Consider the following 45,778-nt stretch of genomic DNA (forward strand, 5'->3'; position numbering starts at 1 on the left):
GTTGCAAGATCCCGGATTTTTATTTCATCCACCAATGCTCTATATGGGTTATGTCGGTTTTTCGGTTGCGTTTGCTTTTGCGATTGCTGCACTTTGGGTGGGGCGTGTTGAGGCGTCTTGGGCAAAATGGACCAGACCATGGACTTTAGCTGCCTGGTGCTGTCTCACTGCTGGAATCACTCTGGGTAGTTGGTGGGCTTATCGTGAATTAGGTTGGGGCGGTTGGTGGTTTTGGGATCCCGTTGAAAATGCCTCTTTTATGCCTTGGCTCGTTGGTACCGCTTTATTGCATTCACTCGCAGTCAGTGAACAACGACAGCAATTTAAGGCTTGGACTTTATTACTGGCTATTACTGCTTTTTCACTTAGCCTGGTAGGCACTTTTTTAGTTCGCTCAGGCGTATTAACGTCGGTCCATGCGTTTGCTGTTGATCCTCAGAGAGGTCTTTATATTCTATGCTTCTTATTAGTCGTGATTGGTGGCTCGTTAACCTTATTTGCATTGCGGGCACAGACTTTACAGCGCCGTGATAATCCTTCACCGCTTTCGCGTGAGAGTGCATTACTGCTGAATAATGTCTTTCTGGCAGTTATGATGCTGACTGTATTAATGGGGACTGTGTATCCGTTACTCATTGACGGGCTTGGTTTGGGTAAGCTGTCCGTTGGGGCGCCTTATTTTAATTCAGTGTTTGTTCCATTGATGATTCCTTTAGTGATCCTCATGGGAATTGGCGTTCATTTAAACTGGCAGCGAGACAGTTGGCAAAAACTAGGGACTAAATTGCGGCTTGTTTTTTTTGCCAGTCTTCTGTTACCCCTGGGTTTACAGTTTGCTTTAACCGGACGTATTGATGGTTATGCACTCTTGGGGTTAATACTTGCTTTCTGGGTGGTATTGAGCACAGTAAAACTGATTCATATTCGTAGCAAGCAGCGAGGGTTAAGAAATCTGGGTCAGGCTTTTTGGGGAATGGTTCTTGCTCATTGCGGTGTTGCCGCGACAGTAATTGGTATTGCGGTATCGAATTCTTATGGCATTCAAGATGATGTAAAAATGGCGCCCGGTGAGTCTGTATCACTGGCAGGTTATACAATTAAGTTTTTGCGGGAAATTCCTTTAGAAGGTGCAAATTATCACGGCACACAAGCGCACTTTGCGATTAGGCACAAGGATAAAGGCACGGTTATCTATCCTGAAAAACGTATTTACAATGTTGGGCAAATGGCAATGACTGAGGCAGCTATTGACGTGAATCCCTTTCGTGATATTTATGTTGCCTTGGGTGAGCCTCTTGATGATAAAGCCTGGTCGGTACGTTTGTATTACAAGCCTTTTGTGCGCTGGATCTGGGGGGGCGGTTTTATGATTTTGGCAGGGGGATTACTTGCCCTGGCGGATCGTCGTTATTACCAGAAACGCCAGAAGCTCGCTAATCAGATACAAGAGGTTGCGGTATGAAAGCACTGTATTGGCGGTTAATTCCTTTAGCAGTTTTTAGTCTGCTGGTCGTTTTTCTCTGGCGTGGTTTAAGTTTGGAACCACAGACTCTTCCTTCTGTACAGATAGGGAAAATGTTACCTGAATTTCAATTATCAACCTTGGGTAAAGAGCAAGTATTCACCCCACAATCGATGCACGGACGCATAGCTTTATTAAATGTGTGGGCGAGTTGGTGTGCTGCTTGTACGGATGAACAGGTATTTTTGTTACGGCTTGCTCGTGAAGGGGTGCCAATTTATGGCTTGAATTACAAGGATAGCAGCGAAAATGCTAAACGATGGCTTGCAGAATGGGGCAATCCTTATCAGGTGATTGGGGAAGACAAAACAGGGAAAGTAGCTATGGATCTGGGTGTTTATGGGGCTCCTGAGACTTTCCTTATTGATAAGAAGGGTATTATTCGTTACCGCCATGTTGGTATTCTGGACGAAAAAACCTGGCAAGCTGATTTCTTGCCGCTTATGAAAACGTTGCAGGGTGAAGCATGATGAGATTGACAGCTTGTTTAAGCCTGCTCCTGGTTTCCTTGTTTTTCTCTACTGGGTATGCGAATACCCTTTATCCTTTGGAAACACCGAAACAGGAAGCGCAATTTTTACATTTATTAAAAGAGCTGCGTTGTTTGGTTTGTCAAAATCAGGATTTGGCTGACTCCCATGCAAGTCTCGCCAAAGATTTGCGTAGGCAAGTGTATGAGTTGGTTAAAGAGGGAAAAAGTGACAGCGAAATTATTAGTTATTTAACTGCCCGCTATGGTGATTTTATTTTATTTAAACCACCAGTTAAGCTCTTGACGGTATTATTATGGTTTGGTCCTGCATTGTTTCTTTTGCTGGGATTATTAATTTTTTGGCGTACTTGTTTGAAGCGAACGACAAATGAATGAATGGTGGCTTCCGCTGTGTTTTATCACCCTGGTTCTGCTGGCATTGCCAGTGGCCTTATACCCATTGCGTAAAACGAAGTGGTTTGCTGCTGTTTTGGCGCCAATAGTAATTATTGGGGTAGCTGCTGCCTACTGGCGATGGGGTGCGTGGTCTACCTGGCAACATTATAGGCAGGAAACAGAAAGGCAGCGCCGAGTCGAAGCGGTTCTTCAGACTATCAAAAGCCCGACGGAGTTAGTTGATCGATTAAAGGCGCGTTTACAAGCCAATCCTGACAGTGCACGCGGATGGTACTTATTGGGTAGGCTTTATGTCAGCCAAGGACAATGGCAAATAGCGTCTGAAGCATTTGCCAAGGCCCATCAACTCGCTCCCAACGATACAGCTACCACCGTCAATTATGGACAAAGCCTTTGGCAGTTAAATCAACAGCGTTTTGATGAGCCGATTAGAGCTTTATTTACTAATTTGCTGCGGCAAGATCCTGACCAACCCGATGCCTTAGCCATGTTAGCGATGGACTCATTCATGAATCATCATTATCAGCAAGCCATTAACTATTGGCAGCATTTATTGAAATTGGCTCCTGAGCAATCAGAAGAAGCGCAAATGATTCGCAAAGCCATTGCCAAAGCCCAGCAACAGCTTCAAGAATGATTGAAGACTTTTCTTTATAGTCGTTTTTCGTCTACACTCAAATTCAGGTTCAATGTATTGCCAATGATTTCAAGGAGAGAAAATGAACAGTCGAGTTTATCAAATTGTTGAACTGGTAGGCACATCGGAAGAGGGTATTGAAGAAGCAATCAATAATGCTGTGGCTCAAGCAGCAAAAATGCATGGTAAACTGGATTGGTATGAAGTCGTGGAAACACGTGGCTTTATTGAAGGAAGTAAAGCCAAATATTACCAGGTTCATTTGAAAATAGGTTGCCACGCACACTAGGGTTTTTTGTTTCATTGAGGTGATCAAATAGCATTTTATCTCCACCCAATATCAGGATGAAAAGTCTGTTTCATTGTTGGGTCAAAATGACCCAACCTACTTTGCTAAACAAGTGTAGCCTTGATGCAGCGTAGCGAAATCAAGGTTTATTTATCTCAATGTTTGTATCATAAGCGTGGGCATATTCACTGTTTAATTTTGGAGAGTGAATACCTTGATTACGCTACGCTGCATCAAGGCTACTAGACGGTATGACAAAAATATAGCGAAGCGCTCACATGTCACACTAATTCGACATAGTTGCGCAGGGCTTTTAGAAAGTATATGCCATAATGGTTGAGTTTATGTTGGCCTACCCCGGAAATATTCAATAAATCTTCCATCGTTTGCGGTCTCTCACGCACCATTTCATGTAAAGTTGTATCGCTAAAAATCATGAAAGGTGGTTTATTTTCTTCATCGGCTAATTGGCGGCGCAGGGCACGCAATGTTTCAAACAGTGGATGATGCGTGGCAGTGAGAAGATTGCGTGCTTTTGTTTTAGCTGTTTTATTTTTCGCATCAACATTCACGAGAGCAAGAGAAACTTTTTCTTCTCCTTTTAATAGGGCGATAGCCTTTTTAGACAGGCGCAACACATTGAACTGGTTCAGATCCTGATAACAATAATCCCGATGAATCAATTGCCATGCTAATTGTTTCCAGTAAGCAATTGATTTGTCCTTGCCAATGCCATAGGTGCTTAAAAGATGATGTCCTGATTTTTCGATTTTTTCGGAATTCTGACCGCGCAATACTTCAATAGTATGGGTTAAACCATAACTTTGGCGTAATCTGTAAATACAGGAAAGCAATTTTTGCGCATCTTCAGTTGCATCGACAGTTTGGGGCGGATTATCGCAGACATCGCAATTACCGCAGGCTTGATCACTTGTTTCAGCGAAATAACGCAATAAAATTTGCCGACGACAATGAGTTGCTTCGGCAAAGGCCAGCATATGGTTCAATTTAGACGTTTCTACCCGTTGCTGGGCCTCGTTGTTGCCTGTAGCAATCCAGCCCCGTAATCTGGCACTATCTGCAGGATCGTAGAGAAGCAGGGCTTGTGCAGCCAGGCCGTCGCGGCCAGCTCTGCCAGTTTCTTGATAGTAGCTTTCTATATTTTTGGGCAAATCGTAGTGCACGACAAAACGCACATTGGACTTATCAATACCCATACCAAAAGCAAGTGTTGCGACGACAATCTCAACGCGATCGTGGCGAAATAAAGATTGTACTTCTCGGCGCTCACTATGAGACAAACCAGCGTGATAGGCTTTGGCACTGTAACCCGCTTCTTGCAATTTCGCTGTAAGGCGTTCCACCCCGTTGCGAGTACCGCAGTAGATAATGCCTGATTGTTGTTTTTGTGTTTGTAAAAATTGGTTTAACTGTTTTAGGGGATTATTTTTGGCAAGCACAAGATAGTGGATATTAGGGCGATCGAAAGAAGCAATAAATTGTTTCGGATTGTAATTCAGTTTAACAATAATATCCTGCCGTGTTTGTTGATCAGCGGTTGCTGTCAGCGCAATGACAGGCACTTCAGGGAAATGGTGTTTCAATAAACCCAACGCGGCATATTCAGGACGAAAATCGTGCCCCCACTGAGAGATACAATGGGCCTCATCAATAGCAAACAAAGCGATAGGGCAGTCTTGTAACCGTTCAAGAAAAACCTGGCTTAGCAAGCGCTCAGGGGCAATATAGAGTAAATCGAGTTCGTTATTGTGTAATTGCGCCAATACCTGCCTTGCCTCATTGCTGCTCAATGACGAGTTATAATAAGCGGCGCGAATTCCCTGTAATTTTAGGGCTGCAACCTGATCTTCCATGAGCGCAATAAGTGGAGAGACGACAACCCCGACTCCCGCACGTACTAACGCTGGAACCTGGTAGCAGAGCGATTTACCACCACCGGTCGGCATAAGTACAAGTAAATCATTACCCGCAATTAGTTCGTTAATAATTTCTTCTTGAGGATGGCGAAAAGCGTCAAAACCAAAATAATTTTTTAAGACATGAGCAGCCTTTGCCTGTTTAATATCAAAATTTGTGGTGGTCTCCATGTGATTTTTCTTGTTTTTTATTTCACGGACGCCAAAAATTGGCAATAATAACATCTTTATCGAACTGTCATAAGGTTGTTTGGTCTTTGAATTGATTTCACGTTTAACTAAGGATGGGCTATGGATTTTAAATTCAGTGAAGAGCATCTCGCTTTTCGTGATATGGCTGCAGAATTTGCGCGCAATAAATTAGCGCCCAATGCAGCGAATTGGGATGAACATAGTTTTTTCCCGGTTGAAACCTTGCGAGAAGCGGCAGGCCTCGGCATGGCCGGAATTGTCTCTGCTGAAGATATTGGGGGCTCTAATCTCAAACGGCTTGATGCGGCTCTTATTTTTGAACAATTAGCGACTGGTTGTATCACGACCAGTGCGTATCTTTCTATCCACAATATGGTGACCTCTTTGGTTGATCGTTATGCCGATGAAGCTTTACGCAGGACCTGGGGGCCACGTCTGACTGCCATGACCGCTTTAGCTAGCTATTGTTTGACTGAACCTGAGTCTGGTTCTGACGCAGCTTCATTAAAGAGCCGTGCAGTTTTAGAAGGTGATCATTATGTTTTAAATGGTGCTAAAGCGTTTATTTCCGGCGGCAGTGTCAGTGATGTCTATTTATGTATGGTAAGAACAGGTGATGAATCCCATCACGGGATCTCCTGTTTATTAATAGAGAAAAATACACCGGGGTTGAGTTTCGGTAAGTTGGAAAGGAAAATGGGATGGTGCAGTCAGCCTACCTGTATGGTGTATTTTGAGGATTGCCGTGTCCCTGTGGCTAATCGGGTCGGTGCTGAGGGGATGGGTTTTAAAATTGCGTTATCAGCATTAAATGGAGGCAGGGTTAATATTGCTTCCTGTTCTTTAGGAGGGGCAATTGCCTGTTTGCGTTTAACTCAAAACTATTTAAATGAGCGTAAGCAATTTGGTAAATCTTTAAACCAGATGCAAGCGTTGCGTTTTTATTTTGCTGATATGTTGACGGATTTTGAGGCTGCCCGTTTAATGGTGTACCGCGCTGCTGATGCTCTGGATAAAGAAGATCCCCATGCGCCCATGTATTGTGCAATGGCTAAGCGTCTAGCGACTGATATTGCTTTTCGTATTAGTGACAAAGCAATGCAGCTGCATGGAGGTTATGGTTACTTACACGATTATCAGATTGAGCGCATTTTCCGTGACCTCAGGGTGCATCAGATCCTCGAGGGTACGAATGAAATCATGCGCGAAATTATTGCTAAAGCAAGTTTGGATGAAGAGTATTTTATTGATTAACAGGAGTTTCTAAATGAATTTAATTGCCCAAGAATTGGATAGCAACGGTATCTTGACCCTTACTTTAAATCGTCCGGAAAAATTGAATGCTCTAAGCAGTGATGTCTTGCATGCTTTGGCTGAAATTTTTGCCTCGGCAAAAGAAAACAAAAAAGTCAAAGCATTGCTTTTAACCGGAACAGGGAAAGCCTTTTGTGCGGGTGCGGATATCTCCCGCCTGGCAGAGTGTAATGCACAAAGTGGCTATCAATTTGCCTGTGAGGGGCAACATGTCTTTAGACAATTGGAAACCTTGGGCAAACCTTCCCTGGCCGCAATCAACGGTTTTGCATTTGGTGGTGGTTGTGAATTGGCAATCGCAGCAACGATGCGGGTTGCAGCGACTACAGCACAGTTCGGTCAGCCGGAAGTAAAACTGGGAGTTATCCCGGGTTATGGCGGGACACAGCGTTTGGCAAGGCTGATAGGTAAAGGACGTGCGATAGATCTGTGTTTAACGGGCCGTTTTATCAATGCAGAAACAGCGCTCAATTGGGGACTGGTCAGTGAAGTCTTTGCACCCGACGTATTGATAGAGGAAAGCAAACGAATTCTAACGGGCATTCTAGCAATGGCTCCTTTAGCTATTGCCAGTGTCATGGAAGTGATTGATCATGGCTATGACTTGTCTTTGACTGATGCACTGCATTTAGAAGCAGTTCATTTTGCCAAGGTTTGCGCCAGTGAAGACAAACAAGAGGGTGTAGCTGCTTTTTTGGCAAAACGACAGGCAAAATTCAAAGGAGCGTAGTATGACAGCGGATATTGCTTTTGCTCGTGAGCGGCATATTGGTCTAGTGACCTTAAATCGCCCCAACGCGTTAAATGCGTTAACTCTGGAGATGATCAAAGCCTTACAGCAGCAGCTGGAACTGTGGCAGAGCGACGATGATATTCATGCGGTGATTGTTCAGGCTGAAGGCGAAAAAGCATTTTGTGCTGGAGGTGATGTACGCTGGCTTTATGACGCAGGTCTTAACAAAGATCCTGGGCAAATGCAGTTTTTTTGGCATGAATATCGGTTAAATCACTATATTCACGGCTATAGCAAGCCCTATATTTCCTTGATGAATGGGATCACCATGGGAGGGGGGGTTGGCATTTCTTTGCACGGTTCCTACCCGATTGCCAGTGAACGGTTTGTTTTTGCCATGCCTGAAACGGGGATAGGTTTTTTCCCCGATATCGCTGCCAGTTATTTACTGGCTCGTTGTCCAGGAAATTTCGGGGTTTATCTGGGTTTAACAGGGGAGCGTTTAAATGCGCAGGAGGCACTTGCGTTGGGTTTGGTGAAGCAAGTGATTCGTTCAGATAAATTGCAAGATGTTCTAATGAGTCTTATTGCTGCTGATTTATCACACAATGCTTCTCAAGCGGTTGCTAATTGCCTGCAGCAATTTGCTATGCCTGCTGAGCCAGCTGTGTTTGAGAAGAAGCAAGCCATTATTGATCAATGTTTCGCGCAGGACAGTGTAGAAAAAATCTTTGCTTCATTGCAGCAAAGTGGTGATGACTGGGCTCTTCAGACTTTAGATCATTTACAGCAAAAAGCCCCTTTAAGTCTTAAGGTGACTCTGGCACAAATTCACAAAGCAAAGAACCTGTCGATGGCCGAATGCATTAAGATGGATTATTGCCTGGTTGGTCAATTTATGCGTGATCCGGATTTTTACGAAGGGGTAAGAGCTTTATTGGTCGATAAAGATAAAGCACCACGCTGGCAACCCGAAACGCTGGCTCTGGTTAGTGCCACCAAAGTTAATGATTACTTTGTCTGTAAAGGGGAAGTGCTTTCATTAATCAATGAATAACGAGTCAGGATAAGTTCTGATTGCTCGCGGAACGTAGGGAAGGACTACTTGCGGTGTTCTGTGCACCGCATCCAAAACACCCTTTGTTTTAATTCCTCTCTTTCTTGTGCTGACAAGAGAGGATTATGTCTTTCTATAATAAACAACTTTATTTCTGCCTTGTTTTTTTGCCTGGTAGAGTGCGCGATCTGCGATTTCAATCAATGCGCTTTGAGTGTCGGCATGTTCGGGCATCATAGCAATGCCAAAAGAAGCCGTGATTCTTTCGAGTAATTTCCCCTGAAAGGAAATTTCTAATTTACCAATCTCTTGGCGCAGTTGATCGATTCGCCCAAAAACCTCTTCGGCGCTATTAACTTCAACTAACAAGAGCAGGATTTCTTCGCCACCATAGCGGCAAACAATATCGGTTTCTCTAATATTGCGTGCTAATAAATTAGCGACCTCAATTAAGACGATATCGCCTGCTTCATGCCCATAACTGTCATTGATTTTTTTAAAGTGATCAAGATCCATCATGACTATTGCCAAGTTGTTATTTTGCCGTTTTGCACGTTGTAATTCTCTGGCAAAAAATTCTTCCAGGTAGGAGCGATTGTATAAATTGGTGAGTGGATCTCTAATGGCGCGCATTTTTATACTCACATGCAATTTAATATTTGAGAGGGATAGTGCTATCGATTCGGCAATGCTAATAATTAATTGTTCATGGTTCTCCACGAGTTGCCGAAACTCTTTTTCATTAAGGTGTTGGCTATTTAGAAATTCAAGGTACAGCAGACCTATGTTTTCATTTTGTGCTTGCAGCGGTATACAGACATAACAGGGTATGGGTTTAACTGCTTTCACATGCTGGCATGGAATACTTTGCCCAGAGTTATAATAATGATAAATTTGCCCACGTCTGATAGCCCAGCATTGTTCGGTACCGATTATTTTTTCTTCTATGATAGGCTTGCCCCAACCTGCCACACAGTCCATATAATTTTTAGAAGGATGGGCTAAATATAAACTACCTGCAGTGGCGGGTAAGATCTTTTGCCCATAAATTGCAATAGGTTCTAAAGTTTCCTCAACATTTAAACACATTTGCAACGTACTGCTTAATTGATTGAGCAGATACACAGCATGATTCCTTTGCCTGGTTTCTTCTATGTTTTTTGTTAGTTGTGTGTTGGTTCTTTCCATCTCTTTTTCTATTTTTAAACGTTCCGTCACATTTCTTGCAATTTGTGAGGCGCCAATGAGTACATTGTCTGCATTATGAATGGGGCTATAAGTAATTTCATAACTGTTACGTGTCAGTTTTGAATCACCCAACTCTTCAATAATGGAAAATTTTTTATTGCTGAGTGCTTTTTTCCATAGAGTAATCTGGTTGGTTTGTTCAGCAGGAAGATGTTGTAAAAGATCGTTTAAATTGTCACCCAGGGAAATGGATTTACCAAAAAGTTGCAGAAAATCCTGGGCGTAGGAAGGATTAAAGGCGATCAAATTATAATTGTTGTCAATTGCAGCAATAGAATCATTTGTTCCGCTAATGATGCCTTTGAGTTGATCTTCTGCCTGTTTTCTTCTCTGAATAAGTTTAACGGTGCGCGAAAATTGTATATTAAATATTCCAAGGAACAAAAAAAACAGAACAAAGGTCAGGGTATTGGTCATTTTGATATAGCTAAGCGCTGCATCGCTGGTTTTTTGCAGCTCATCATCTCTTGCGTTTAGCAGGGATTTTTCTGTATTAATCATAGTAAAGATGACTGTTTGAAGCTCGTGCAGTAAAGTACCTCTATGGTTGCTTAATAGGTCTTCAGCCGCTTCTTCCCCTTTTTTCTGATAAATCGCAATAACGGAATTACTGAAATGAATGCGCTCTTTTAATAGAGTGCTTAAATGGTTCAAGCGTTCAAGTTGTTTCGGATTATCTTTAACGAGTCGTTTAAGATTTTGTACTTTTGTTGAAGCGGCAGCGCTGGCATTATTCAATGCTTGCACAGAGTTGGCATCACCAGTAATGACATAGCCTCTCGTATACACGCTAATTTCTAGAATATTACCCCATAAGTCATTAATCGCGCTAATTAGCTCTTGTGTATGTAATACCCATTGTTTGGTATTAAGCAGGTGCTGGATCTGTACATAAGACGAAACATTAACGCCTATTTGTAAGAAGAATAGAATTAATAAAAAAAGATTTAATAAAACCCTTTGATTAAAATTTTTCATGGCATTTAGTTTCAGGCTCTTACTACAGTTTAGTCTTATTAGAAATAAACCATCAAGAGAAATTAAAAAAACGATGTATGCAACGGAGCATGTTTTCTATTGGTAATAACTAAAAAGCCATAAAGATTAAAAGGTCAGTTGGCGAGGATTGCAGTTTAAATTTTTTTAATCAGGTAGCAGCCTATGCAATTATTGGCATGCCCTAGACGTTCGTATTCAACTGCAAAACCCAGTGTCTGATACCAGGCATAAGCTGGCCATTCCTTGAGGGTAAAAACAGTGACGGCTTTGCATCCTTTGTTTGTAGCCCATTCTTCTGCTTTGGTAACCAGGGCTTTCCCATAACCCTGATTGCGGAACCGCTCATCAACCCACAGCCCCCCAATTTCTGCCGGACCAAAATTGTCGAAGCCGGAAATAGCAGCGATAATTTTGTTGTCGTTATCGTAGGCTGCAAAAAAATACCCACCTGTACCGGCCATACCTTGTTGGGCCGCGTAGTGGTTGATCCCATGATAAATGGTGCCATGATCTTCTTCGCTGGGATTCTCAATAAATACGATCGATTCAATAGCCATTTTATGCTCTTAAAATTCCAAGGCTATCTTCATTTCGCTTTTAGCTTCTTGAAAAAGCCGGGATAAACTAAACTAAGATAATATCTTTATAGCGAATAAAAGCGAATGTAGATGATGCCTCAGGAACCGATCAAACACAAAATTGTTATTGTAGGTGGTGGTGCAGGAGGACTGGAGTTAGCAACTCGGCTTGGTAAAAAACTGGGTAAAAAGCATAAAGCGGATATTACGCTTGTTGATGAAACATCCACTCACGTATGGAAACCTTTATTACACGAAGTGGCTGCAGGTTCTCTCGATTCTAATATTGATCAAATTAATTACTATGCCCATGCCTCTAACCATTATTATCATTTCCAGCCAGGAAAAATGATAGATTTGGATCGAGAAAGTAAAGTGATCATGATCGCCCCCTTACTCGATGAGCAGGGTAAAGCGATTATTCCATCAAGGACACTGCATTATGATTCGCTGATTTTTGCTGTAGGCAGCCGCTCTAATAGTTTTGGTGTACCTGGAGTGGGTGAGTTTTGCTTAACGATCGATGATCTCGAGCAGGCAAATGTGTTTCAAAAAAAATATCTCAATAAAATTTTATCGATTAATTATTTTCCCAACTCCCCACCAAAACCCCTTAATATTGTCATTGTAGGAGCGGGTGCTACAGGGGTGGAGCTTGCAGCAGAATTACATCACTCACTCACACAAGTTCAAGCGTATGAACTCGATAACTCAGCAATAAAATTAGCTCAAATTACACTGATTGAATCCTCCAGTCGTATCCTGTCAGGACTGCCAGAAGGAGTCACCGACTCGGTCTGTAAGAAGATGGAGTCACTCGGGATGAAGGTTTACACCAACACGAAAGTGATTCAAGTGCAGGCAAATGGACTTCACACCGAAAAAGGCGAATTTATCCCGGCTGATCTCTGTGTCTGGGCAGCTGGTATAAAAGCCCCCGATTTTTTAAATAAAATAGCAGGTCTGGAAACGGATCCTATTAATCGCCTCATGATTAAACCAACTCTGCAAACGACGCGGGATGACCGTATTTTTGCTATCGGTGATTGTGCGCATTTAATGGATCCCAATACTGGTTTTCCGATGCCTGCGAGAGCGCAAACAGCGCATCAGCAAGCCAGTTTTTTAGCCGATAGATTCAACGCTGAATTTTCCGGCCATAAACCAAAGAGCGTATTTCAATATCGCGATCGAGGTTCTATCGTTGCCCTGGCCTGTTATGGCGCTTATGGCCATTTGACCAGTTTTTCCAAATTCCAGCATTTTATCAGTGGTAAGGTTGCGCTTTATACTTATCGGAGTTTATATTTTTATCATTTAGCAACTTTATATGGTTTTTGGCCTGCCTTATGGTTGAAACGTGCCCGTAAGCAATTATTAAAGATAAGGCCTCGGTTAAAATTGCACTTTAGTAAATATTAATTCGCGAATAAATAGAAACCAATATTCTGTAATTGAGTTTGGTAAAATTGTCTGTTTTTGTTATTTCACTTAGAATGCGCATATCGAATGCGTAGCAGGTTTTCTTTATGTCTGATTTTTACCAGGATTTTACTAAAAGGCGAACTTTCGCCATTATTTCTCACCCGGATGCCGGTAAAACAACCGTGACGGAAAAATTGTTGTTATTCGGAGGTGCAATTCAGCTGGCCGGAACCGTAAAAGGGCGCAAAGCAGATAGGCATGCGACTTCTGATTGGATGGAGATGGAAAAAGAAAGGGGTATTTCCATTACCACGTCAGTGATGCAATTTGTCCATAACCACCATGTGATGAATTTGCTGGATACACCAGGCCACGAAGATTTTTCCGAAGATACCTACCGTACACTGACTGCCGTTGATTCCGCACTAATGGTTATCGATGTGGCAAAAGGGGTAGAAGACAGAACCGTTAAATTAATGGAAGTTTGTCGTTTGCGTGATACCCCTATTATGACCTTTATTAATAAATTGGACCGTGAAGGGCGAGAGCCGATCAGTTTGCTTGATGAAGTAGAAACTGTTTTGGGCATTCAATGCGCTCCAGTAACCTGGCCGGTGGGAATGGGTAAACGCTTTAAAGGGATCTACCATCTTTATCAGGATACGGTTTATCTCTATGAGCCCGGTAAAAATACACAAAAGCAAGAGGCGATGCAGATTAAAGGGTTAGATAACCCGCAGCTGGATCAACTCCTGGGTCAAACGGCACAAGAATTACGTGATGAAATTGAATTGGTCAAAGGGGCTTCTCACGAATTTAATCTGGCTGATTATTTGGCTGGAAAAATGACGCCGGTCTATTTTGGTTCAGCGATTAATAATTTTGGTATTAAAGAATTATTGGATGATTTTGCCAAATATGCCCCAGGCCCTATGCCACGTGAGACTGTTGAGCGGGTGGTAGAGCCGCAAGAAGAGGCTTTCACAGGCTTTGTATTTAAAATTCAGGCCAATATGGATCCTAAACACCGTGACCGCATTGCCTTCTTACGTATTTGCTCTGGAACCTTTAAAAAGGGAATGAAGTTAAGCCATTTACGCCTGGGCAAAGAAGTGCAAATTGCCAATGCGTTGACCTTTATGGCTGGTGACCGCAGCCATGCGGAATTGGCGATGGCAGGTGATATTATCGGTTTGCATAACCATGGCACAATTCGTATTGGCGACACGTTTAGTCAAGGCGAACTGTTGAAATTTACAGGTATCCCTAATTTTGCCCCTGAACTGTTTCGCTTGGTACGTCTGAAAGATCCTTTAAAAAGTAAAGCGTTGCTCAAGGGGTTGATTGAATTGTCTGAAGAGGGGGCGACCCAGATATTTCGACCACTCAACTCTAACCAATTAATTCTCGGTGCTGTTGGGGTTCTTCAATTTGATGTGGTCGCGCATCGTTTGAAGCACGAATACAAAGTAGATTGCGTCTATGAGGCAGTGAATGTCAGTTGTGCTCGTTGGGTTTATAGCGAGGATGACAAGGCAATGACTGAATTTCGTACTAAGGCTCACGACTACCTGGCGCTGGATGGCAGTGATTCTCTCATGTATCTGGCTCCTACCAAAGTGAATCTGACCATGGCACAGGAGCGTTATCCGAAAATTCATTTTTCGGCAACGCGTGAACATTAATTGATCATGTGGTAATCTAGCGCGGCTAATTTGGACTTTTATTAACGGAATATGAATTTTACGGGCTTGCCTTAATAATCCCTTAAGGTTTCCTAACTAGTATTAACAGCATTGCTTTAGACGTTTTCAGGTGTAAAACATGGCCAAGATTAAATTTAGAGAAACTCCCTTTATCAGAAACATTTTAGGTATTTATGATCATGAGCGTGCTATGGCTAGCATGAGCTCAAGCATTGTCATCAATGATGCTCCCCAAGGATGGCTTTACACCTTTGGAATAACGAATAAAGAGTGTTTTATTGATGGCCTGGAGCAGCCTAAAGCCGGTGGCCTTTCTGATGTTTATCGACGTATTTCAGAGAGTAATCCTGAAAAGGGAGTAAAAAGAAACTGCGAATTTTTTAATTTTGTTTACAATACTTGCTACCAATACATCACGGATAACCAAACACGTTATTTTGGCCGTGCTGATTTGACCGATATTTCCCATGGCAAAGTGTTTGCCATGATCTTGATTGCCCATCTTTGTCAAAAAGCAATGAACCTTCCTGAGGAAGAACAGGATAAATACCGTTTAAGAATTTATAAGTTCACCGTTGAGCTAATGAAAAATGAGGATATCCGCAGATCCTCCAGTGTAGATGGTGAGATGCTTAGTTGTATGACTGCGCTTGATAACATTTGTATTGCTCACCAGAAACAGCCGGCACAAGAAGAAGATGCCATTGAAAAGCTGTTTTTAGAGGTTGGAAAGACGATTGGCACCATGGAGGAGATACTTCTTCGGGTTGATCAATATACCTTGCCTTTAATTACTGGCCAGGAAGGAATCAGTGGGGATCAACTACGCAGTTATTATACCAGAGCAGAAGATATTACCCTTACTCTTAAGCAACAAGGGGTTTTAAATAATCCTTTGGTTGTTGAGTTGTACCGTAAGCCCCATGACAAATATACGGAAGAAGGCGGTTATAAAGACCTCTATGCTGGATTGGCTTATGATTTAAGTGCAGCGGAGGATAATTCCTTTTTGTTAAAGCACTTTGATCAAGGTCAGAAGGAAAATTTTATTCGCCTGTTGCAACTACGTGATAGATTGCAGGTTTTAAAGTCCGAGCTCGACAGGCTTTACAAATTTACGAAGACCAATCAAATCACTTATTTAAATGATTTTCTTTACCTTGTTGATCCTTATCTGAAAGAAATGCACCGCGTTAGAGGGGAGTTGCAAGCTTGTGCAGAACGTTTTGATGCCGATTGCAGCAGGGTTTATCGTGCTCGCCAGGAAGACAAAAGTTGGTTTCAAGAGGCTAGAAGACAATGGGAAAAAATCTATTATAACAAAGATTTTCTTGATGGCTTAAGAAGTGGTATTGTCGCATTAGCGCATAATATTGCCTCTACCTTCGCAAGGATTCCTTTCGATCGTTTTAATGCTTTGGAGGCACGAAGTGTTGAAGCGGGAGAAGTTGTTGAGCGTGGTGAAGTTCTATTTGGTGCTGATTTTAGTAAGGCAAAAAGTAACTTTCAGAAAGCAATAGCGACTGCACAACAATCTGAATTGAATAGACAGGCTGAGTTAATTTTAATTAAGCAGCAGGATATTTCTGAAGAATATGACCATCTGATAAAAAAGGCTGAAGCGTCTTCTGATCCGCATAGAGAGCGATTAATCGAATTACTGAAACACCGTAAAAAAATCATCGACGACATGATCAAGGCAATGATGCAACAGGCCCGCGATGTCGAAGAAAGCGGAATTGTTGACGAAGATGATTTTGTGGTCATTGAGCACAGTGGCGTTACGCTCGGTATGATGGAAATCGAGCATCAGTCAGGGAGTTTTTTCCAACTCATTCGTAACTATTTAGCCTCTCCCTCTACCGCTGCTTTTGAAAAATTAAAACTGGAGCTTGAGGAAAGCAAAGCCCGACTGGCAGAAGTAGAAGAAACCGTTAAGGCAAAAGACGAGCTTATTAGTGCCAAAGATAGAGAAATTGTAGTCTTGAGAAGTGATGTAGAAGAGCGTGATAGAAAAGTTTCTGCGTTTCAAGAGCGTTTTCAAGTTGTGAACGGAGTTACGGCTACCTTGTTGGGTTTAAAAAGCCCCGAGTTAGTAGAGAAATTATTAACCGATGATGTAATAAACGTAGATGGCCTTGCTCTTCCTGAGGCTAAAAAACTGCACAACGTATTGGTTAATTATTCGAACATTATTAAGCAAGGATTCAATTATGAAAAAGCCTATGCTGATAATGCGAGTCGATACGAAATTACCCGGTTTTTCTCTCACAATGAGAACGGTAAAAAACATGCGAAGCTGGTCATGGCCGATTGGCAGGCTCATTTAATAGCTCTTTTAAAGCACCACGTAGAGCAGGCTCTCATAAAAAATGACAATAAAGTGGATGAAGCGTTTATTACAGAGTTATCTGCCAGGCTTTCGGAAGTCATCGGAGCCTCAATTGATCACTTGGTGATTGACGAGAAGTACAGCAGTTATAAACAACACTCTTACCGTAATTATTTATATCATTTCCATCAGCAAATAGTTGACTCACACCATACAAAGATCGACCTGGCTCAGGAGCCTGCAGCGATTTTAAGTGCGGATGAGGTGGAAGAAGTTGTTGATGCAGCTTTTGATGAAAAAACTTTGCGTGACTTTAGTAAGAGTCTTTATCCTCAGCAAAAAGTCGAAGACCAGCAACCAACAAGCTCCTGGCTTCCCAGGATATTCTAAAGTATCGTAAATAAATAAAAGGGGAGTTTGATACTCCCCTTTTTTTATGTTTACTTAGTTTGACCGCATCTCCCACAAAATATCGTATTGTTGTGGAATAACACACATTCTTTTAAGTAGAGCAATGGGCTTTGACCAGATACGAACCCTGGTTAATTAGTTTTACTTTCGCGCCAGAGTCGGCACTAATCGTTATTTTTTCCCCATGATGAATAACCATGGACTCCCTGGCTCCTTTTTCAAAAAGTTTGCCATTAATTTTTGCTTTTTTATTAATCATTTCTGCATACAGTTCAGTATGAGAGCCTTCAATGTGGGTCGTGCAAATAGCTGTAATTGTCCAAAACCAAGAGTTTGCGAAGACTACGGGTTCATTGGGAGCTAGTCGATATTCAATACTGACACCTGGTGAAGTAGCATACATATAATTCATTGCTAGGGTTTTTGCGCTAAATAGTGCACCGGCACATAGTAAACTACAACCGATTTTTCGCAGCATAAAAATTGTCTCCTAAATGACACACAAAAATACCATAACGTGATTTTCCCAACATGGCAATTTAAGCCATGCCCCTATAAAGGCTTATATCAAGAGTCGCAGAGGTATACAACTATTGAAATAAGTGATCGAATAAAAGTTTTACAGGATTGATAATTGGCAGTCTGTTTAATGCTTAAGACTGCCTTTCCGGTTAAATTTCAGCCAAGGCTTTGGCAATTGACTCCGTCATGGTCTTTGCATCTCCAAAGAGCATGTAGGTGTTGTCGCGGAAAAATAGATCATTTTCCACACCGGCGTAGCCGGGTGAAAGACTGCGTTTTACAAATAAAACAGTTTTAGCCTTTTCAACTTCCAAAACAGGCATGCCATAAATAGGTGAGTTGGGATCGGTTTTGGCAGCAGGGTTGGTGATGTCATTAGCACCGATAACAAAGGCAACATCACAGGTAGCGAAGTCACGATTAATCTCACTTTGCTCAAAGACTCTATCGTAAGGGATATTGGCTTCTGCCAGGAGCACATTCATATGGCCAGGCATACGACCAGCGACTGGATGAATGGCAAAGCGAACTCGAATTGAATGTGCCTCAAGTGCGCTGACCAGCTCTTTTACGGCATGCTGAGCATGGGCAACCGCCATACCATAGCCGGGAACAATAATGACATCTCTAGCATTGCTTAACAAGAACGCTGCATCTTCGCCGTTGGCTTGTCTAACTTGCTGTGATTCATGGTGGGCTGAGCCACTGCTGACGGTGCCTGCATTTTTTAAACCACCAAAAATGACGTTAATAATTGAGCGATTCATACCGACACACATGATATAACTCAAAATGGCCCCGCTCGCACCCACTAAAGCACCCGTGATGACCAACAGATGGTTACTCAGCGTAAAACCGATACCGGCTGCTGCCCATCCCGAATAGGAGTTCAGCATGGAAATAACTACCGGCATATCAGCACCACCGATAGGGATGATTAACAAAAAGCCAATCAAGAAAGACAAGAGTGCGAGTAAGCAAAATGTATGGAAGGGTTGTGCGACAATAAAAAAGATAAACAAGCCAAGAATAGCCAAACCAATGAGGATGTTAAGCGCTTTTTGTCCTGGAAAACGAACGGGTTGTCCTGACATCCAGCCTTGTAGTTTCAAAAATGCGATAATCGAACCAGAAAAGGTGATGGCACCGATAATTAAACCCAGGCTCATTTCTACCAGACTTGCTTTTTCAATGTTTCCCGGGGTACCGATATTAAATGAGTGAGGGGATAAAAAGGCACAGAATGCTACAAGGACGGCAGCCAAACCCACTAAGGAGTGAAAACCAGCCACCAATTGGGGGATAGCGGTCATATTGATTTTTAGGGCGATAAAAGTACCGACAACACCGCCAGCCAGGATTAATGCAATAAGCAACCAATGATGATTCATAGAAGGCATCATCAGGGTAGCAATAATGGCGAGAGCCATCCCAAAAATTCCCAGCAGGTTACCTCGCCTTGCAGAAGACGGGCTTGCTAAACCTTTAAGAGCCAAAATAAAGCATACTGCTGCAATCAGATAAAAAAAAGGAAACAATGAAGTCATATTATCATCCTTAATAAGGCATTATTTTTTTGAGCTTTTATACATCAGCAACATGCGTTGAGTAACCACAAAACCACCAAAAATATTAATGGCAGTGATAAAAATCCCAATACCGCCAAGCCAGGTAATCGTACCTGTTAATTGGCTGCCCGCAGCAATCAAGGCGCCAAGAATAATGATACTGGAGATCGCGTTGGTCACAGACATCAACGGTGTATGCAGGGCAGGGGTTACCTTCCAAACCACGTAGTAGCCGACAAAACAGGCCAGGATAAAAATAGTCAGAATAGCGATATAGGGATTACTGAGCGTATTAATACCAGTCATATTAGTTCTCCTTAACCGTTTGGAAGGGGAGGTAGTTACCCTCATGGCAGAGCAGGGCTTGTTTAATAATTTCATCCTCCCCGCTAAAAGTAAGTACAGGTGGTGTAGATGGCAGCAGAAGGCGAATCAAATTAACCAGATTGGTAGCATATAACTCGCTGGCTGTTGCTGGGACAAGACCGGCTACGTTGCTGTAACCGACTAAAGTCACTTCACCATGTTTAATGATTTTGTCACGTTTGCTCAGTTCGCAGTTACCACCGCGAGCGGTTGCCAAATCAACAATAATAGAACCTGGCTTCATCCCTTCTACCGTTTTTTTAGTCAGCAAAACAGGCGCTTTCCGGCCGGGAATTAACGCTGTGGAAACAATGATATCAGACTGCCTGGCGTATTGATCAATCAGTTCGGCCTGCCGGCGTTTGTAGTCTTCACTGGTTTCTCCCGCATAGCCGCCACTGGTCTCGCTGTCTTCTTCACTGACTTCAATAAATTCGGCACCTAAACTTTCTACCTGTTCTTTCGCCGCCCGGCGAACGTCAAAGGCATAAACGACCGCACCCAAACGCTTGGCAGTAGCGATGGCTTGCAAGCCTGCAACGCCTGCACCCAGGATTAGGATCTTGGCTGGATGAATCATTCCAGCAGCAGTCATCATCATGGGGATAGCGCGATTAAAATGGTTGACTCCTTCAAGTACTGCACGATAACCAGCTAAATTGGCCTGGGAAGATAAACTATCCATACTTTGTGCACGACTGATGCGGGGGATGAGATTCATTGAAAAAGCACTCACTTTTTCTTTACAGCACCAAGTCAATAGTTCGCCTTCTTCTTCATTATCAAGAGGGCCAATGACTAAAGAACCAGCAGGTAAGCCTTGCAAATCTTTTGGAGAGGGTTCATTGACCGTGACAAGGATCTTGGTCTTTTTCAGGAGGTCTTTTTTATCGGCGACAATAGTAGCGCCAGCTTCTTCATAGTCAGCATCACTAAAGCCAGATGCTTTGCCAGCACCTGCTTCACAAGTGACCTCAAGACCAAGTTTCAAATAGTGTTTTACTGCATTAGGGGTAATGGCCACCCGGGTATCACTGTTACTTTCGTTTAAAGCCGCGATAATCATCGAAACATCCCTTTACCTTAGATGGGATCTATCCTATTGGAATCTGTTTGATATTGCTAGCATTTCAATAGCTGTTCTTGTGGAATTTGCTCATGGCTGCATTATCTTTTGCTTGCCAGAAAAAATTCTTTGTAACCTAATGCCTCCATCGCCGGTCATTATTGAGAATTAATTTTATTTACTCTAAAGTAAGCACTATTGGAGCAAGCCAATCGATGGAATATGGAAATTCTCGCCTTTTTTGCCGGGATAGCTTTTGCTTATACAAAGTCTATCTATCCCTTGTTATTAATTGTCGCTGCCTTATTTTTAAGAGCGCATTGGTCGCTTATCGTTTGGTTTTTAACGGCTATTCTGTGGGTGCTTTTTCATCAACTCTGGATTGCTGATCGGGGAATGCCTGAGCAGTTGGTTATTGCCAAAGCGGTACTGCAGGGCAGGGTAATCTCTGTTCCTGCCATTAGTCCGGGTAAAGCACAATTTCAATTTGCTGCAACCCGTTTGGATAATAAGCCAGTACAAGTTACTCTGTTGTTATCCTGTTACCAACGCTGCCCCATTTTTAAACTTGGACAGGTTTGGCAATTGCAGGCCAAATTGAGAAAACCAGCCAATTTAGGTAATCCTGGCCACTTTGATTATGTCAGTTCGCTCGATGTACGCCATATCCACTGGACCGGTTATATTAAGCTTAAACCATTGCCACCCAAGCGTCTTGAACAAAGAGCGCACCCAGAGCGTTTACTTAATTTACGTCATCATTTAGCGGACTCAATGGCGCAGTTAATGCCTAAAGGTCATGCCTTGGGTATTTTACAAGCACTAACGTTGGGAATAACGGTTAATGTGGATAAGCAGCAATGGGATTTATTTCGCCGTACCGGAACGACGCATTTAATGGTTATCTCCGGTTCCCACATTGGTTTGGTGGCCGGTTTAACCTATTGGTTGATAAAATGGTTGTGGTCGCGCGCCAGTCGCCTTTGCCTTTATTGGCCGGCGCTTCAGGTTGCTTCTGTGGTTGCTTTTTGTATGGCGCTTGTTTATGCCTTGTTGGCGGGTTTTTCTGCGTCGACACAGCGCGCGCTGGTTGCCTGTTTTTTTCTTTTTTTACGTCATTTCCTAAGCCAGCGTTTTACGGTCTGGCAAGCCTGGCGTTATGCCTTGCTTGCCGTTTTGCTATTTGAACCCCATGCCGTCTTAATGCCTGGATTTTATTTATCATTTATAGCGGTGGCAATCTTGATTCTCGTTACCCAGCGTTTTCCTTTTAAGGGAGTCAAACAAGGCCTGTGTTTGCAATTAGCTTGTCTGCTAGGTTTGATGCCGCTCACTTTGTATTGGTTTTCCTATGGGGCAGTGAATGGATTGGCAGCCAATTTATTAGCGATTCCCTGGATTGAGTTTGTCATTGTGCCCCTTGCTTTAGTGACAATGCTGGTGACGCAATGGCTTGCTTTACCGGTCTTGGTGATGCCTGTTTATTGGGCAACAGAAGGATTGCTTTATTATTTACGATGGATTGATTCCTTTGCCTGGCTCAATCTGGATTTTTCTTTTACGCAACTGCTTTCGCCTTTGGCATTAATGGCAGCAATGGGCCTGTTACTGTTATTACCCATTAGAACCATTCTGCCTGCTGCACTTGTCCTGGGACTTGCGGGGCTTTTTCCTGCTTATCCACGTGTGAAGGAAGGCGATGCATGGATTGATGTTTTAGATGTAGGCCAGGGTTTGGCTGTTGTAGTGAATACGGCCAGGCATACCCTTGTTTATGATACGGGTGTGAAATTTTACAGAGGGGGCGATATGGGAAAACTGGCGATTATTCCCTATCTCAATACCTTGGGAGTCACCAAACTTGATAAAGTCATTATTAGCCACCCTGATTTGGATCATCGCGGTGGCTTGCCCTCTTTGCAGGCAAACTATCCCATCGGAGAACTGGTAGTGGACCGGGTCGCTTTTTATAAACAGGGGACTACTTGCCATCATTATCCAGCCTGGCAATGGGATGGGGTTTTCTTTCGTTTTTTTACAGTTGTGAAGGCTTTTAAAGACAAAAATAATACCTCCTGTGTTCTTCAGATAAGCAATAAGAAGGGAAAAGTTTTATTGACTGGCGATATTGAAAAAGCAGGTGAAGAGGATCTGCGCAGCACTTACGGCAAACAATTGCGCTCGACGGTGTTAGTCGTGCCGCATCATGGCAGTAAAACCTCTTCCTCAGCTGCTTTTATACAACAGGTGTCACCACAATACGCAATCATCTCAGCCGGTTTTGATAATCGCTACCATTTTCCCCATCAACAAACGATTAATACGTTACAGAAAAATAAGGTGAAAATTTATAATACTGCCGATTGTGGTATGGTAACGATCAAGCTACATCAAGATACTAGTGGTATTAAGTTTTCCTGTTACAAGGGATGAGAAGGTCAGTGAATGCCCTGTATTTATCCAATACTCGTTGACAACAAAATATACATACTATAGCATCATCGCAATTAATTTTATTCTTGGATTTTTACTCATGGTGCGCATAGCTATTTTTTTATTGTGTATTTTTTCTACGCTTGTAGTTAATGCGAGTACCACCTGTAAGTTCCATGAATGTGTAGCCGTCGTTGATGCAGGAAGCACCGGTTCCCGGTTACATATTTATACCTATGACGTTGATCAAACAAACTCTCCAATTAATATCAAGGAATTATGGTCAAAAAAAATTAAGCCCGGTATTGCTACCATCGAGGCTAACCAGGCAACCATGGATGCTTATCTCACCACCTTGTTTAGTGGTGCTCCGGAAGAAAATTTAGAGGTTTATTTTTATGCCACGGCGGGTATGCGTCTCCTGCCGCAACCTAAACAACATCAATTGTACGTTTTGTTAAGACAATGGTTTAGTACGCACCATGAATGGCAACTGCGTAATTCCAGAACAATTACTGGCAGTGAAGAGGGGATCTTTGGCTGGTTAGCAGTGAACTACCAGTTGGGAGTGCTTAGCAATGCGGCTAAGGAAAAAGCAGTGGGTGTGATGGATATGGGTGGTGCTTCCGTGCAAATTATTTTCCCGGTGAAAACTGCGGAAGGATTAAGCAAAAAAGATGTGCGTGAATTTAGCCTTTATGGCCGTCATTTGATTTTATTTGTCCACAGCTTTCTCGGTTTGGGCCAAACCGAAGTCGCGCATCAATATCTCGATACGGCCGCTTGTTTTTCTGAGGATTATGAGTTGCCAAAAGGGATGCCTGCCGCTGGTGATGCCTACTCCTGCAAAGAAGCAGTGTCTCCTTTAATAACGGGTGTGCACCATGTTGACAGTATTGTACAGCCCACTATGCAGGCTAATCCAGTAGACCAGTGGTTTGTCCTTGGGGGAACAGCCGAGCTTGCACAAAGTAAGCCCTTTGCTTTTAAAAGGCAGCAATTCACTAACCAATCGTTGCTGAGTCAAGCGGATGCTCAGATTTGTCACCAGCGCTGGGGGAGTTTAAGCAATCAATACCCGGGAAATGATTTTCTCTATGGTTATTGTTTATTCCCTGCTTACTACTATGCGTTGATGGTAGATGGTTATGGGCTCCATCCACAAGAACCAGTCAATTTCCTGTCTGCCAATCAGAGCGGTGACTGGACGTTGGGTGTGGTTTTACACGAGCATAGTGCCTAATCCGTTTCTCCACAGGGTCTGTTGCCATTTCTATTCGTTAGGCCGAAAAGCTAGCGAATGGCAGTAGACCCTTGCCGTATATGGAAGCAGGAGAGACTAAAGACCATCTTGCTTCGCTAACTTCAGCAAGTATATACTTTCGCATGATTGCCGTTGTAGCTCAGTCGGTAGAGCACTTGATTCGTAATCAATAGGTCCGCGGTTCGATTCCGCGCAACGGCATTGAGTTTTTGATGAGTATTGCTCTACGTGGGGCACTGGTGGGGCACTAATAAATAACAAATCACAATAAAGATCATTCTTGCTGATCCTTTAGCATCGCTAAAGCTTTTGTAATTGGAATAAAACCTTGACTGATAGTGGACTTGTCATTTTTTTCTGGTCCTACAATTGCTATACCAATTACCTCATTGTTAGCATTTAGTACTGGACCACCGCTGATACCGTGTGTAATTGGAATATCTACTAACCATACATCAAAACCATGCAGTTTTTTTTTCTGAGTTATTTTTCCATTATCGCAATGACACTCATCACCAAGGTTATAATCTGGAAACCCGAATAGCTTAATCTCTACTCCACGTTTTAATTTTGAATCGTCACCTAATTTAAGTGGTGTTATATCTTGAAAGTTATCATTTAATGTAAATATTGCTATATCGTCTTTTTGTGAAGTTTTAAATAAAGTTGTTTTTCTTTTTTTATCTATTTCGTTGAATCTAAAAAACTCAATTAAACAGCTATTTTCTTCATTAATATCTTCTATAACATGATAAGCGGTAACTAAACCGAGTTGTTCGACTAAAAAGGCGGTTCCTTGAGCAATGCCTATATGATTTTCTAAAATAAAAACACTTTCTGATAGAATATCATCCAAGGATTTTTTTAGATTTTCATCTGGAACGCCAATAAGACAACTATATTTATAACGAATTTTTCTATATATCTCATCATTAATGCCTCGCACCATCCCTATATAATTGATCCTACCGCGTATAACTTGCTTAAAAAAAAGTGATTCATTGTTGTTAATTCTGTTCTTATCGTAATTGTTATAGTCTTTTTCTATGTATTTACTTAGATATTCTTTCGCAGCTTGCTCTAATCCATATTTATCCCAAGCGTAAAGCATCGAGCGAGTTTTAATTATATAACTTCTATGTATATTTAATTTTTGATTAACCGTTATACCTGTGACTTGCTGTCTTTGAGTCTTATTTTGTAGTCGTACCTTGTTCTGATTAATTTCAAAACCATTTTTCTCTATTACTTCCCTTAATTTTATGCCCGGCACTATTTCTTTAGCTTTATTAAAATACAAAATATCTTTTGGAAAATTACGCTTGTTACAAGAAAAAGAAAATGTAACATCATCTGCATATCTTGTTACGGAGCATTTATTTTCAAAAGATAGCTTAAACAAATCATTATCTAGTTTAAAAGAAATGATGTTTGTTAATACAGGCGAGGTAGGCGCACCCTGTGGCAGTCGATTATTATGGCAACATATATGCGCTAAAACAGTAGCTACTTCATATGTAAACGCAAATAAGTCACTCATAAATAAGTTCCTTATTCTTCCAAAGTGTATAGAGTGAAAGAAGTCCTTAAAGTCTATATTAAAAATATATCTTTTATTGATATGCTGAGTAGCATTTGTGACTATACTTTTTCCGCAGATAAATCCATGAGCATTTTTTCTAGGGTTATAGATTTTATTGAATTCTAAAGATAGCTTACGCTGAATTGCTTTCAATATTGGCTTAGGGGCATCAATTGTTCTATCTTCTCCACTTTTTTTTGGGATGATGAATGTTACATAAAGGCGATTTGTGTTTGGATAAATCAAAGAAGAAAGTTTCTTATAGTCCATCCCTAAAAAATGGGATAAATCTTTAACTGTTCGGCAGTCCTTGAAATCAATATTATCCATATAATTTGCCCAGTTATTATGGGTGGTAAAAAATTTTTCTTATATAATTAATGCGAGCCCAGTGTAACTATTAATATCGAGCGCATAATAGATAATAACCATCATAAAAATAGCCATCGCAGATAGACAATGGAAAGTTAATTCATACCACCCATTTAAAATTAAAGTTCAGATTAATGAATAATTCAAATTATTATAATAATAGATCCACAGTTATACCTTATTAATGCAGGAAGTAGATTAATCAAATTCGCACAAGAGTCTTATAGAAGAGTCTCAACCTCTAATTGACAGAAGTAGATTTTTATTTTTGACTCCATAGGTAAAAAGAATCATTTTAATCCGAGATCTTTTTGGTTTATTTTTAATCATAATAAATAAAGAAATTAATGTCTGTGCCCCATTAGTGCCCTATTAGCTAATTTATTAAGTGATATATCATTGAAAATAATAAATATAGTGTTAATTGTTAATGTGATTGGCAATCAAGCGTAGCAAATGTTTTATCAAAGAGCTTGCTTAGCCAAGCATATAACGAAATTCAATTTCAGATTTGTCGCAGGGGTGGGAGGGAATAGCTGGGGTTTTAGGGACTGTAGAGTCATCCGGTAGTGCACAACTCTCTGAGTTTTTCTGCCAGTTGTTTATAGGCAGCTATCCAAGTAATCGCTTTGATGTGATCGCTATCTTTAAAATGTGTTAGAAAAATTAATGACAAGAAACTAACAATTTCGAGATCAATCATATATTTTATCTCCAGTAAGCACATTATTTTAACAATGCCAATCGGTATTTTCCAATCTGGTGAAAACCAAGGGCTTGGTATGCGCATATAGCGGAATTATCATTGGTGAACAAAATGGCTCTTTTGACTTGTCGGTCGGAAGCTTGTTTTAGACAAAGATACACAGCAATTCTGGCAAAACCTTTATTTCTTAATGAAGGCGGGGTATAAACGGGGCCGATCTGTACAATATCAGGTAGATTGGCATTAAATCCACATAGGGAAACAGGCGTGTTATTTACAAATAAAACCCATCGATTTTGGCTAAGCTGCGTATCTTGAATTTCATCAATAATGGATTGTTCAAGTGTGGGATTATCAGCATCATCCCCGAGTGCTTCAATATGATAAGCGATAAGCCATTCTTTGATAATATCCATGTCGCAATCTTGTACTGGTTTGAGTGTGCAGCTATATGAATGAATTGCTTGAGGTATAATCATTTTCCCGAAATTAAGTAAGAACAATTTTTCCTGATAATTAATGGCAAATAGGGACAGGTCTAGGTTTAGCTTATCAATGACAAAACCGGCTTGGGTGTCTTCGCCAAGTATTCCGGCAATTGGTCTTGTTCTTTTAAGCTCAAATTCTTCTACTAACGCTGATAATGCAGAAAAATTTTCTGTTTGCATCATCACATTACCATTCCAATAATGAGCTAGAACACCATTAATTTTATTGTTTTCAAAGGAGCCGTAATATTCTCCGTGAAAGGGTGCATCTTGGTAGGTAATTCCCGAGTGGTATAAGTTGTTCCTAATGAACATAGTCGTTTCTTGGTAATGATTGAGATAGGATGACAATTCATTTCTATGCAATTCGTCCAGCTTTTTTATCACAATCATTTTTTACCTCGATATCAAGAGTGCTTTTAATGCATTTTTAGATATACGTTAAGATAGCAAGCGTAGGTTGGGTCGAGACCCAACATTAGATCTAAATGAATATAAAGATACAGCAAGCGTAGGCCGTTTGTTTGCAAACGGGATTTAACTGACTTTATCCATTTGAAAAAATATAGGATTTTAAAAGTTCGACGAGTCGATATCTATCAACAACCCCTGATGCCGCCTGCTCGATAATATCGGGTAATTCACTATTCTCTTCTAAGGTGTAACCATTCAAGTCAAGAAAATAAGTAGCGCTCAAAAAGGCGGTTCGTTTATTACCATCGGGAAAAGCATGTGCTTTAGCAATGCCAATGATATAGATAGCAGTTAACTCAATAATATCATTGATGTTTTCATAATGATGATACTGTTCAGCACGTTTAAGCGCTGATTCAAGTTTCCCTATATCGGTTGCAGAAGCATTGGATAATATTTCACTTTGAATAAACACCACATCTTCTAAAGTTAAAAATATTAATTCCATTATTTATCTGCTAAAGCTTTAATAGTTGCAGCATGTCGCTCTTTCAGTTTGGCAATCGTTTGAGCGCGTTTTTTATATTTTGCTTCTTCAAGTTGAGCTTCAGTAGGGGTACCGACTTTAGCGATAATAAAAGGTTCTTGTCCTTTGCGAGTAAAACAAATTTGTTCACCATTGGCGATTTTTTCCATGATTTCACATAAATGTTCGCGCATATGAGTATAAGACACTGTTTGCATGGTTTTCTCTATATTTTCTGTACATGTACAGTATAGTTGGTTTGCTTGTTTCAAGTCAAATTGGACAAACGAAGTGCAATTTTGCAATACCCACTCTCAGTTGAGCAGCAGCTTTTGCAGCGATTCGTTGTATTAGTGTCTAAGCAATGATGTTCACTTATGCTGATTTGTTCATAATTATGATGTGTTCATTAAAAATGAACAAGTTTGGTTTAATTTATAAACCTAGATATTAGAGATAAGAATTCCTAGATGTTATGCGTTGAACAGAATGCCTAGGGTCAGATCTTGCTTTTTGCCAACTTCTAGTCAAAAGACAAATGTCAGGTTATTAGCAAGCGTAGGTTGGGTCGAGACCCAACATTAGATCTAAATGAATATAAAGATACAGCAGGCGTAGCCCATATTAGACGAAGTCGTAATACGGAAAAATCATTTTCGTAAAGCTGATACAACCTGATAGATTTGTACATACAACTAAAAATACGTGGAACAAATGGGACACCCTTGTAGTTACTGGGCTGGAGTCGTTCCACTATTTAAAGCAATGGTGGAACGCAGCTAGTCTAGTAACCATGGAGGTGTACCATTTGTACCACATGTTCCACCTGTTTAAACTAACATGTAAAACGAGGGCAACCAACTTAGGTAAATGTAATTTGGGAAATGACTCTCAGGAACAATTGATCCTGGTTATTGAGGGAAATCCAGGATTACGACTTCGCCTAATCCGGGCCAAATGTCTTAATTAAGCAGGTATATCTGAGAGCTTTAATGTCCTTAATGCGCGATTAAAAGTAGGGATACCCTCATCAGATGAGAGATTTGCGTCATCACGTTCTAATTTTTCTCTCGCTTCCCCGTAATCAAGCCATTTCACTGACGCAGTATACGCTTGGGCTTGATCCATTACTTTCACATAAGTTCTGAAACTCTTATCTCTCGATGCCAATCTTAAGCCATTCAGATAATTATCACGATGAACATTAGGTATAATAATTTTGTACTGAGATTGAGATACAAGTTCGGCATTCATCATAATTCTTGATAATCTTCCATTTCCATCATCAAAAGGATGTATTTCACTAATTAAAAATTGCATAAACAGTGCTCGTTCAATACCCGGTTTAAGTAATTTATATCGTTCAAATCCTTCCCATAATGTACCTAGTACATCTACAGGCGATACAAAAGTAGTATTACCAGCTTTATTTTCTTTCGTCTTAAATACCCCGGGATTTTTTTCAGGCCGTTCTTTCATCATAATGGCATGTCTTTTTTGTAATATATCGATTAACTCATCCAAATTTCTGGGGGTAATACTCATTTCAAAATAATCATTTGTAAGGAGAAAGTTAGATAACACATCATGGCTATCCGCATGACGGTTATTTATTTCTATCCCTTTAAATACGATATCCTCAGCTTCATCGATAAGAAACTTTGTTCCCTCAATATAGTTAGAAAAATAGGATTCATAAAAACTCAGGTTTTTAAAAGAGGTTGAATTGTATTTATAGTCTCTTTGTAGAAGAATGCATTTTTTAAGATAGACCACCAACTCATCAAAAAGTTGTATTCTATGCTCATCATAAGGTTTTTTCTGAGCTACTGCTTTTGCATAGTTCGAGGATAAAATATTTTCATTTGCATGAGTCGACAATAAAGCACTAATAATCCGATTCAGTTTTGTGTATTCCTTATGATAACCCAATTTCTCAGCAATTTGTTTTGCTTCATCTCTAATGTGATTAAGATTATCTTCACCGCGAGTACGTAATTCCTTCGCAAGATATTTTTCGACACCTTCTGTTCCAATCGTTTTAACCCCAATATAAGAAGCACCTTTTACAGTAGTCAGGTTCTCCAGAAGAGCACGAGGGATGCTGCTCTTGAATAAATGAGGTAGTATTGGTTCGATAAACTCCCTATTATTACCCTTGTATACTTTAATTGTTAAGCCAGGAAGCTCAATGGTTTTTACATAAGTGCTAATCACAAAGATAATTGCTCCATGTTTATACTGCTGGGGTTTCAATCCCAAAGCTGTGCTGAAAGCAAGTATTCCATCTGATACAATATGAGGAAGTATCTCCATCCAATATTGAATAACTATTTTATTAACCTCAGAGTTTAAGTCATCCGTATAAATGCCATGATATATCCTTCGTAGCCTTCCTTCTTGGTATTCTCTAGATAACTGATTGGCTTCTTGTTTAGTTTTTGCAGTTTTTATCATTATTTTCTCTATAGTATTTCAGATAAAATATGAGAGTTTAGAATAGTATAAATTATTTTTTAGGGAATTTAGAATATTATATACCTATATTTAGGGAATTAAGAATATTATAATCCTATATTTAGGGATTTTAGGGTATTAAAGATGGTTTTTTAGAGATTTGAGAATAATATAATTTCATTATGTTGATGAAATTGTGTTTGATCAGTCAATTAGATTGTGTCAAAAGTACTTTGAGTGTTTCCACCAAAAATTCTTTGATGCATTTTATAGAGATAATTATCTGTCATGCCACTGATATAATCTGCGATAACCCTTTTTGGGTCAGCCTCTTGAGCCTGCCTTTTATATTTTTCAAATACTTCTGTTGGTAACAATGCCTAGCACTAGCAATGCCTAGCACTAGCAATGCCTAGGGTCAGATCTTGCTTTTTGCCAACTTCTAGTCATAAGACAAATGTCAGGTTATTAGCCTTATTTAAAATTAAGCAGTGATTAATAACTCATATTTTATTAATCACTATTATGCTATATTTTGATTAATAAAATATGAGGTTATTAATCATGAAATGGAATTGGCAGCTTGAAAATTGGCCAAAATTTACTTGGGACTCAGATAAATTAGTTATGCTTGAGCAATCTTTTACTGAGAATGCAGGTATTATTATTGGTTCTTCGCAACACATTTCTCAGGAAGGTAAGCAAAATTTATTTATTGATTTAATGTGTACTGATGCTTTAGACAGCTCTGAAATTGAAGGTGAGCATTTAAACAGAGATAGCGTTCAATCCTCCATAAAAAAAGAGTTAGGGGTGTCTACAGAAGCTACTAGAGCTAGCATGGCAGAGCGTGGGATCGCTAAAATGATGGTTAATTTATATCAAACGATTCCTAGTCCGCTAACGCATCAGGTTCTATTTGAATGGCATCAATTTTTAATGGGTAATAGCCATCATTTAGAAAATATTGGTCAATATCGTAAGCATGAAGAAGCAATGCAAATTGTTTCTGGGCCGGATTATGAGCGAAAAATACATTTTGAAGCGCCTCCCTCATCATCTGTTCCGGCCGAAATGGAGCAGTTTATTGATTGGTTTGAACGGAGTTCTCTCACTGGTTCAGCCTCTTTACCCACATTAACCCGAGCAGGAATAGCCCATTTATGGTTTGAGAGTATCCATCCTTTTGAAGATGGAAATGGAAGAATAGGGCGAGCTATAGCAGAAAAAGCCTTATCGCAAGGATTTTCAAAACCAGTAATGACAGTATTGGCAAAAATATTATTAAAAAAGAGAAAGGAATATTATCAGCAATTAGGCTTAGCAAGTAAAACTTTAGACTTAACATCTTGGTTAATATGGTTTGCTAACATCGCCTTAGAAGCGCAACAAAACACTTATTTGTATATTGATTTTATTATTAAGAAATCTGTAATTTTAAGGGAAGTGGAAGGGAAAATTAATCCAAGGCAAGAAAAGGTTTTATTAAGATTATTTCATGCTGGGCCTGATGGATTTGTAGGTGGTTTAAGTGCTAAAAATTATATGAGTATTACTGGTGCGCCAATCGCTACAACAACCAGAGATCTAAATGATTTGGTTAAAAAAGATATTCTCAAACGAACTGGCGAACTTAAAGCGACTCGTTATTTTTTAAATCTCGAGAAGGATTAAATGGAGTTTGTTGAATTGAGTATGCAGTCCAAAATGGAACTTACTGAAGCTTATAATTTGCCAGACATTGTGTAAATTATATTTGTTCTTTAAGTACTCCCATACACTTCAAAACATAATAAGTGACAAGCTGCATTGGTTTTCTTAATCGTTCCACATCAACAATAATGTATCCTGCAGTCACATCATTACTCATCTTATGGCTCATTAAACGCTTTAAAGCATAGGCAGGGATATCCAGGCTTTCTGCAATGGTGATAAATGTTCGTCTCAAATCATGTACTGTGAAATGAACCCCCGAATTTTTTGTCACATGTGCCATTTGCTTTCGCGGGATCGATTCCCATAGCGATTTGCCCCAGAAGGTGCTGGACTTTGTTTTTTGCCATTTCAGCGGTTAACTCTGGGTAATGACCTAAAGTAATTCGACAGCGTTTTTTATTCTTGCCCTGTAGGTAATCTGATTAGGAAGTAAGTTTTTTCTTTTCCAGCTCATCCCAAAATGCTCTGATTGCCTCTTCTACTTGATTATATGTGTAGGCGAGTTGCTGACTGTCCTGCGGTTTTAATTTTACTGCTTCATGAAAACGTGCCAGTGCCCTATTGAGTTGGGGTAGGCTAAGGTAATTGATGCCGCCTCGAACACGATGCAATTCTTTGCGAAGGGTTTCGTCATCATGACTCGCATAAGCTTTTGCCAAGGTATCCAGACTCATTCTAAGATCAATCTCCAGCATTGATAATAACTCACGAAGAAGACTCTCATCCCCATTCATTTGATCAAGGCTTGCTTGCCAGTCGATTACAGCTGCTTTTTCCTCATCACTGATTTGGATTTTATTCCCAAGGGAGGCGGACTCTGATTGTCTCTTTTTAAACACGTACTGTTGTAAAAGGCTTTCTAACTTGGATTGCTGTAATGGCTTGCTGCAAACTTCTTGCATACCGGCCTCCAATGATTCATTCACCTTTTGAGCATCATCGGCGTGTCCTGTGATGGCTACAATGGGTACTTGTAATGCGTTTTGATTATTCAATGCACGGATCTGTTTCGTAACTTCAATACCGTCAACGTCAGGTAATCCTATATCCATCAAAATTAAATCATAGTCGTTATTTTGAACCATCGTGAGTGCTTCCATGCCATTTTCTGCATGATCATGAGCGCACTGAAAGCGATTTAAGTAAGCTTGCAGGCTTTTAGCGGCAAGGGGATTATCTTCTACTACAAGGACAGAAGCCACAGCATCCACTTTTGTTATCTCCGCTGGCTTTACGGTACGGTCAAGTGGCAAGGCTTGTACGGTAGAGATTGGTGGCTGACGAACTGGTATTTTTTCTCGATCGGAATGATCAGAGACAACCAGTGGAAGAGTAATAATAAAACAAGTTCCTTTACCTAGTTCACTTTGTATATTAATTGTGGCATTCATCGCTTCGATGTAACGCTTCACGGTATATAGACCTAAACCTGCACCTTTGTATAATCCTTGATAAGCAGGAGTCAGGCGAGAAAAATGTTCAAATATTGTTTCAAATTTATCTTCTGGAATACCAATGCCACTGTCTTCTACCAATAATTGTAAGTTCATCATATCGCCCAAGCGATACGATGAGTCCCTTTCATCAAGCGATTTCACGTTGATTTTGACAAAACCGCTGTTGGTAAATTTTAAAGCGTTAGATAAAAGATTAAGCAGCGTGCGGTCAAGGTAATTCCGTAATCCGCTAAAATAGGTAGGGATAGATGCCTCTATATCAAAGGACAATTGTAACTTTTTGTGAAAAGCGACCGGTTGTAAAAGATCAATGTTGTGTTTAACTAAATCACGAAGATTAAAGGACTCTACTTCTTCTGGCCGATGTCCTGATTCCAGGCGCATGGTTTCCAGAATTTCATTACAAAGTTCTAATAGTTGATCGGTTGCTCCTATTAGAAGCTGGGTATCCTCCTGTACGGTTTCAGTAATCTCTTTTAATAAAGAAAAAAAGGTTTGGGGGGTAGCTAAGTTTGCTTCTTCTGGCGTTTGTTGTAAAAAGGAACGGGCATTGTCCGCTATATTAAACATCTCTTGTGACATCCCGATAATCCCACTTAACGGGGTGCGAATATCATGGCTCATATTGGCAATGAAATCAGATTTTGCCTGGTTGGCTGCTTCAGCGGCTCTTTTAGCTTGAAGTAAGTCTTCTTCCATTTTCTTACGTTCGGTAATATCAACGGAGATGCCAACCATCCCTACAATTTCCCCCTTTGTATTATGCAAAGGAACTTTATTGGATAAATAAATTTCTTTAGTGCCATCAGGGTAATGCAAAGGTTCTTCTACAGTTAATGATACTCCTTTATCCATAACCGCTCTGTCTGCTTTCCTATAATGGGAGGCTGATTTATCATCATAAAGATCGGCATAGGTTTTCCCAACGATCTCGTGTCTTGATTTTAGACGTAACAATTTAGCCATATTGTTGTTACATCCAAGGTATACGCAATCCCTGTTGATCCAATAAACACTGACTGGCATCTCGGCAATAATATTCTCCATGTAATTATAAATATTTCTCACTTGCTCTAATGTGCTTTTGCTCTCATCAATTAAATGGCTAGACAAAAGTAGGTTTAGATTACTGATTTCCTGATGAGTAGAGTCCTCAAATTCTTTTTGCATGTTTAAAAGAGACTCGTTCTTTTGATCCTGGACTGTCCCAATCAGGATGAGTTCATTTTCATCTGGAAGGTTCGCTATATGCCACAGAACCGTTTTATCTCTGGTGTGGGAAACTAAATGTTGAGACTGTAGGGGGCTGTTTGGATCAAGATTGGGGCATAAAACTGAAAAGGGTTTATCTATCGTGGTGGCTTTTTTTATTTTAAATTCCGTTTTTGCTTTAACATTGAGATCTAAAATAATGAGTTCTGATGATAGCAAGATGATGGGCTGGTCAACCAGGTTTATAAACGTCGATAATATCTCTGTGGTTTTAGGCATGAAATCAACCCGGTTTAATGTTCAACCAAGTAAATGGTAGGCTAGGGAAAAAATAAAAACAAATAAGCCTAGACCATTATGCCTGCGAGTTAATTCAAATATCTATTAAAATTCTAATAAATCACCTCCAATGACTTCATTTAATAGGGAAGGTTCAATAGTTTTCTCACCTAAACTCTTGTTGAGTTTGCTGGCTAAGGTTTGGATGTTAGGCTCGTAAAACATACTTTCGTGATCGCCTGGAACGATGTGGAGTTCGATGGGGCGTTTCGAATAATTTTCCCACCAATTTAAAGGGGCATCATATTGAAACATCTCGGTCAGTTTTTCGGCTTTAAACAAAATTAATTGGCTATTAATAATAGGCAATTTGTATTGCGTTAACATTTTTTCCCTATGCCACTGTAGGTCTAGCAAAAATTTAGAATTATAGACATTATTTTCTACATACTTTTTTAAGAGTCTCGAATTTTGTTCCTTCATGATGTCTTGGAAATAAAGCTCATTACTTTGAAGGGTGGGATAAAATGCCCAGCCATCGAGAGAGATAATGGCTCTAACGGTTTCCCCTTTCTCCTCTAACTGTCTCGCCATTTCAATCGCGACAGTACTGCCAAATGATGAGCCGCCAAGCAAATAAGGGCCATAAGGATAAATAGCCTGAAGTGAATCGATGTATGCGCTAGCCATCTCTTCCAGGGTATCAAAAATGAATTCGTTTTTATCAATGCCTGGGTCTTGTATCCCGTATAAGGGTCTTTCTTTGTCTAAATATTTAGCAAGAAGTTTATACCAAAATACACTGCCGCCAATAGGGTGAACTAAAATAAGAGGAGTTTTATCACCGGTTTCTTTGAGGGCAATAAAATTTTCAGATGGATTATAGAGCGTTAATCGATCATCCGCTGTACGAGTCTTCATTTCAATTTCTTTCGCCAAAGAGTGTATCGTTGAGAACTCAAAAAAATTTCTAAGGCTTAAACACACTGAAAATTGCTCCTGAATTAGCGAAATGATATTCATAGCGGAAAGTGAGTTACCTCCCAGCTCAAAAAAATCATCATGAATTCCAAGATGGTCAATTTTTAACACAGAGCGCCAGATATTTTTTAATTGCAATTCAATATCATTATTTGGCTCCGCGTAATCATTACTAGAAGTCAATTGTTTACAGGGGGTGGGTAAATTTTTTCTATCTATTTTTCCGCTTGGAGTTATTAAAAATTTGTCTACAACAAAGAATCGAGAAGGGATCATGTAGTCAGGAATCTTTGCTTTCAGGGTGGAGCGAATATCTGTAGCAGATAGTTGAGCGTTTTGATCCAGTACAACGTAGGCTGATAACGATATTGAATTATCAGAGCCAGGTTCTGGTATGACAATGCATTGATGAATGGAAGGAATTTTTTCCAAATGGGATTCAATTTCATTCACTTCGATCCGAAATCCGCGAATTTTGACCTGACTATCACGTCGACCAATATATTCTATAATTCCGTCAGATTGCCATTTGACTAGATCACCGGTCTTGTACAACCGGTCATTTTTTTTGTTGCTGAACGGATTAGCTATGAATTTTTGCTCTGTAAATTCTTGATTATTTAAATACCCGCGCGCTAAACCCTCCCCAGCGATGTAGAGCTCACCTGTCATTCCAATTGGCACAGGCTGCAGTTTGTCATCCAAAATATAGGCTTTTGTATTAGAGATGGGTTTACCGATTCGACTTGCATCGCTTTCTGCATCCCCTTGGGTACAGGTCAGTGTTATTGCGTCAATAGTCGTTTCAGTTGGGCCATAAAGATTGTGTAGTTTTGCTCCAGAGGCGTTATTTTTAAAAAAAGCACCGATTGTTTCTGGCAAAAGCGCTTCACCACCACAAAAGACCTGTTTAAGCGAATGACAGCTATCAAAACCTGGTGTAGACACTAATTCTTTCAACATGGAAGGGACAAGCTGTAAAACACTCACCTGATTGTCTTTGACTAAATTAGTCATTTGGATGGGACTGGCATGAGCGTCTGCTGGCGCTATTACGAGTTTACCTCCTGTGAAGAGAGGCATAAAAAATTCCCAAACGGAGGCGTCAAATGAAAAGGGAGTCTTCTGTAGAAAGACGTCCGTATTGCTAAAGGAATATTCTTTTTGCATCCAAACCATGTGATTACAAATAGCACGATGGGAAATCGCTACGCCTTTTGGTTTACCAGTTGTTCCTGATGTGTAAATAACATAAGCTAAATTTGAAAACTTGCTGACATGTTGTAGATTTTCATCCGGTAAATTTTTTAAATCCAGGACGGCATTTATGTCAATAATTTTGCCTGTGTATCGATGAGGTCTTTTCTTTATTGATTGTTGATCCACGATTAATAGGTTTGCTTGACTATCATTCAGCATATAGGAAATGCGTTCATCAGGATAATTGGGGTCTAAGGGAAGGTATGCCCCTCCTGATTTTAAGATTCCCAAAATACCAACAACCATTTCTATGCTGCGATCTAAACAAATCCCTATCAAATGATCCTTCCGCACGCCCTGGCTTCTCAAGTAGCACGCTAATTGATTAGCTTTTTGATTGAGCTCGTGATAACTAATTCCTGTACCTTGAAAAACAGCAGCGATTGAATCGGGCGTTTTAGTAACTTGTTCTTCAAAGTACTGATGCAGCAGTTTTTTATAGTTATATTTAAACCCTGTATTATTCCAGGCATGCAGCACATTATTTCTTTCTTTTTTACCCATTATTGAAAGAAGGAAAATAGTTTTATCAGGATTATCAACTAAATCTTCCAGTAGTGTTAAAAAATGTCCATTCATATTTTCAAATAATGCATAAGAGCCAGGCTGTGACTCATGGTTGACATTGCTATGAAAATGGAACCAGTCGTGATTTGCTGAGATAAAAATAGTTAATTTTTTATTCGTCTTGCAGGGGGGGGGAGTGTTTGCATCGATGAACCTGATACTGGCGTCAATTTGACTGGAAGACTTTTTTAATTGTGGGTAGCGAATAAAAATCTCTTTCGTGTAGGTGCTCTTTTGCAACAGCTTTGTTTTTTCGATTGATACCAATGTTAATACGTCCTTGAATGCCATAGTACTATCAAACTTGGTTGACAATGGGAGATGGTCTGATAAAAAATTATTCAGGAATAAAGGTTTCGATTGTAATTCCAGGGGGCTCAATTCTATGGATAAATTTCTATAATTGTTTAGACGGTATAAATAAATTAGGGTAGCTGTTAACAAGATGTTCTCTAAAGAATGACCGTCACTCGATAGTTTCTTTAGTTTCTTTAGCAAGGTATTGGGAATTCTGGTTTTCATATCGCCAAATACGGCAACTGATTCCCTGGGTCTCGGTAGTTTAGACAAAAATGAAATCTCTTCCTGGGCGCATTTTAAAAACTCATTAACCCAGAATTTTTCTACTTTAGGGTTTTGGGCAGGGCTGGTTGATAGTTTTTCGAGCAATCCAGCATCAATTGGATCAAGCTTTGTATGGATAGTGATATTCAATAAATAAACCAATGTTGGAATATCGTAATTTTCTCCATCAAGATCAGTAAGCTCTAAAATGGCAATATCGAAGGTTGCGGTAGCTACTTGAATGTAACTATTTGAAAGATTAACAATTGTTCCTGGCTCCATTCCTGAGATTGAATTTAATTTTTTTAGCGCTTTTACGACAAAAATCTTTCCATTCATTATAATTTTTGGAACGACTAATTGATTTAAATAGTTTCCCATGGAGAGAGCCCTACACAACCGATCGATATCATCAGCGGATTTTTCCCAAGTGATAAACCCGAAATTAGCGGGCTTATCTTTTAGGCCGTAGTAGGAGCGGCATGATAAATTTTGTTTGACTGGTTTAGTGGTGTTTGTAGCAAGCTCATCAACAAGTTCACGAAATGAGTGGATAGCCTTTTCGTAACATTTTAGATTTAAACTCAGTGCTGTATCAAAATCATCTATGGGAATGACGGGTTGTTTCAGGATATTACCGGTATCAATCCTTTCATCCATAATGTGCCAACTAATCGCATGTTGCGTTTCGCCATTAAGAATCGCCCATGTGGTTGCATACAAACCAGCATATTTGGGTAATGGAGAATTGTGATAATTGATAGCGTAATAACGCGGAAGCGCCAGAATTTCTTTGGAAAGGATTTCACCATTGACTATGCTAAAGAGGAAATCAAATTTCCCACCCATGTGTTTTTTTTCAAATTGCCTAATGCTCTCGATATAAGGAATGAAATTAGCAGTACACCATTTTTCGATTTTTTCTGACGGAGATATCAAACCAAGCAATTCATGGCCGCTAGCCAAGATAATATTTGCACATTCTAATGTCATATTATCGTCACCAATCAGGTAACAGCTAAAGGTTTTTTTTGCGCTCATACATATGCTCAATAGATAATTGAAAATTAATAGGCAAATCAAAACTCAAGTGGAAAACCAATTCATCTGAATGAAAAGCTACTCACCAGAACTAGTCGAGTGCGGCGGTGATAGGATGGCTCAGATGAGCTACATTAGCAGGTAGTATTTTATCATAAAATTGTTGTTAAACTAATCAATGATAATAAATTTGATTCAAAGTGGCTGGGATATGTTTTTGAAATCAATAAGCTACGAAATTTTTTAATGCTAAAGAGGGTAAGACTAAATTTTCCTTAACACACCATAAAGCCATCTCCGAAAATTTAAAAATCGTCGAGTCAAGACTGTTTTTTTATTATTTATTTGTTTATGATGCTCCACCGAGGACTTATTTTCTACGTCCTTACCTATTGTGGATAATTCTTTACTCGCCTCGTCCATTTTTTATAATAAAACATCTAATTCTCATACGACTCCCTTATTTTAAAAGGGTTTTGCCATTTTTTTCTTTCATTATTGATTTGTACGTTATCCACAAAAACTGTGGATAAAAATGTGTATAGAGTGGTAAATCTCAATGAACTAAAGCAGTTGAGTCGGTGCTCAACAACTTAACATGGTTGAGCATCCGCTAAGCGCATAGATATTTACGTCCAGTGGCTACTGATGCTTATTGCTCCTGATTTGCGCTTTAAAATGAATGCGGGTTTGGTGTCTACTTCCATTCACAGTCAAGCTAATTCCTGTAGTAATGAATCAATAACCTAAAAAATTACTGAATTAAGACTAAAAGACCGGCATACAAGAACTTTAGTTTTTTAACATGAATTTAAACAAATCTTTAGAGAAGGAACTTAAAATGAACAATAGAAGACTACTGGCATTGGGTTTAAGTATGTCGCTTGCAACCCTGGTTTGCCCTTTAATCTATGCCAAGCAGATTTATCCGGCAGAAGTTTTGGGAAGAGATCTGAACGTACCTGGACTTGGTTGGATAGGTCATGTTGGTATTTCAACAACGTATAGGATGTCTCCTGAAGGTATGGGAAAAAATGCCGACCAGGTAATGGAACAGCACTAATTTCTTTTCCAGAAGCTAAAATTTGTTTTCGAATAATTTTGTATTCCATATCAGAAAGAGTAGCTTGATAAAGATCAAGTTCATGTTTTTTGCATAATTCAAGCATTAGATTTTTATTTTCAAATTTTTCTCCCATTATGAGGCCAGATACTTTAATAAATGGCACATATTTTTCTACAGAAATAGCTTTTCCTACATGATCTATGCTATTGGCATTTACAATTATGCGATACTCACTTTCGTGTTGCCATTCTTCGCACTTTACCCCAAATGAGTATTTAAACATAAATCGCATTTGATCTGATGGTTTAGCTGTACGTAATTGTATAGCTTGGTCAAAAGGAATTTCAGGGATAGTCTTGCTGTAATGTATTTTGGAAAACATAAAGTTAAATTCATCGTCATCTGTGTGAAAACAAATGGCCTCTTCTCCCGATTTTATTAAATGGAAATAATTTTCTTTTTGAAAGGAAGACAAAGGCATTTTGTTAAATGCATATGAAAGAGCTATGTCTTCCATCTTTAAGTTCTTTCATTTCGCTTAGATAAATCGGTTTATTTTGACTTAAAGAAGGGATTTTTGATTTTAGCTCAGATCTTTTGGTTCTATGTTCATGAGCCCCGCACTATTAACATTACAAATCCAGCATATCATTTTATCTCCAATTAGGTGTTTATTATTGTAAATAAGAATGCGAGTCATTTGGGGGATAATGTGATATAATTATAGGTATGAAAACATTATCAGAAACAAATCCTTATCTACAGGATAAGGAACAAGCTAAGCGCTTAAATGCTCGTTCTACAAGAACTTCTTGTGGGGTGGAAGGCATTAAAGCGAAAGATAAAGGTTTGACTCTGAAAATCGACCATTCTCGTTCAAGTGCTGTTTTAGAAGAAATGAAAAAAAGGCTGCATAAAAGCTAACTAGCTCTTAGTATCTCCACGAACACTTCTTTAATTGGTTCGTAATTTCCCATTACCCCATAATGTATTGCTTGAATATATTTGTTATAGCCCTCTGTATTAGTGGTTTTATCAATGGGCTCAAAATTCAATTGTGGTAATCCAGCCTGCATTGCCATTATATTCGCCAGTAACCTTGAAACTCTTCCATTTCCTTCTCTAAATGGGTGGATAATAATTAATTCAACATGAACAACACCCAACGCGTTAGCAAGTTCATCACCGGATTTTTTGTAAGGAGTATAGAGTTTTAAAAACTTGTTTTCTAAATCTTGCATAGAGTTATGAATATATTGTGAAGCTGCAAAATGAAATCCATCTTTACTCATGTTTACAGTTCTGAATTTTCCAGCAAAAGGATAAACGTCTGCTAACCATAGCTTGTGAATTTGTTGTATGTCTTGTGAGGTTAATTGATGTTCAGGGCCATAAATATCGGGTAGCACTTCACCAGTTCTCTCTAATTCTACCTCTTCCACCTGCTCCATTATCTCTTTATTTTTAATCCCCAAAAAATTCTTCAATACCTCATTATTTGAACCAGGTTCATAATCTTCATCTTCTGGAACCGAATAACGATTATCTTCATCCATCTAAAAGCACCTTGTAAGTTTCAGCATCTATTATATTCTCGTCACCATACTATTATATAAATTGAACTAATCCTCATACATTTTAAAAAATAATCGGTAATCATTTGCATGGCCTATGGGATCAGGACTTGACCCTGACTTCCATTACGTTTTTTCGACTCATACTCCCAAGACAACCCAGCGCCACGAAGGCATCATAGGGTTGTTAAAAAAAGTAATAGCATGATAAATTGAACTTTTCTAATAACAGGGAAGGTCAAGGATGAGATATCTGCACGTTGGATTAGGTATTTTAACGGCGGTAACAGGGATGGCACATGCTTCTCTACAATCCACTATGGCCCAACCCACAACCTGTATTACTTCTCATTTCAGTGCGACAGGAAGTCAATATTGGAAATCAATTGTTTTAAAGTTGACGAATAATTGCAATCAGGCCGTCGATTTTCAAAATACAACAATATCGTTTCAGACAACTGAAGCGTTAAATACATCATTTTGGGGTGATTTTTCACCGCTGTCTTATCCTGACAACGTATTAAATATTACTTCACAACAACAACCAGGCAATCAGTTTTTAGCAACCCTTAACCTGCATTTCCCGAGCTTCTCTGGTGCCAATAGCCTCTTACCCATCGGCAACTCTATTTCAATTAAATATGGCGCAACGACCGATAGCCATATAGAGGGTACTACCAAAGTTTACCTCAGCACCGCAGTAGAAACAGGCAGTATTCAAATAACTAATTCCTCAGCGAAGCCAACGAATGTTTCGCAAAATTATGCAATGGTTCATTTGACAATGAATGGTCAATCGGTTGGCGATATCCAGTTACCCTGGCAAAGTTCAAAGACGTTATCCGGTCTTGCTGCCGGTAATTATACGATTTCAGCCGATACAGTCACCGACAGCGCCGGCAACAATTATGTAGGCCAGGCCAATCCCAGCAGTGTTAATTTAGTTGCCAATGAGACAGTGAGCTCAATAATTAGTTATGCACAGCGTCAGCAACTGGGGAAATTACGCATCAATTTACAAAATTTACCTAATGAGATAGCCGGTTACAGTGAAAATCCGTCTGTCTTAATTACCCAGGCCAACTCAGGTCACTCACAAACACAATCATTATCCTGGGGCAGTGCGACAACCGTCTCTCAATTAGCTGAGGGTTCACCGTACCAATTCTCGACATCGACCATTAATTACAATGGTTACAACTGTTTGCCAACCTTTACTCCTGCCTCTTTAGAGGCCAACGCGACCAACGTCCCAGTGACTAATTTAACCTATCAATGTATTCAGGTAGCACAAGATTCTGTGCGATTAGAGGTGAATGGGGCGCCGCCTACTTTATCTGCGCTAAAAATTACTTTAACACCCAATAACGGTTCACAAGCTGTCGAACAAACTATCGATTTAACGAATGGCAGTGGCTCAGCGTTTGTCTCTTTAACCGATGGCGTTATCTATACCGTTTCAAGTGATGCGGTATCTGGCTACACGGTACGATTTTCCCCTCAGCCTTTAACAGCCACTCCAGATGCCGTTGAAATAATTAGCTTAACTCAGGAGGTTGCTTCGGGGGGACGTATTATTGGTTATATCCCTGGCTGGAAAACTCCGCCCTCCGCGCAAGCCTTAGCGAATGCGGGCTATACTCATGTAATGATTGCCTTTGGAGTATTTAGTACAAGTACACCTGGAGTCATTACCCCGGCTTTCGATACGGTTACGAAAGACTATATCCAGTCGCTTCATGCCGCTGGCATTAAAGTGCTTCTTTCTTTAGGCGGTGCTTTAACAAGCCTCCCTAATACGAGTGTTGATTTTCATCAGGTATTAACTGCAGCTGCTTCAGCAGAAGACTTTAAACAAACCTTTATTAATTCTTTAAATGGCTTAATCACGCAATATCATTTTGATGGTTTTGACATCGATATTGAGCACGGCATTAATGGTGGCGGGACTTTTTCTCAACCACAAGGAGATATTGCTGTACTCGCTAGCATTATCAATACAATGCACAATCAAAATCCTTCCCTCCTGATTACCTTAACACCGCAGGTTGCGAATGTCGCAGCCACAAGGGGTTTTGATCAGACCTGGGGTAATTATGCCTCGTTAGTGATGCAAACTCATGCCTCTCTGGCCTGGGTTGGGATTCAGCTTTACAATACAGGCTGTGCATTTGGTATTGATTTGGTATGTTACGGTCCCATTCCTACGAATACCCCTGATTTCTCCGTCGCGATGGCTACTGATTTACTGGCAAATTGGCCTGCTAGTGCGAATGGACAAACTACAGGCTTTCAGCCTTACATTAGCCATTTACAACCGTCACAAGTTGTCATTGGTTATCCGTCTTCTAACGCAAATGGACAAAGTGACGGCTCGCCTATAACGCCAACCGCCACGATTAAGCGCGCAATTCAATGCCTTAAAACAGCGGTTGCTGGTAATACAAGCTGCGGCAGTTATATTCCACCGCAAGCCTATGGCAATATTGGCGGTGTCTTTAATTGGGAAGTCACTTATGACCAAAGTAATAGTTTCAAATTTGCGACGGAACTAAAAAACTGTGTCATTAATGGGATTTGCAACTAATCGCCAGGTTGCACACCGTTTGAAAGAGGGCTGTGTAAACGAAGTCAGGGCTTGAATTTTTTATTCAACAATCAAAATTCAAGCCCTGATCCCATAGGTGCTCCATAGTAAGAAAATTCAGAGAATACCATTCAGAGTAATGGCAGGAATAGAACGCAGTTGTAAATTGAAACGCTTTGGAAGCTATCGTTTTGCTCCTTTAGTGTCTGCTGAATTCTAAAAATTCATTGCAAGACACTAAAGAATCAAATAGTATAAAAAGCGCGTTTGAAGTATTAAATGCAACAAGCGCTGACAGAGAGGAATTCGAGCGCCTCCCCGCCAGCTAACCACAATTACTAGGTTGGAGTAATCATGGCTAAACGAATCTTAGTCTATTTCAGTTTTGTATTTCAATGGCATGTCCGTAAGAAGCCACCAAAATTTCCCATTATTTACACC

At 40.1% G+C, this 45,778-nt stretch carries 34 protein-coding genes, 1 tRNA gene and 1 pseudogene (1 of these 36 running past the window's edge); 17 read left to right on the forward strand and 19 right to left on the reverse strand.

Annotation, left to right across the window (positions count from 1 at the left end):
* From ACN4Z1_RS05535 to ACN4Z1_RS05555, 5 genes are all read left to right on the forward strand, one after another.
* On the forward strand, positions 1-1,462 hold the 3' portion of the coding sequence (locus ACN4Z1_RS05535; protein ID WP_419388038.1) for a heme lyase CcmF/NrfE family subunit. It extends 491 nt beyond the left edge of the window; only the last 1,462 of its 1,953 coding nucleotides appear in the window; its start codon lies off the left edge, out of view; the stop codon is at positions 1,460-1,462.
* Positions 1,459-1,992, forward strand: coding sequence for a DsbE family thiol:disulfide interchange protein (locus ACN4Z1_RS05540; RefSeq protein WP_115220932.1), 534 nt, complete (start codon positions 1,459-1,461; stop codon positions 1,990-1,992). The genes ACN4Z1_RS05535 and ACN4Z1_RS05540 overlap by 4 nt, the downstream gene beginning before the upstream one ends.
* On the forward strand, positions 1,992-2,390 hold the full coding sequence (locus ACN4Z1_RS05545) for a cytochrome c-type biogenesis protein (protein WP_370634627.1): 399 nt from the start codon (positions 1,992-1,994) through the stop codon (positions 2,388-2,390). The genes ACN4Z1_RS05540 and ACN4Z1_RS05545 overlap by 1 nt, the downstream gene beginning before the upstream one ends.
* Positions 2,383-3,048 carry a tetratricopeptide repeat protein gene (locus ACN4Z1_RS05550; protein ID WP_115220934.1) on the forward strand — a complete coding sequence of 222 codons (666 nt, stop codon included), beginning with the start codon at positions 2,383-2,385 and terminating at the stop codon, positions 3,046-3,048. Before ACN4Z1_RS05545 ends, ACN4Z1_RS05550 begins: the two co-directional genes overlap by 8 nt.
* 82 nt (positions 3,049-3,130) lie before the next feature.
* The gene (locus tag ACN4Z1_RS05555; RefSeq protein ID WP_058443593.1) at positions 3,131-3,337 is read left to right on the forward strand and encodes a dodecin; all 207 of its coding nucleotides are present in this window, start codon (positions 3,131-3,133) and stop codon (positions 3,335-3,337) included.
* A gap of 281 nt (positions 3,338-3,618) precedes the next feature.
* On the opposite strand, the gene recQ is transcribed toward ACN4Z1_RS05555, so the two are convergent.
* Positions 3,619-5,445, reverse strand: coding sequence for a DNA helicase RecQ (recQ, locus tag ACN4Z1_RS05560; RefSeq protein ID WP_419388037.1), 1,827 nt, complete (start codon positions 5,443-5,445; stop codon positions 3,619-3,621).
* A 120-nt stretch (positions 5,446-5,565) separates the two neighbouring features.
* Between recQ and ACN4Z1_RS05565 the strand changes: the two genes are divergently transcribed.
* The 3 genes from ACN4Z1_RS05565 to ACN4Z1_RS05575 are packed head-to-tail and all read left to right on the forward strand — an operon-like array spanning position 5,566 to position 8,570.
* Positions 5,566-6,720, forward strand: a complete 1,155-nt coding sequence (locus ACN4Z1_RS05565; RefSeq protein WP_419388036.1) for an acyl-CoA dehydrogenase family protein — start codon at positions 5,566-5,568, stop codon at positions 6,718-6,720.
* Between the two features lie 13 nt (positions 6,721-6,733).
* Positions 6,734-7,510 (forward strand): enoyl-CoA hydratase/isomerase family protein, encoded by a 777-nt coding sequence (locus ACN4Z1_RS05570; protein ID WP_419388035.1) that lies wholly within the window; start codon positions 6,734-6,736, stop codon positions 7,508-7,510.
* Between the two features lies 1 nt (position 7,511).
* On the forward strand, positions 7,512-8,570 hold the full coding sequence (locus tag ACN4Z1_RS05575) for an enoyl-CoA hydratase/isomerase family protein (RefSeq protein WP_419388034.1): 1,059 nt from the start codon (positions 7,512-7,514) through the stop codon (positions 8,568-8,570).
* Positions 8,571-8,693: 123 nt separating this feature from the next.
* On the opposite strand, the gene ACN4Z1_RS05580 is transcribed toward ACN4Z1_RS05575, so the two are convergent.
* Positions 8,694-10,796: a diguanylate cyclase gene (locus ACN4Z1_RS05580; protein WP_419388033.1), complete on the reverse strand. Its 2,103-nt coding sequence runs from the start codon at positions 10,794-10,796 to the stop codon at positions 8,694-8,696.
* A gap of 155 nt (positions 10,797-10,951) precedes the next feature.
* Complete coding sequence (locus tag ACN4Z1_RS05585) at positions 10,952-11,374, reverse strand: GNAT family N-acetyltransferase (protein ID WP_419388032.1); 423 nt, start codon at positions 11,372-11,374, stop codon at positions 10,952-10,954.
* Positions 11,375-11,485: 111 nt separating this feature from the next.
* Here ACN4Z1_RS05585 and ACN4Z1_RS05590 point away from each other — a divergent pair, with 111 nt between their 5' ends.
* The 3 genes from ACN4Z1_RS05590 (at position 11,486) to ACN4Z1_RS05600 (ending at position 17,248) form a co-directional block, all read left to right on the forward strand.
* Positions 11,486-12,817, forward strand: coding sequence for an NAD(P)/FAD-dependent oxidoreductase (locus ACN4Z1_RS05590; protein ID WP_419388031.1), 1,332 nt, complete (start codon positions 11,486-11,488; stop codon positions 12,815-12,817).
* 107 nt (positions 12,818-12,924) lie between these two features.
* Positions 12,925-14,505: a peptide chain release factor 3 gene (locus ACN4Z1_RS05595; protein WP_228364330.1), complete on the forward strand. Its 1,581-nt coding sequence runs from the start codon at positions 12,925-12,927 to the stop codon at positions 14,503-14,505.
* 139 nt (positions 14,506-14,644) lie between these two features.
* Positions 14,645-17,248, forward strand: a complete 2,604-nt coding sequence (locus tag ACN4Z1_RS05600) for a hypothetical protein (RefSeq protein ID WP_419388030.1) — start codon at positions 14,645-14,647, stop codon at positions 17,246-17,248.
* A gap of 112 nt (positions 17,249-17,360) precedes the next feature.
* On the opposite strand, the gene ACN4Z1_RS05605 is transcribed toward ACN4Z1_RS05600, so the two are convergent.
* From ACN4Z1_RS05605 to ACN4Z1_RS05620, 4 genes are all read right to left on the reverse strand, one after another.
* Positions 17,361-17,747, reverse strand: coding sequence for a hypothetical protein (locus ACN4Z1_RS05605; RefSeq protein WP_115220943.1), 387 nt, complete (start codon positions 17,745-17,747; stop codon positions 17,361-17,363).
* 193 nt (positions 17,748-17,940) lie between these two features.
* Positions 17,941-19,338, reverse strand: a complete 1,398-nt coding sequence (locus ACN4Z1_RS05610; protein ID WP_228364328.1) for an NAD(P)(+) transhydrogenase (Re/Si-specific) subunit beta — start codon at positions 19,336-19,338, stop codon at positions 17,941-17,943.
* A gap of 21 nt (positions 19,339-19,359) precedes the next feature.
* Positions 19,360-19,665, reverse strand: coding sequence for a proton-translocating transhydrogenase family protein (locus tag ACN4Z1_RS05615; RefSeq protein ID WP_058443603.1), 306 nt, complete (start codon positions 19,663-19,665; stop codon positions 19,360-19,362).
* 1 nt (position 19,666) lies between these two features.
* On the reverse strand, positions 19,667-20,791 hold the full coding sequence (locus ACN4Z1_RS05620) for a Re/Si-specific NAD(P)(+) transhydrogenase subunit alpha (protein WP_419388029.1): 1,125 nt from the start codon (positions 20,789-20,791) through the stop codon (positions 19,667-19,669).
* Between the two features lie 222 nt (positions 20,792-21,013).
* Between ACN4Z1_RS05620 and ACN4Z1_RS05625 the strand changes: the two genes are divergently transcribed.
* The 3 genes from ACN4Z1_RS05625 to ACN4Z1_RS05635 all read left to right on the forward strand — a co-directional run bounded on the left by ACN4Z1_RS05625 (position 21,014) and on the right by ACN4Z1_RS05635 (position 24,689).
* On the forward strand, positions 21,014-23,224 hold the full coding sequence (locus tag ACN4Z1_RS05625; protein ID WP_419388028.1) for a DNA internalization-related competence protein ComEC/Rec2: 2,211 nt from the start codon (positions 21,014-21,016) through the stop codon (positions 23,222-23,224).
* Positions 23,225-23,324: 100 nt separating this feature from the next.
* On the forward strand, positions 23,325-24,467 hold the full coding sequence (locus tag ACN4Z1_RS05630; protein ID WP_419388027.1) for a multidrug DMT transporter permease: 1,143 nt from the start codon (positions 23,325-23,327) through the stop codon (positions 24,465-24,467).
* A 149-nt stretch (positions 24,468-24,616) separates the two neighbouring features.
* A tRNA-Thr gene (locus ACN4Z1_RS05635) sits at positions 24,617-24,689 on the forward strand.
* Positions 24,690-24,762: 73 nt separating this feature from the next.
* On the opposite strand, the gene ACN4Z1_RS05640 is transcribed toward ACN4Z1_RS05635, so the two are convergent.
* The 7 genes from ACN4Z1_RS05640 to ACN4Z1_RS05670 form a co-directional block, all read right to left on the reverse strand.
* Complete coding sequence (locus tag ACN4Z1_RS05640) at positions 24,763-26,400, reverse strand: reverse transcriptase domain-containing protein (protein ID WP_228364324.1); 1,638 nt, start codon at positions 26,398-26,400, stop codon at positions 24,763-24,765.
* Positions 26,401-27,001: 601 nt separating this feature from the next.
* Positions 27,002-27,145, reverse strand: coding sequence for a hypothetical protein (locus ACN4Z1_RS05645; protein ID WP_228364323.1), 144 nt, complete (start codon positions 27,143-27,145; stop codon positions 27,002-27,004).
* 23 nt (positions 27,146-27,168) lie between these two features.
* On the reverse strand, positions 27,169-28,029 hold the full coding sequence (locus ACN4Z1_RS05650; protein ID WP_228364322.1) for a GNAT family N-acetyltransferase: 861 nt from the start codon (positions 28,027-28,029) through the stop codon (positions 27,169-27,171).
* A gap of 154 nt (positions 28,030-28,183) precedes the next feature.
* Positions 28,184-28,558 carry a type II toxin-antitoxin system death-on-curing family toxin gene (locus ACN4Z1_RS05655; protein WP_228364321.1) on the reverse strand — a complete coding sequence of 125 codons (375 nt, stop codon included), beginning with the start codon at positions 28,556-28,558 and terminating at the stop codon, positions 28,184-28,186.
* Positions 28,558-28,794: a hypothetical protein gene (locus ACN4Z1_RS05660; RefSeq protein ID WP_012978938.1), complete on the reverse strand. Its 237-nt coding sequence runs from the start codon at positions 28,792-28,794 to the stop codon at positions 28,558-28,560. Before ACN4Z1_RS05660 ends, ACN4Z1_RS05655 begins: the two co-directional genes overlap by 1 nt.
* Positions 28,795-29,542: 748 nt before the next feature.
* Entirely contained in the window at positions 29,543-31,033 is a 1,491-nt protein-coding gene (locus ACN4Z1_RS05665) for a Fic family protein (protein ID WP_228364320.1), read from the reverse strand.
* A 212-nt stretch (positions 31,034-31,245) separates the two neighbouring features.
* A complete protein-coding gene (locus tag ACN4Z1_RS05670) occupies positions 31,246-31,410 on the reverse strand; it encodes a hypothetical protein (RefSeq protein ID WP_228364319.1) in 165 nt (54 codons plus the stop codon).
* Positions 31,411-31,597: 187 nt separating this feature from the next.
* On the opposite strand from ACN4Z1_RS05670, the gene ACN4Z1_RS05675 reads away from it, so the two are divergent.
* A complete protein-coding gene (locus ACN4Z1_RS05675; RefSeq protein WP_228364318.1) occupies positions 31,598-32,707 on the forward strand; it encodes a Fic family protein in 1,110 nt (369 codons plus the stop codon).
* A gap of 76 nt (positions 32,708-32,783) precedes the next feature.
* Here the strand turns inward: ACN4Z1_RS05675 and ACN4Z1_RS05680 are convergent.
* The 4 genes and pseudogenes from ACN4Z1_RS05680 to ACN4Z1_RS05695 form a co-directional block, all read right to left on the reverse strand.
* Positions 32,784-33,041 (reverse strand): annotated as a pseudogene (locus tag ACN4Z1_RS05680) (integrase); the annotation flags it as partial.
* A gap of 130 nt (positions 33,042-33,171) precedes the next feature.
* A complete protein-coding gene (locus ACN4Z1_RS05685; RefSeq protein WP_228364317.1) occupies positions 33,172-35,697 on the reverse strand; it encodes a response regulator in 2,526 nt (841 codons plus the stop codon).
* A gap of 105 nt (positions 35,698-35,802) precedes the next feature.
* Positions 35,803-40,110, reverse strand: a complete 4,308-nt coding sequence (locus ACN4Z1_RS05690) for an amino acid adenylation domain-containing protein (protein ID WP_228364316.1) — start codon at positions 40,108-40,110, stop codon at positions 35,803-35,805.
* Positions 40,111-40,946: 836 nt separating this feature from the next.
* On the reverse strand, positions 40,947-41,693 hold the full coding sequence (locus tag ACN4Z1_RS05695) for a hypothetical protein (protein ID WP_228364315.1): 747 nt from the start codon (positions 41,691-41,693) through the stop codon (positions 40,947-40,949).
* 212 nt (positions 41,694-41,905) lie between these two features.
* Here ACN4Z1_RS05695 and ACN4Z1_RS05700 point away from each other — a divergent pair, with 212 nt between their 5' ends.
* The gene (locus ACN4Z1_RS05700; RefSeq protein WP_131753179.1) at positions 41,906-42,100 is read left to right on the forward strand and encodes a hypothetical protein; all 195 of its coding nucleotides are present in this window, start codon (positions 41,906-41,908) and stop codon (positions 42,098-42,100) included.
* On the opposite strand, the gene ACN4Z1_RS05705 is transcribed toward ACN4Z1_RS05700, so the two are convergent.
* Entirely contained in the window at positions 42,097-42,732 is a 636-nt protein-coding gene (locus ACN4Z1_RS05705) for a Fic/DOC family protein (RefSeq protein ID WP_228364314.1), read from the reverse strand. The two genes, ACN4Z1_RS05700 and ACN4Z1_RS05705, sit on opposite strands and share 4 nt — an antisense overlap.
* A 262-nt stretch (positions 42,733-42,994) precedes the next feature.
* On the opposite strand from ACN4Z1_RS05705, the gene ACN4Z1_RS05710 reads away from it, so the two are divergent.
* On the forward strand, positions 42,995-45,337 hold the full coding sequence (locus ACN4Z1_RS05710) for a glycosyl hydrolase family 18 protein (RefSeq protein WP_419388026.1): 2,343 nt from the start codon (positions 42,995-42,997) through the stop codon (positions 45,335-45,337).
* Positions 45,338-45,778: the final 441 nt, after the last annotated feature.

Source organism: Legionella sp. ST3F1 (assembly GCF_048553315.1).
GTDB lineage: Bacteria > Pseudomonadota > Gammaproteobacteria > Legionellales > Legionellaceae > Tatlockia > Tatlockia donaldsonii.

Bases quoted from the DNA above. Each gene is read 5' to 3' on its own strand.
- ACN4Z1_RS05690 (WP_228364316.1), bottom strand. From the start codon at position 40,110: ATGAGCGCAAAAAAAACCTTTAGCTGTTACCTGATTGGTGACGATAAT.
- ACN4Z1_RS05630 (WP_419388027.1), top strand. From the start codon at position 23,325: ATGGTGCGCATAGCTATTTTTTTATTGTGTATTTTTTCTACGCTTGTA.
- ACN4Z1_RS05555 (WP_058443593.1), top strand. From the start codon at position 3,131: ATGAACAGTCGAGTTTATCAAATTGTTGAACTGGTAGGCACATCGGAA.
- ACN4Z1_RS05595 (WP_228364330.1), top strand. From the start codon at position 12,925: ATGTCTGATTTTTACCAGGATTTTACTAAAAGGCGAACTTTCGCCATT.
- ACN4Z1_RS05710 (WP_419388026.1), top strand. From the start codon at position 42,995: ATGAGATATCTGCACGTTGGATTAGGTATTTTAACGGCGGTAACAGGG.
- ACN4Z1_RS05540 (WP_115220932.1), top strand. From the start codon at position 1,459: ATGAAAGCACTGTATTGGCGGTTAATTCCTTTAGCAGTTTTTAGTCTG.
- ACN4Z1_RS05615 (WP_058443603.1), bottom strand. From the start codon at position 19,665: ATGACTGGTATTAATACGCTCAGTAATCCCTATATCGCTATTCTGACT.
- ACN4Z1_RS05575 (WP_419388034.1), top strand. From the start codon at position 7,512: ATGACAGCGGATATTGCTTTTGCTCGTGAGCGGCATATTGGTCTAGTG.
- ACN4Z1_RS05610 (WP_228364328.1), bottom strand. From the start codon at position 19,338: ATGACTTCATTGTTTCCTTTTTTTTATCTGATTGCAGCAGTATGCTTT.
- ACN4Z1_RS05655 (WP_228364321.1), bottom strand. From the start codon at position 28,558: ATGGAATTAATATTTTTAACTTTAGAAGATGTGGTGTTTATTCAAAGT.
- ACN4Z1_RS05705 (WP_228364314.1), bottom strand. From the start codon at position 42,732: ATGGATGAAGATAATCGTTATTCGGTTCCAGAAGATGAAGATTATGAA.
- ACN4Z1_RS05625 (WP_419388028.1), top strand. From the start codon at position 21,014: ATGGAAATTCTCGCCTTTTTTGCCGGGATAGCTTTTGCTTATACAAAG.
- ACN4Z1_RS05660 (WP_012978938.1), bottom strand. From the start codon at position 28,794: ATGCAAACAGTGTCTTATACTCATATGCGCGAACATTTATGTGAAATC.
- ACN4Z1_RS05700 (WP_131753179.1), top strand. From the start codon at position 41,906: ATGAAAACATTATCAGAAACAAATCCTTATCTACAGGATAAGGAACAA.
- ACN4Z1_RS05585 (WP_419388032.1), bottom strand. From the start codon at position 11,374: ATGGCTATTGAATCGATCGTATTTATTGAGAATCCCAGCGAAGAAGAT.
- ACN4Z1_RS05620 (WP_419388029.1), bottom strand. From the start codon at position 20,791: ATGATTATCGCGGCTTTAAACGAAAGTAACAGTGATACCCGGGTGGCC.
- ACN4Z1_RS05600 (WP_419388030.1), top strand. From the start codon at position 14,645: ATGGCCAAGATTAAATTTAGAGAAACTCCCTTTATCAGAAACATTTTA.
- ACN4Z1_RS05695 (WP_228364315.1), bottom strand. From the start codon at position 41,693: ATGGAAGACATAGCTCTTTCATATGCATTTAACAAAATGCCTTTGTCT.
- ACN4Z1_RS05675 (WP_228364318.1), top strand. From the start codon at position 31,598: ATGAAATGGAATTGGCAGCTTGAAAATTGGCCAAAATTTACTTGGGAC.
- ACN4Z1_RS05665 (WP_228364320.1), bottom strand. From the start codon at position 31,033: ATGATAAAAACTGCAAAAACTAAACAAGAAGCCAATCAGTTATCTAGA.
- ACN4Z1_RS05605 (WP_115220943.1), bottom strand. From the start codon at position 17,747: ATGCTGCGAAAAATCGGTTGTAGTTTACTATGTGCCGGTGCACTATTT.
- ACN4Z1_RS05685 (WP_228364317.1), bottom strand. From the start codon at position 35,697: ATGCCTAAAACCACAGAGATATTATCGACGTTTATAAACCTGGTTGAC.
- ACN4Z1_RS05650 (WP_228364322.1), bottom strand. From the start codon at position 28,029: ATGATTGTGATAAAAAAGCTGGACGAATTGCATAGAAATGAATTGTCA.
- ACN4Z1_RS05645 (WP_228364323.1), bottom strand. From the start codon at position 27,145: ATGATTGATCTCGAAATTGTTAGTTTCTTGTCATTAATTTTTCTAACA.
- recQ (WP_419388037.1), bottom strand. From the start codon at position 5,445: ATGGAGACCACCACAAATTTTGATATTAAACAGGCAAAGGCTGCTCAT.
- ACN4Z1_RS05590 (WP_419388031.1), top strand. From the start codon at position 11,486: ATGATGCCTCAGGAACCGATCAAACACAAAATTGTTATTGTAGGTGGT.
- ACN4Z1_RS05570 (WP_419388035.1), top strand. From the start codon at position 6,734: ATGAATTTAATTGCCCAAGAATTGGATAGCAACGGTATCTTGACCCTT.
- ACN4Z1_RS05580 (WP_419388033.1), bottom strand. From the start codon at position 10,796: ATGAAAAATTTTAATCAAAGGGTTTTATTAAATCTTTTTTTATTAATT.
- ACN4Z1_RS05640 (WP_228364324.1), bottom strand. From the start codon at position 26,400: ATGGATAATATTGATTTCAAGGACTGCCGAACAGTTAAAGATTTATCC.
- ACN4Z1_RS05565 (WP_419388036.1), top strand. From the start codon at position 5,566: ATGGATTTTAAATTCAGTGAAGAGCATCTCGCTTTTCGTGATATGGCT.
- ACN4Z1_RS05545 (WP_370634627.1), top strand. From the start codon at position 1,992: ATGAGATTGACAGCTTGTTTAAGCCTGCTCCTGGTTTCCTTGTTTTTC.
- ACN4Z1_RS05550 (WP_115220934.1), top strand. From the start codon at position 2,383: ATGAATGAATGGTGGCTTCCGCTGTGTTTTATCACCCTGGTTCTGCTG.